The organism is Oceanobacillus polygoni (genome assembly GCF_008304605.1).
Classification (GTDB): Bacteria; Bacillota; Bacilli; order Bacillales; family Amphibacillaceae; genus Oceanobacillus; species Oceanobacillus polygoni.
Map to the genome: position 1 here is coordinate 57672 of NZ_PIJY01000004.1, position 57671 is coordinate 115342.

50 protein-coding genes and 1 riboswitch (2 of these 51 cut by a window edge) are annotated in these 57671 nt (G+C 37.4%); of the genes, 10 read left to right on the top strand and 40 right to left on the bottom strand.

Features of this window, described 5'->3' with window-relative positions:
• Positions 1-908, top strand: the 3' portion of a protein-coding gene (locus tag F1560_RS01690) for a Na+/H+ antiporter NhaC family protein (RefSeq protein ID WP_149473078.1). Its footprint begins 598 nt before the window's first position; the window shows 908 of its 1506 coding nt (coding positions 599-1506); its start codon lies off the left edge, out of view; it ends in the stop codon at positions 906-908.
• A 209-nt stretch (positions 909-1117) separates the two neighbouring features.
• Here the strand turns inward: F1560_RS01690 and F1560_RS01695 are convergent, their stop codons facing one another.
• Entirely contained in the window at positions 1118-2038 is a 921-nt protein-coding gene (locus tag F1560_RS01695) for a LysR family transcriptional regulator (RefSeq protein ID WP_149472934.1), read from the bottom strand.
• 140 nt (positions 2039-2178) lie between these two features.
• Here F1560_RS01695 and hutG point away from each other — a divergent pair, with 140 nt between their 5' ends.
• A complete protein-coding gene (hutG, locus tag F1560_RS01700; protein ID WP_149473079.1) occupies positions 2179-3129 on the top strand; it encodes a formimidoylglutamase in 951 nt (316 codons plus the stop codon).
• A gap of 10 nt (positions 3130-3139) precedes the next feature.
• A complete protein-coding gene (gltS, locus tag F1560_RS01705) occupies positions 3140-4339 on the top strand; it encodes a sodium/glutamate symporter (RefSeq protein WP_149472935.1) in 1200 nt (399 codons plus the stop codon).
• A gap of 125 nt (positions 4340-4464) precedes the next feature.
• Here the strand turns inward: gltS and F1560_RS01710 are convergent, their stop codons facing one another.
• From F1560_RS01710 to F1560_RS01760, 12 genes are all read right to left on the bottom strand, one after another.
• Entirely contained in the window at positions 4465-5202 is a 738-nt protein-coding gene (locus tag F1560_RS01710) for an energy-coupling factor transporter transmembrane component T family protein (RefSeq protein WP_149472936.1), read from the bottom strand.
• Entirely contained in the window at positions 5183-6853 is a 1671-nt protein-coding gene (locus F1560_RS01715; RefSeq protein WP_149472937.1) for an ABC transporter ATP-binding protein, read from the bottom strand. Before F1560_RS01715 ends, F1560_RS01710 begins: the two co-directional genes overlap by 20 nt.
• A complete protein-coding gene (locus F1560_RS01720) occupies positions 6850-7428 on the bottom strand; it encodes an ECF transporter S component (protein WP_149472938.1) in 579 nt (192 codons plus the stop codon). Before F1560_RS01720 ends, F1560_RS01715 begins: the two co-directional genes overlap by 4 nt.
• On the bottom strand, positions 7421-8029 hold the full coding sequence (locus F1560_RS01725) for a YkoF family thiamine/hydroxymethylpyrimidine-binding protein (RefSeq protein WP_149472939.1): 609 nt from the start codon (positions 8027-8029) through the stop codon (positions 7421-7423). The genes F1560_RS01720 and F1560_RS01725 overlap by 8 nt, the downstream gene beginning before the upstream one ends.
• 100 nt (positions 8030-8129) lie before the next feature.
• Positions 8130-8236, bottom strand: a riboswitch (TPP riboswitch).
• A gap of 125 nt (positions 8237-8361) precedes the next feature.
• Positions 8362-8904 (bottom strand): sigma-70 family RNA polymerase sigma factor, encoded by a 543-nt coding sequence (locus F1560_RS01730; protein ID WP_149472940.1) that lies wholly within the window; start codon positions 8902-8904, stop codon positions 8362-8364.
• A 726-nt stretch (positions 8905-9630) separates the two neighbouring features.
• Positions 9631-10530, bottom strand: coding sequence for a formyltetrahydrofolate deformylase (gene purU, locus F1560_RS01735; RefSeq protein WP_149472941.1), 900 nt, complete (start codon positions 10528-10530; stop codon positions 9631-9633).
• A gap of 107 nt (positions 10531-10637) precedes the next feature.
• Positions 10638-11621 (bottom strand): Gfo/Idh/MocA family protein, encoded by a 984-nt coding sequence (locus F1560_RS01740; protein ID WP_149472942.1) that lies wholly within the window; start codon positions 11619-11621, stop codon positions 10638-10640.
• 162 nt (positions 11622-11783) lie between these two features.
• The gene (locus F1560_RS22555) at positions 11784-11909 is read right to left on the bottom strand and encodes a hypothetical protein (protein WP_275955856.1); all 126 of its coding nucleotides are present in this window, start codon (positions 11907-11909) and stop codon (positions 11784-11786) included.
• A 29-nt stretch (positions 11910-11938) separates the two neighbouring features.
• Positions 11939-12256, bottom strand: coding sequence for a hypothetical protein (locus F1560_RS01745; RefSeq protein WP_149472943.1), 318 nt, complete (start codon positions 12254-12256; stop codon positions 11939-11941).
• A gap of 136 nt (positions 12257-12392) precedes the next feature.
• Complete coding sequence (locus tag F1560_RS01750; RefSeq protein ID WP_149472944.1) at positions 12393-12881, bottom strand: hypothetical protein; 489 nt, start codon at positions 12879-12881, stop codon at positions 12393-12395.
• Positions 12881-13672, bottom strand: coding sequence for a DUF3100 domain-containing protein (locus tag F1560_RS01755; protein ID WP_149472945.1), 792 nt, complete (start codon positions 13670-13672; stop codon positions 12881-12883). Before F1560_RS01755 ends, F1560_RS01750 begins: the two co-directional genes overlap by 1 nt.
• 24 nt (positions 13673-13696) lie before the next feature.
• Positions 13697-14956, bottom strand: coding sequence for a M20/M25/M40 family metallo-hydrolase (locus tag F1560_RS01760; RefSeq protein WP_149472946.1), 1260 nt, complete (start codon positions 14954-14956; stop codon positions 13697-13699).
• 271 nt (positions 14957-15227) lie between these two features.
• Here F1560_RS01760 and F1560_RS01765 point away from each other — a divergent pair, with 271 nt between their 5' ends.
• Positions 15228-15923: a processed acidic surface protein gene (locus tag F1560_RS01765; protein ID WP_149472947.1), complete on the top strand. Its 696-nt coding sequence runs from the start codon at positions 15228-15230 to the stop codon at positions 15921-15923.
• Between the two features lie 132 nt (positions 15924-16055).
• Here F1560_RS01765 and F1560_RS01770 read toward each other — a convergent pair whose 3' ends face one another.
• Both F1560_RS01770 and F1560_RS01775 read right to left on the bottom strand, forming a co-directional pair.
• Entirely contained in the window at positions 16056-16838 is a 783-nt protein-coding gene (locus tag F1560_RS01770) for an ABC transporter ATP-binding protein (RefSeq protein ID WP_149472948.1), read from the bottom strand.
• A 169-nt stretch (positions 16839-17007) separates the two neighbouring features.
• Positions 17008-17637 (bottom strand): hypothetical protein, encoded by a 630-nt coding sequence (locus tag F1560_RS01775; protein ID WP_149472949.1) that lies wholly within the window; start codon positions 17635-17637, stop codon positions 17008-17010.
• A 224-nt stretch (positions 17638-17861) separates the two neighbouring features.
• On the opposite strand from F1560_RS01775, the gene F1560_RS01780 reads away from it, so the two are divergent.
• Positions 17862-19211, top strand: coding sequence for a D-serine ammonia-lyase (locus F1560_RS01780; RefSeq protein WP_246811898.1), 1350 nt, complete (start codon positions 17862-17864; stop codon positions 19209-19211).
• 88 nt (positions 19212-19299) lie between these two features.
• Here F1560_RS01780 and F1560_RS01785 read toward each other — a convergent pair whose 3' ends face one another.
• The 4 genes from F1560_RS01785 to F1560_RS01800 form a co-directional block, all read right to left on the bottom strand.
• Positions 19300-20700 (bottom strand): NCS1 family transporter, encoded by a 1401-nt coding sequence (locus tag F1560_RS01785; RefSeq protein ID WP_149472951.1) that lies wholly within the window; start codon positions 20698-20700, stop codon positions 19300-19302.
• Positions 20701-20875: 175 nt separating this feature from the next.
• A complete protein-coding gene (locus F1560_RS01790; RefSeq protein WP_149472952.1) occupies positions 20876-21100 on the bottom strand; it encodes a hypothetical protein in 225 nt (74 codons plus the stop codon).
• A 267-nt stretch (positions 21101-21367) separates the two neighbouring features.
• Positions 21368-22669 carry a uracil/xanthine transporter gene (locus F1560_RS01795; RefSeq protein WP_149472953.1) on the bottom strand — a complete coding sequence of 434 codons (1302 nt, stop codon included), beginning with the start codon at positions 22667-22669 and terminating at the stop codon, positions 21368-21370.
• 93 nt (positions 22670-22762) lie between these two features.
• A complete protein-coding gene (locus tag F1560_RS01800) occupies positions 22763-23710 on the bottom strand; it encodes an oxamate carbamoyltransferase subunit AllH family protein (RefSeq protein WP_149472954.1) in 948 nt (315 codons plus the stop codon).
• 212 nt (positions 23711-23922) lie between these two features.
• On the opposite strand from F1560_RS01800, the gene F1560_RS01805 reads away from it, so the two are divergent.
• Positions 23923-25569 carry a PucR family transcriptional regulator gene (locus tag F1560_RS01805; protein WP_149472955.1) on the top strand — a complete coding sequence of 549 codons (1647 nt, stop codon included), beginning with the start codon at positions 23923-23925 and terminating at the stop codon, positions 25567-25569.
• A 54-nt stretch (positions 25570-25623) separates the two neighbouring features.
• On the opposite strand, the gene allC is transcribed toward F1560_RS01805, so the two are convergent.
• From allC to fdrA, 11 genes are all read right to left on the bottom strand, one after another.
• Positions 25624-26856 carry an allantoate deiminase gene (gene allC / locus F1560_RS01810; protein WP_149472956.1) on the bottom strand — a complete coding sequence of 411 codons (1233 nt, stop codon included), beginning with the start codon at positions 26854-26856 and terminating at the stop codon, positions 25624-25626.
• A gap of 223 nt (positions 26857-27079) precedes the next feature.
• Positions 27080-28489 carry a YfcC family protein gene (locus F1560_RS01815; RefSeq protein ID WP_149472957.1) on the bottom strand — a complete coding sequence of 470 codons (1410 nt, stop codon included), beginning with the start codon at positions 28487-28489 and terminating at the stop codon, positions 27080-27082.
• A 541-nt stretch (positions 28490-29030) separates the two neighbouring features.
• Entirely contained in the window at positions 29031-30389 is a 1359-nt protein-coding gene (gene allB / locus F1560_RS01820) for an allantoinase AllB (protein WP_149472958.1), read from the bottom strand.
• A 49-nt stretch (positions 30390-30438) separates the two neighbouring features.
• Positions 30439-31767, bottom strand: a complete 1329-nt coding sequence (locus F1560_RS01825) for an allantoinase (RefSeq protein WP_149472959.1) — start codon at positions 31765-31767, stop codon at positions 30439-30441.
• A 147-nt stretch (positions 31768-31914) separates the two neighbouring features.
• Positions 31915-33381, bottom strand: coding sequence for an allantoin permease (allW, locus tag F1560_RS01830; protein ID WP_149472960.1), 1467 nt, complete (start codon positions 33379-33381; stop codon positions 31915-31917).
• 493 nt (positions 33382-33874) lie between these two features.
• Positions 33875-34921, bottom strand: coding sequence for an ureidoglycolate dehydrogenase (allD, locus tag F1560_RS01835; protein WP_149472961.1), 1047 nt, complete (start codon positions 34919-34921; stop codon positions 33875-33877).
• Between the two features lie 73 nt (positions 34922-34994).
• Complete coding sequence (gene allD, locus F1560_RS01840; RefSeq protein ID WP_149472962.1) at positions 34995-36044, bottom strand: ureidoglycolate dehydrogenase; 1050 nt, start codon at positions 36042-36044, stop codon at positions 34995-34997.
• A gap of 133 nt (positions 36045-36177) precedes the next feature.
• The gene (gene allE / locus F1560_RS01845) at positions 36178-36942 is read right to left on the bottom strand and encodes a (S)-ureidoglycine aminohydrolase (protein ID WP_149472963.1); all 765 of its coding nucleotides are present in this window, start codon (positions 36940-36942) and stop codon (positions 36178-36180) included.
• A gap of 95 nt (positions 36943-37037) precedes the next feature.
• Positions 37038-37976, bottom strand: coding sequence for a carbamate kinase (gene arcC / locus F1560_RS01850; RefSeq protein WP_149472964.1), 939 nt, complete (start codon positions 37974-37976; stop codon positions 37038-37040).
• A gap of 129 nt (positions 37977-38105) precedes the next feature.
• Positions 38106-39368, bottom strand: coding sequence for a YlbE family protein (locus F1560_RS01855; protein WP_149472965.1), 1263 nt, complete (start codon positions 39366-39368; stop codon positions 38106-38108).
• Between the two features lie 16 nt (positions 39369-39384).
• The gene (gene fdrA / locus F1560_RS01860) at positions 39385-41115 is read right to left on the bottom strand and encodes an acyl-CoA synthetase FdrA (protein ID WP_149472966.1); all 1731 of its coding nucleotides are present in this window, start codon (positions 41113-41115) and stop codon (positions 39385-39387) included.
• 697 nt (positions 41116-41812) lie between these two features.
• Between fdrA and F1560_RS01865 the strand changes: the two genes are divergently transcribed.
• Positions 41813-42682, top strand: coding sequence for an alpha/beta hydrolase (locus F1560_RS01865; protein ID WP_149472967.1), 870 nt, complete (start codon positions 41813-41815; stop codon positions 42680-42682).
• Positions 42683-42824: 142 nt separating this feature from the next.
• Here F1560_RS01865 and F1560_RS01870 read toward each other — a convergent pair whose 3' ends face one another.
• The 7 genes from F1560_RS01870 to F1560_RS01895 all read right to left on the bottom strand — a co-directional run bounded on the left by F1560_RS01870 (position 42825) and on the right by F1560_RS01895 (position 49007).
• Positions 42825-43208, bottom strand: a complete 384-nt coding sequence (locus tag F1560_RS01870; RefSeq protein WP_149472968.1) for a RidA family protein — start codon at positions 43206-43208, stop codon at positions 42825-42827.
• A gap of 98 nt (positions 43209-43306) precedes the next feature.
• Positions 43307-44662, bottom strand: coding sequence for a tripartite tricarboxylate transporter permease (locus tag F1560_RS01875; RefSeq protein ID WP_149472969.1), 1356 nt, complete (start codon positions 44660-44662; stop codon positions 43307-43309).
• Complete coding sequence (locus F1560_RS01880; RefSeq protein ID WP_149472970.1) at positions 44659-45090, bottom strand: hypothetical protein; 432 nt, start codon at positions 45088-45090, stop codon at positions 44659-44661. The genes F1560_RS01875 and F1560_RS01880 overlap by 4 nt, the downstream gene beginning before the upstream one ends.
• 170 nt (positions 45091-45260) lie before the next feature.
• A complete protein-coding gene (locus F1560_RS01885; RefSeq protein WP_149472971.1) occupies positions 45261-46034 on the bottom strand; it encodes a TatD family hydrolase in 774 nt (257 codons plus the stop codon).
• Between the two features lie 307 nt (positions 46035-46341).
• The gene (locus tag F1560_RS01890; RefSeq protein WP_149472972.1) at positions 46342-47118 is read right to left on the bottom strand and encodes an acetoin reductase; all 777 of its coding nucleotides are present in this window, start codon (positions 47116-47118) and stop codon (positions 46342-46344) included.
• A gap of 181 nt (positions 47119-47299) precedes the next feature.
• Positions 47300-47434, bottom strand: coding sequence for a hypothetical protein (locus tag F1560_RS22560; RefSeq protein WP_275955854.1), 135 nt, complete (start codon positions 47432-47434; stop codon positions 47300-47302).
• A gap of 100 nt (positions 47435-47534) precedes the next feature.
• The gene (locus F1560_RS01895) at positions 47535-49007 is read right to left on the bottom strand and encodes a protein adenylyltransferase SelO (RefSeq protein ID WP_149472973.1); all 1473 of its coding nucleotides are present in this window, start codon (positions 49005-49007) and stop codon (positions 47535-47537) included.
• 360 nt (positions 49008-49367) lie between these two features.
• On the opposite strand from F1560_RS01895, the gene F1560_RS01900 reads away from it, so the two are divergent.
• Both F1560_RS01900 and F1560_RS01905 read left to right on the top strand, forming a co-directional pair.
• On the top strand, positions 49368-49937 hold the full coding sequence (locus tag F1560_RS01900; protein ID WP_149472974.1) for a helix-turn-helix domain-containing protein: 570 nt from the start codon (positions 49368-49370) through the stop codon (positions 49935-49937).
• A gap of 408 nt (positions 49938-50345) precedes the next feature.
• Positions 50346-51572 carry a pyridoxal-phosphate-dependent aminotransferase family protein gene (locus F1560_RS01905; protein WP_149472975.1) on the top strand — a complete coding sequence of 409 codons (1227 nt, stop codon included), beginning with the start codon at positions 50346-50348 and terminating at the stop codon, positions 51570-51572.
• 178 nt (positions 51573-51750) lie between these two features.
• Here F1560_RS01905 and fdhD read toward each other — a convergent pair whose 3' ends face one another.
• Genes fdhD through F1560_RS01920 form a run of 3 tightly spaced genes read right to left on the bottom strand, consistent with a single transcriptional unit; the run spans position 51751 to position 56233 of the window.
• Entirely contained in the window at positions 51751-52557 is an 807-nt protein-coding gene (gene fdhD / locus F1560_RS01910) for a formate dehydrogenase accessory sulfurtransferase FdhD (RefSeq protein WP_149472976.1), read from the bottom strand.
• Between the two features lie 10 nt (positions 52558-52567).
• Positions 52568-54919 (bottom strand): FdhF/YdeP family oxidoreductase, encoded by a 2352-nt coding sequence (locus F1560_RS01915; protein ID WP_149472977.1) that lies wholly within the window; start codon positions 54917-54919, stop codon positions 52568-52570.
• Positions 54920-54955: 36 nt separating this feature from the next.
• A complete protein-coding gene (locus tag F1560_RS01920; RefSeq protein WP_149472978.1) occupies positions 54956-56233 on the bottom strand; it encodes an L-lactate MFS transporter in 1278 nt (425 codons plus the stop codon).
• A gap of 530 nt (positions 56234-56763) precedes the next feature.
• Here F1560_RS01920 and fdhA point away from each other — a divergent pair.
• Positions 56764-57671, top strand: partial view of a formaldehyde dehydrogenase, glutathione-independent gene (gene fdhA / locus F1560_RS01925; RefSeq protein ID WP_149472979.1) — the 5' portion only. 343 nt of this gene lie beyond the right edge of the window; the window shows 908 of its 1251 coding nt (coding positions 1-908); the start codon lies at positions 56764-56766; its stop codon lies beyond the right edge, outside the window.

Here is a 57671-nt window from a genome sequence, read left to right on the forward strand (position 1 = left end):
TAGTAGTTATCATGGTACCTCTCGTTACACTAACTAAATTGGAATTCGGACCAATGGCTAAAGCCGAAAAGAGGATTCAAGAAACTGGCGCATTATACTGGCCAGAATCCAAACCACTACGAAAAGCAGATGAACATGCTACTTACACTGAAGGATCAAAAGCTATTCTAATTTGGCTGCCGCTCTTAGTATTGTTCACCACCTTATTCGGACTGATGATCTCATTTGGATTCCCATTTGAACAAATTGCTGGTCAGGATTTTAGAATCTCTCTAACTACCGCATACCTTTTTGCAGCCGTAACCATCATTATTTTGATGTTATTTTTCAAAATTAAAAAATTCAATGCCATTTTTGATATCTACACAACTGGCATGCAGCGAATGACTTATGTAGCTGTAACGCTGGTATTAGCATGGGCACTTGGTACAATTATAAGTGATATGGGAGCTGCAATATATATTGTCGAAATGATAGAAGGGAATATCCCAGCATTTATTATTCCTGCTCTACTGTTTATTGTAGGTGTCATTATCTCACTAGCATCTGGAACATCTTGGGGAACATTTGCAATCATGTTACCAATTGCAATCCCAATGGCGATCGCACTTGATGCGCATTTACTCGTTTGTATAGGGGCAGTGCTTTCAGGAGGAATTTTTGGTGATCACACTTCACCAATCTCGGACACGACATTACTTTCATCAACTGGAGCTGGTACGGATCACATTGATCACGTAAAAACACAGTTTCCATATGCCTTGCTAAATGCAGTGATTACACTTATCGGATTTATCGTAGCTGGTATTACAGGGAGCGCATGGACGCTTCTGTTAGCAGTAGCATTACTAATAGTTACTGTAATTGTTCTATCATTATTTCAAAATAAAAAACAGCGAGCGGCCTAACTATTACCCCAACGGAAACCAGTTGGGGTTTCTTCATACTTAGCTTCAAATACCATAATCGAAAAAGACTTGTTATTACGATAATCATTATTAATCAGGACTTCCTAGAGCGTTTAATTGGAATAAAATGATACTCTACAAGCAGTTTTAACAGCCATCCTATTCTGACAGTGGTTGGAATTTCTCAAACCTATCCATAAATGATCAATCTAAAATAGGTTTTCTTTATTTTCCAGTTTTCTTTCTCGATCATCAAAAAAAGCTTTGATCATTTTCATAAATCTTAATACTAGAGGAGGCAAATACCGATTTTTAATATATGCTAAATAGACAGTTCTTGAAATATTTACATCATTTATTTCTCTAATATGATACGAAGGATTTTTAGAATATGCCACATAATTTTCAGGCACAATTGTAATACCTAAATTTTCTTCTACCATACTACAAGCAGTTTCAAACCTTTCAATTTCAAATTTAATATTAGGTTTTATTCCAGATTTCCTGCAAGCATTCTGAATATCTATACGCGTTTGATAACCTTCCCTACAAACAATTAAATCTTCACCTTCGAGATCTGCTAATCCTAAATGGCTCTTACTTATTAATGCATGTAAAGGAGGTAAAAGTGCAACAAGATTCTCTTCATAAATAGGAACTACTTCTATTTCATCTTGATTAATATATTGATTTGTTATCGCAAGGTGAATATCAAAATTGCTTAATGCATGAACTACATCTTTCACACTCAAAACCTCTAATACCTTTATATGGATATCCTGATATTCATCTTTAAATTGTTTAATGAGCTTAGGGGTCCAAAAATTAGAGGATTCTATCGAGCCTATTGATAATTCCAACGGTCCCCGTTGCTTTAATCGAACCATTTCACCCTTTACATGTTCGAAATGGTTTAATAAATTTTTTGCCTCCTGATATAAAACCTCTCCTTCCTTTGTTAATTTGGATTTCCTCGTACTTCGATCAATTAAAGTTAATCCAATTTCCTTCTCCAACTTTTTTATAGACATACTTAAAGAAGGCTGAGAAATATGTAATAAAGACGCAGCTTTAGTATAGGTTGCTTGTTCAACTAGTGTTACAAAATACAATAACTGATTCATTTCCATTTTATTCACCACTTCATTTATAGATTCAAACTATATAAATATAAAAAATATATATTAGTAATTATATATTAATATCATTTATAATTACATAGCAACATTTTGTCTGAATTTATAAACTATAAAACATTGAGGTGATCGCTATTTATACTTTACCCGATAGTAAACTATGGGATGGTCGAATTGACAATGAAAGTGATGAAAAACATTTTCGCTTTCATCAGGCTGTTCAATTGAAAAATGTAAATGATTTAGAAGATGAGCACGCATTTAGTCTTATTGGATTTGAATGCGATGAAGGTGTTCGAAGGAATAAAGGTAGAATTGGAGCTGCATACGCACCGAACGAAATTAAAAAAATTATAGCAAAGTTACCATATAATGTTGGAGAAGTTAACACAATCGATGTTGGTAATATAGTATGTGAAAACGATCAATTGGAAGAAGCCCAGGCAGAACTTGGTCACTATACCTCTAAACTACTTCAACTCTCTAAAACACCCATCATCTTAGGTGGTGGACATGAAACACTTTATGGTCATTATTTAGGGGTGAGATCCTTTATTGGAGAGAATTCAACATTAGGTATTATAAATATTGATGCACACTTCGATATGAGAGATGAAGATCTTCCGTCATCTGGGACCATGTTCAAACAAATACTAGACATGGATAAAAATGCTGGTTACTTATGTTTAGGAATTCAGGAGTTTGGTAATACACAAGCTTTATTTAAAACAGCGGATAGCTATGGTTGTAACTATTTATTCGAGGAAGAAATAACGATTAATAATTACGAAAATACCTTCCAAGCAATTGATACGTTCGCGGAGCAACATGATTATATTATGTTAACTCTTTGTACAGATTCTATTATTTCTTCTGAAGCCCCTGGAGTCAGTGCGCCATCGCCATTTGGATTAGAACCAAAAGTTGTGAGAAACCTCCTACGATATATTGTTTCCAAACAGAACATTACTAGTTTCGATATATCAGAAGTAAACCCACGATTAGATGAACATAATAAAACAGTTAGACTTGCGGCAAATTTAGTTGCTGAAGTTTTGAAGCACTTTCAAAAAGTAAAACGTTAGGGGGAAAAATATGAACTTAGAATTCAATGAGGTCACTACAATATTTTTAGCAGTAGCAGTACTCACAATAGGTACTCTTTTAAATAGAAAAATTAAGATTTTAGATCGCTTCTGTATCCCGGCTCCTGTTGTAGGTGGTCTAATATTTGCAATAATTGCTACAGCCCTAAAAGGGTTTAATATTATCGATATACGTTTAGATACGTCTTTACAAGGACTATTTATGTTAACTTTCTTTACTACAGTCGGTTTAGGCGCAAGCTTTCGACTCGTAAAATTAGGCGGAAAACTCTTAGTTATATACTGGCTTGCTTGCGGTTTTCTCGCACTTGCTCAGTCAACAATTGGAATATCATTTGCCAAGTTCCTAAATATGGATCCATTGCTAGGGGTAATGGTCGGTGCAGTATCTATGGAAGGTGGTCATGGTGCTGCTACAGCTTTTGGAACTACCCTTGAAGAAATGGGAGTCGAATCCGCTCTATCCGTTGGTTTAGCTGCTGCAACTGTCGGACTTGTAGCTGGAGGCTTAGTTGGTGGACCAATTGTAAAATATTTAATAAATAAATATAAACTAAAACCTTCGCAAGCAGAATTAGAAGTAAGTGGCTCAATAGAAGATATTCAAAAAAATACGTCTAAGCTTTCTTCAAAAACATTTATGAACCAAATTTTTATCATCACATTGTGTATGGCAGTTGGTTCGTATTTAGGTGATTTATTTACAAACTTAACAGGTTTTGCATTACCTGGTTATGTTAGTGCCATGTTTGTCGCTGTTATTGTTCGTAATCTGATTGATCATTATGATAATACAGTAATCGAAATGAAGAGCATTGGAGTAATTGGAGATATTACGCTTGGAATTTTCTTATCAATGGCTCTTATGAATATTCAATTATGGGAAGTTGCTAATTTAGCATTACCACTATTAATTATTATTTTTGTTCAAGTATTATTTGTTGCTTTATTTGCTATTTTTGTTTTGTTTAAAGCACTTGGAAAAGACTATGATGCAGCTGTAATGGTAGGTGGTTTTGCAGGTCATGGCCTTGGAGCAACACCAAATGCAATGGCAAATATGGATGCAATTGTGAGCAAATACGGTCCATCTCAAAGGGCGTTTTTAATCGTTCCAATTGTTGGCGCATTTTTAATTGATGTCTTTGCAATGCCAATTATAATTGCTTCGATTAATATGTTTAGTTAAATAACCTACTTCAAACGTTACTAGATAACTGTTTACACAAAAAAGTCAGCTACATAAGGGTAAATTGAATCCTCTATGTGGCTGACTTTACATATAAACTTCTATAGGAATTCCTCTATACCATTCTACAAAAACCAAGCTCCCCAAAATCCTAAGAGAAGAATTCCAGGAAGAACGAAGTCTCGTTTTGTTACAAAAAACTGACGATAAAAGGTTCGATTTCTATCACCTGTAAATCCTTTGGATTCCATAGCAACTGCAGTTCTTTCTGCTTTACGGATTGCACTTGCCAACAGTGGAATTGCAAAGCGTTTGTACTGTGAAAATTTGTCTTTTAAAGACTTACCTTGATTAACCCCACGTACTTGATGGGCAGCATGGATTATCTTGATTTCATCTTTCATCAGTGGTAAAAATCGATATCCCGCCAAAACTCCATAGGCAATTTTAGGTGGGAGTTTTAATTGTTGAATCAAACTTAGAATAAAATCAACCGTATTTGTTGTGAAAATAAACATTAAGGATAATGCCGCAACATTTAATATCCGTAATGAAAGTGCCAAAGCAACGAGAAATGAATCAAGTGGCACTGTTAGCCCTAGCAAATTTATGACTTCATTTGTATGTTCCGATGTATCTGCAAATGCAATTGTTGTCCATAGCATACCAAAGGCAAAGATGAAAAAAGGAAGAAAATAGAGGACATACTTTTTCCAATTCACGTTACCAAAGATAAAGGTTGCAACAATTGTCCAAATCAAGAACAGAAATACGGGCATTGGCTCAAAAACAAATGCCAAATGTACAATGAAAATACAGACTGTCAGTGCTTTTATACTCGGATTAAGATGATTGAGTAGCATAATTAACTTCCTTTTTTAAACAGTTTTGAACCTGAACTTGAATTGGTAATTCAAGCTGCCATTTATGCAATTTTTCTAATGGAAGCTCCCATAGTTCTGTTGGTGCTAGATCTGCAACAAGTCTTCCTTTGTAGAGAACAATCACTCTTGTCGCATAATCATGGATTAATTCCATATCATGTGTAATCATCGCAATCGTCGCTCCAGATTCATACCGTCTTTGTAATAGCCCCATCAACTCAGCGTTAGATGATGCATCTTGTCCGAATGTCGGCTCATCCAACAATAGAAATGGCTGATTATCAACAATCATCGTCGCAACACTTAAACGCCTCTTTTGCCCTTGACTCAATGTATATGGATGCTCATGTTGTAATTGCAATAGCCCACATGTTTCTAAAACAGTCAGAACTTTTTTTTTGATTATTCCTTCTGTTTCCATTTTTAAACGTAAGCTAAATGCAATTTCATCATAAACAGAGTTTGCAATAAATTGATGCTCTGGGTTTTGAAAAACATAACCGATTTCTTCCCGCAAAAGCGACTCCTTCCAACTCCCAACTTTTCTCCCATTGATAGAAACGCTTCCTTTCGTAGGCTTTTGAATCCCTGCTAGTATTCTAGAAAAGGACGTTTTCCCACTGCCATTCGCTCCAATAATTGCAATAAATTCCCCACGGTAAAAGGTAAGCGAAATATCTTGAATAATCGGTTGCTGCTTTACATCCCAGTAAATATGAGATGCTTCTACGTATGGTGAACCTGTATCAAGTGGGATGTTGGTATCATTTACTTCCTCATAACCGTGCAAAGGAAAAGGATTTTTCATAAATTCCTCGACCGTAAGTGGCAATTCTCGCTGTATTTGTGTCATCCGGTTTAAAAAATACTGTGTTACTTTTGGTAGCCAAATCCCTTGTTCTTGTAACAGTGCTAGCTTATTCTTAATTGCACTTCTTAAATCACCATCGTAAAAAACTTCTCCATTTCGATTCAGTAAAAGGCACCGACTTGCTAGTTCTGTCCAACCGTCCAGTTGGTGCTCGATAATGATAAGTGAACAATTGGTTCTTTCTTTAATGGACCGAATGGTCTGAATCACATCTTTCGTTGCAATTGGATCTAAATTTGCAGTCGGCTCATCTAAAATCAATAAGGACGGTTCCAAAGCAAGAATGCATGCAAGTGCAAGCTTTTGTTTCTGACCACCAGAAAGGGAACTGATTGCAGATTTTTTAAGTGTTTGCATTTGTACCATTTCTAAAACATTATCAATTTTTCCCTCCATCATTTCATGAGGGACACCGATATTTTCTAATCCAAAGGCTACTTCATCTTCAACCGTAAGCATACAAAATTGTGTTTCTGGATCCTGAAAAACGACACCGACATGTTGACTAATTTCACCAGGTCGATAATCCGATGTCCGTTTTCCGTTAATAAAAATCTCTCCATGTATCTCTCCATCTAGTTCACGTGGATAAAGTCCGTTTAAACAATATGTTAGCGTGCTTTTTCCACAGCCACTTGGACCAAGAAGCAACAAGCTTTCACCATGATCCAAACGAAAATTCAAGTCGGATAAGGTATATCCGTTTGGATTCGCTTCAAATTGTAAATACAATTGGTTTACTTCTACCACCCTACTCATGAAGCATTTTTCCTCCGATATTCTTTTCCTAAAGCAAAGCTTGTTAGAACTCCAGTTTTAGCTAAGCTATCACTTAATGCCTTCCCTAATAATCCAGCAATTAAGGCTCCACTTATCAATCGAATGAAGAACATTGCTACAACATATTCTGTAGCTAGGGCTGCATAACCACTCATGAAATAACCATAGATAAAACTTGTAACTGCCGACCCCATTCCAGCAGCCATTAGTACCCATAAAGCATAATTCTTCCACCGTGTTGCAGCAAATACAGCTTCTGCTCCAATACCTTGAATCATTCCGACAACAATAAGCATTGGACCAATAGCATTTCCGATTAAAACCTCGACCATAGCTGCGATTGTTTCTGATAGAAAAGCAGCTCCAGGTTTTCGAATAATGTAGGCTGCTATAATGGAGACAATAAACCAAATACCAAAAATAAAGTCATAGCCAATTGGTCCAAAGAAACCAACTAATACCCCACCAAGAGGTAAAAATGCGAGATAAACAACCCCGAAAACAACTGACAAAGCAGACAAAACAACAATCTCTTTAAAACGCCAATTATTCATCACGATCAGTTCCTGTATGTGATGGACTGTTTGCTGAGATCGAAACGGTCATTACGGTATGACTTGAACCACCTTCAACCGTTGCTTTGAAAACCTGCTCCAGCCCACCAAATATCGCAATCGCTTCACCATCTAATCGTGTAGCATAATGAGCATGACTAACAGTTACGTGTTGCTTCATTGCCTCGATTTGACTGTAGATCACATCCATATAATTGCCACCACCTAATGGATACAATGAAAATTTTGCTGCTACAGGCTGCTTTATATCTTTAACAAGCTCTGCATTCAGTGGAATCTCATCCTCTGCCATGTAAGCTTCACCCTTTGAATCTCCAGGACATCCTAATGAATACGTAGCTTCAAATGCTACATGCTTTCCAGTCTTTGCTGCATGGACAAATATCGCCTTCGTCACATCAAATACATGTATTAATTTACCTCTCACCGTTGTTGTTACATCATCTGTATCCATATGAACCTTCGTCGTATCTGCCTCTTCAAGAGCACCTTTAATGATTTCGACAAATTGATCGCTCATCGGATGAATTGAAAAACTTGCCCCCGCAATATCACTTTTTGTACAAGCATGCTTAACCATTCTACATTCCTCCTCTTTTTTATATAATGACAAACAAAAAAACTACATCCCTGGGGGAATGCAGTCTACGTGTATGTATTAATTATCTTAAAAAAAGATATACAGATTGACTACACTTCCCCACGCTAGTATTATCTAGTTCGGGTGCAAAGGGTCAGAACAATCCAGTTCTTCTCAGCCGCTTTCACAGCTCCCCTAGCGTAAAAATAATGATGAAGTTTTCTGTCTTCAAGATACCATAGGCTTCATTTATTGTAAAGCACTTATTATTTGTGAAATTTTGTTATTCTATTCCTAAAACATACTAATCACTTTATCTGGAGTTCTTTGTCTTATTTCTCTCTATCCGCTCCATATCTTAGCTTTCTCCTAACCATTTTGCCCCAGCTCTTCACCGCCTCCATAGAAACACCTTCTTGTTCAGCAATTTCTTTAACCGTCATGTTCTCGATAATAAAATAGGCTACCCATTTCCATTGATTTGCAGTAAGTTGTGATTTCACATGTTCCCAAAAAATCTCATCCGTTATTGTTTTTTCAGCTACCATCATTGGGTAGGAATTGACACCATTACGATAATAGTTTCCGGTATGAAGCAGCCTTTCCTGTTCAAGTTTTAAGCGTAATTGCTTTTCCTTATCTCGATTCGTTTTACGAATCAAATCTATCATTCGGTTGCGGATAATATAGTTGAAGTACGTCGCTAAAGGACCTTTATCTGGTTGGTATCTTTCGTATGCACTCCACATTGCAACTAAACCCTCATGAAAAAACTCTTTTTGTAGATCACTAATATTTAATCGGTGGATATGATAGTGAATTCTTCGCTCATTCTGTTCAACAATCTCCTCAAATGTTACTTTCTTATTGGTCATTCAATCCCTCCTCGTCTAAACGCTCATTTGCTTTTAGACTTTTTCGTTTGAATTACAACCCTATTAACTTTGATGGTATAAAGATAAAACGATTAACGATTGCTAATTCGTTAATTTATTTCTTAGCACTTTCATTATAGAACAAATGTTCCTATCAATAAAGTGTTTTCCTTTAAGTAATTAATAGAAATGGAGAGAGTTATAATTGAAAGAGTCCGATATAACCCGCAATTCTAGTTGGAGAGCTCATTGACTAATTTTTTTAGTTCAAAATGCTAAGCCATCACTTCCTTCGCCTAAAATTTCCTATCCCAATTGTTTTTGTTTCTAATAATCCACGCTAGTTTTATCACGGGCGATTCTTCTCGTTGCTTCATCCGGATCTACCGTCATTGTCTTCCTCTCGGTGCTTTCTTCTCGTTGCTTCATTCAGATCGACGGTCTCAGTCCTTTTCTCGGATGATTCTTCTCGTCATTTCATCCAGATCGACCGTCACAGTCCATCACATGTGCACAGAACCTGCAGAGTGGTATTCTCGAGGAGGCTGAGGCCTTGACACGGAAAGCATCCTCCTGAAGCGACCCCGGTCAGCGATTATTGCGCATACTTGAAGAAAACAACCAAAGAAGTTATTTCGAAGTTTAAATTTATTATGACAAAAGTAACTACAATCCGAATTCTCCTACGAAAAAAGAGCCAGCTCTTTTATCAGAGCTAGCCCTTCATTAAAACACGATGGTTTTATTTTTATATACAATGATTCGGTCTTCGAGATGCCATTTTACTGCTCGTGCTAGTACACTTCGCTCAATCGATTGACCAATTTTTTTCATATCTTCTCCATTATCACGATGATCGACTCTACCGATATTTTGTTCGATGATTGGTCCCTCATCCAGGTCATTTGTCACATAGTGAGAGGTTGCACCAATCATTTTCACGCCACGTTGATAGGCGCGCTCATATGGTTTCGCCCCAATAAATGCTGGTAGAAATGAATGATGGATATTGATAATACGATTCTCAAAATGCCCCACAAATTCTGGAGTCAAAATCTGCATATAACGTGCAAGCACAATTAAATCGACTTCATATTGTTCAAGCAGTTGCTTCTGTTTTACTTCCACCTGATGACGTATATCCTTATTCGCTGGTATATAATAAAATGGAATTCCAAGCGATTCTACCATCTCTCGTGCAGTCTCATGATTACTAATCACAAGCGCAATGTTAGCCATTAAATCGCCACTTTGCCATTCCCAAAGCAACTCTAATAAGCAATGCGGTTCATTCGAGACAAATATCGCCATGTTTTTAATATCACGTACATACATGATTTTCCATTCCATATTGAATTTCTCTGCAATTGGAACAAACCTTGTTTCCAGTTTACTCACTTGCTCTTTTAAATCAGGACATTCGAACTCAATCCGAATAAAAAATTCCCCACCTTCAGGATTCATCGTAAACTGATCGGATGCTACGATATTGGCATTGTGTTCATAAAGGAACTTTGATACTGCCGCTACAATCCCAGGTTGGTCTGGACATTTAATTAAAAACCGAGCACGGTTCTCATTTTTTTTCTGAAACGCTTGAATCTTACCTTCCGAATAACTGTTCATTCTTATTCCCCTCATTTTTCGAATATCATTTTACTTTAGGCAATTGATTAGAAACAGTCAAGTATTATCTATATTAATCAATTCTGCTAGAAAGCCATCTTTTGCTTTTAACGTAAATCTGCATCAAAGACAATTTCTGCGTCTTTTCTAGCTGCCTCTAAAACTTCAACAACTGACTTTGTATAATCAAGTAACGCATAGCATTTTTCAAAATCTTTGGCAGCAAATATCTTCTGCATCTCAGCCACTTCATAATAAAGACGATTGTTATTTGTTTGTGTATTGAGCTTTATTTCTTGATCTTCCTTCTTTATCATAACTTCTTGACAACCATTCGCACCATTTACTACGTTTAAATAGCCCTTTTCTCCCTGAATCATAGCAAAGTTCATACTCTGCGTATCTTTTGCACCAACACATTCTGCTATAAAATTGGGATAGGTAAGCACCGCTACACCAGATGTATCAATCCCATTTGCGTGTTTATTCGCTGTGTAGCTAACTGTTTCTGGTTTTCCAAAAAGATACATTACAAAATGTAAATTGTATATATTAATATCTGTCAGAGCGCCACCAGAAAATTTCGGATTAAAAACATTCGGTGTTTCTCCGTTTAATAATAGTTCATATCTACTCGAAAATTGGCTGTAATTACATTGGATTAACTTAATTGGACCAAGACTAGCGAGATGCTCTTTCACTAATTTATAGTTTGGCATATAAATCGTTGAAATTGCTTCAAATAGCATCAACTGTTTTTGTTTTGCCAACTCCATTAATTGTTCGGTTTCACGTACAGTCGATGTAAAAGGTTTTTCACAAATAACATGCTTACCATGCTGAAGTGCAAGATATGCCTGTTCAAAGTGCAAGCTATTTGGAGATGCGATATAGACAAAATCAATAGTAGAATCTCTCAGCATTTCATGTAAGTCAGTATAAATTGCAGGAGCGTCAAATTTACTCGCTAGAGCTTTTGCTGATTCCTCTTTCCGTGAATAGACAGCAACGCACCTAGCCCCATCAACCTCGCTCACTGCCGATAAAAATAATTCCACAATACTTCCCGTTCCAATTGTAGCAATATTCATATGTAACACTCCTCGAAATTTCTATAGTCACAACCTATTTTAGCACGAAACTTATGATACTTGCAGTTTCTCGCTGGGCCACACAGCTTTATCATCAAAGTTAACTTAAGACCACATACTAAAAAGACTGCTCCTAATAAAATCAGGAACAGTCTTCCATTTTTACAAATACTTATTTAAGCTAAAGTACTCTTTTAACGCTTGAGCCGTTTCTATACCTTGGTAGAAAAACACAGACAGAGCAGTTAAAGAAAAGAATCCTAGTATGATAAATCGTATCCACATCATGGACATTGCCTCCTTTTAATTAAATTTATTCATTTAATTAAAAGAGGTTTGATCACATAATTGGATTGGTAAAATACTGGTGTTAGCACCATGATTCTCCTTATGAGTCTAATAAAAAAGTGAGACAAGTATGGTGAACTTAAAAATAGAAATTGTAAAAACTCTAATTTTATAATTGAAATCTTTTGCTTCCCATCATCTGTAGGATGAAAACCAGTTGAAGCATTGTTACTTATGTTCTCGCCCTGCTCCATAACAAAATGATGATGCAGCTGTCCATCTATGACAAAATAGGAATAACCAAATATCGTCGTGAGATAAATGAAAAGGACGACGTATTTTTTCATAAATACACACCCTTTTGAATTGTTTATACAATTATACAATATTAATGTCTATGTTAAAAGTAAAAAATTGTGATTTGTTATTTTAACATACTATCGGATAACAGTAAAACTACACGACACAATTGGAGCAGCAGATTTAGTTTCCTGCTAAATAAAGTCCCAGGCTAGCAATCAATGTACTTCCTAAATACGTTCCTGTAAAAACAAACATTGCTACAATAGCGATTTTCCAAGACGTTTTTCTCAAATCGACAAGTCGATTTGCTACGGAAATTCCTGCAAAAGTTAATATCGGCGTTGTTATTGATAGAAAATCAACTGCTTGAATTGCCGTGATAAAAAAGTCAGATAAAAGACAAAGCACTAAGGAAGTAATCGAAACCCAGCCTAGTACAGGAAATTCTCTTACAAATTTTACTGGTGACTTTTGTAATACATCTGAAATTCCAATTCCAATCATAGAAAAGAGCCATAATGAGCTTAAACCAATAAAGGTCATTGGTGTAACTGGCATCGAATCCGGATTTTTTAAATGTTTGATTTCTTGTGTAAAGACAATTAGGCTAACACTAAGAAGCAAAATCAAGCCATATTTTATATATTTATTTGTTAACATATTAGCCATTATGCGTCACCTCTAACCATAAATTTGTACATGAATTTCTGTAACGGTGCCGCTAGGAATACCATTGTAAATGTTCCAAGAAAGCTCGTTAATAATTGACTTGCTGAAGCATAGGCTAATATTGTACTTTCCATGTCAGGAACCTGTGCAACTAAACTAGCAGATGCCGCACTCATCATACTGCCAGAGCCTACTCCTGAGGCCATCGCTAGTGCCTCAACAGGAAAGCCAACACCAAGCAATACCGGTGCTAAAATACTGAAGAAAATCGTTCCGAATAATGTACCGATTATATACAAGGAAAGAACCCCTCTTCCCTCACTAGAGTTAAGCGTATATTTTTCTGATATATATGCAAGTTCACCTTCACGACCAATTCCTAACGTTGCTCCAATTGCTTCACGTCTTAATCCAAGCAGGATTGCAATCGGCAGACCAAATAGAACTGTTCCTAAGTTCCCAATTTCCTGAAATAGAAATACCCAACCAACCTGCAATATTTCTCTTATTTGTGGCGCTACATCTGCACCATACCGAGCCATTAATGGCAACATAATAAAAATTAAATATTTCCCGGCAAAATCAATGTTTGCTTTACTATAAACATTCTTCCAGAAACCTTTTCGAAATAATTGCAACCCTAAAATCATCGTAATCACAATAGCAAATACTAAAGGTAATAATCCAATGGAGATACTTCCAACTGGTATGCTTTGAAAACCTATCATTTCAGCTATTGTAATGATAACTAGTACAAAGATAATAAGAAATATAAAATTTTTGTTCTTCATTTGATGTCCTCTTTCTCAAGATGATTAGTTAACGATACCCTCAATTAATTGCTTATACGATTCATAACTTCTTCGATATAACTTCGATTTATCAATTCGTCCATTCATTTTATTCAAAACGTCGGCTAAAAACCTAGGAAAAATTTCATAAATATATTCAGGATCGATATCGATAAAATCATCGCCATGAATCGTACCCGTAAAGCCACTGTAACCAATTTGTATACATGGCATCATATAGGATAAATCGCCGATGTCACCAGCAGCACTAATAAAGTTATTGTTCTTTATTGCTTCAATTTCCTGATTTTCCTCAAATGCTTCCAGCACAAATTCCGATAGATAACGATCTTGAACGAAAGGAAGGTACCCCATTTGTGTAGTCCCTTCAACTTCTCCTTGCAAGGCATAAGCACTACCTTTAGCAGCATCATCTAATTTCATCGCGACTTCCTTCATATAACCCACTGTTTTTGCACGTAAATCTGTTCCCACAGTAATATGGTTTGGAATGACATTTGTAGACATATCCGACTCCATCACGATTGGATTTAATCTAACTTGTTCTGAATCTTTTAGTTGCTGGCGACTTAAGCCAACAGCAACATTAAATAAAGTAGACATATTGTATGCATTTTTTGAAGTAAATGGGTCAAATCCAGCATGGGTCGCTTTTCCTTTAAACGTATATTTTTTATATAGGAACCCTGCTAAATCACTATTTATTTCCGTAGAGCGCTTCTCAAATTCCCCTCCCATTGCATGAACACAAATAGCCAGGTCGATATCATCAAACACACCTAATTTCATCGCTTCAGGCTTTCCACCATAATGCGAAATCGTTTTTTCTTTGATTAGCTCTTCACGATAAGCTAAATCAAGATATTCTTCTGCAGGTACAAAAACGAATGTAATTTGATAATCAAAATTTTGATAAGCCTTTGTCTTCTGCAAATACTGATAGACACTAAGTGCAATTGCAACTTGCGTGTAATGTCCGCAATTATGAGCTGCTCCAGTCTGTTTATCTGCACACATATGTGTAGGAGCATATACTGCATCCAATTCAGCTATAAAAGCCAGATGCAAGTCTTTTTTTTCACTTCCAAGTGTAACTCGAAAGCCTGTTGTACTAAATTCATCTATTTGAATAGTTGGATTGACCTTTTTTAAGAATTCAATGATTGTTTGCTTTGTTTGATGTTCTTTATATCCTAATTCTGGATGGTAATAAATTTGTTCAGCAATCTTTCTGATCTCTTCATATTGTTCTTTGAAAAACATGGCTAGATCTCCCTTTGTTTAAAATATGATTATTAATTAAAAACAGTACTGAATAATCCTACCACGATTAGTTTTTACCGTCAATACCATACTTTGTTTTACATTTCAAAGAAATTGTTCGGTTTTTATAAATAAACATTAAACTAATCATGAAACCGCATCCCAGAAAACGCCTCCATTATTGATAACACAATTTTCTATAGCCTTTTTTCCATTTTGAAATTATACTATTCTAGAACAAACTAGATAAATATCATTTAGGGGGTAAGAAATGAGACAGTTATTGGTATCATTCGTATTAGCAATTATTATTAGTATTGGCGTTTCACCTCAGACAGCTTTGGCAATTGAAGCCGATGAGCCAGAGTTTGAAGCATTTTTAGAGGCCATCGGTTGGGAAGCAGAGGATTATATTGACTACCTGGAAAGCAAGGAATGGAACTTAGAATACTTTTGGTCTGCCGATGAATTAGGAACGCCATTGTCAGAGGAATCCATTCAACCGGTTCTTGAAGACTTTAATTTAAGCCGTGAAGAATTGAATGAATTGCTTATTGAATATGGCGATATCACGGAGGGACAGGACGTACTTGAAGCAGAATGGATTCTTTTCTCCGAAGAGCTTTATGATTACGTTGATACTTATATAAACGGATGGGAAGGCACACCGATCGATGATGATAATCTTCAAGAGGTGCTGGATTACTATGAGTTTGAATCAGCAGAAGCATTAGAGGCTTTTCTTAACGAGCAAGGCGAATCCATAGATGACTATGAATTTATCGAAGATCTTGACTTCATCATTGATATCTATTCCACGGAGGATTTTGAGTATTATGATGATGATATGGATTTTTACGAGGACGATTTCTCAGAATTATATAGTTTTTCTACTGGGTCAACATTCGCAGATTCTTTAATTGTTTTAGCTCCACTTATTTTTGAAATTTTATTTTTCAATAATTAATCGAGTATTTATACGCTTATTTCTAAAGAAATCCTCCTAAAAATGTTTGTAGGAGGATTTTCTTATTTTTACATTTTTTCCAGATCACAGCATAGTAAACAGGAAATATTTCCTGGGAAATATTTAGCGAAATTAATGAGCTGCTGTCATCCATGCTCGATTTTTCTGCCATTCAACATTAACAGCGATATCATAAAAACGTGATAAGTTACTATCTGTTAATACATCTACACTTTTCCCTTTATCAAATATTGTTCCTTGACGAAGCAATAGCGAGTTCGAGAAAATCGGCAATATTTCTTCAATATGATGTGTTACAAAAATAATTGTTGGCGCTTCTTCTTGCAGAGCTAATTGATTGATAGCAGCTAATAACCCTTCCCTTGAAATAAAATCTAGTCCATTTGTTGGCTCATCTAAAATAAGTAATTCTGGTGATGCCATTAAACCCCTAGCAATTAATAGTTTTTGCTTCTCTCCTTGTGAACAGGTTTGATAAGTACGACCAATTAAATAATCACACCCTAACTGCTTCATAATTTGATTAGCCTTATGATAATTTTCCTCTGTAGGGGTATCGTACAGTCCTATCGAAGCAAAGCCCCCACTTACAACAATGTCTTCTGTATAGTCAGTTCCTTTAATTTTCTCTTGCAGTGATGAGCTAACCCAACCGATTGATTTCCGTAATTCTCTTATATCCGTTTTACCGAAAAGTTGATTTAATACACTGACTTTCCCAGTAGTTGGCCAAGTATAACCATTAATCATATTTAATAATGTAGTTTTACCTGAACCATTTAACCCTAAAACTGCCCAATGTTCTCCTTGCGAAACCTGCCAATTGATATTTGAGAGAATGTGCTCTCCCTCTCTTCTCCAAGTTACATCCTGCATATGAATTACGTTTCCCATGCTACTCACCTCGTTCTATCCTATCACAAGTAATTTTCCGTTTAATGTCGAATAATTAAATTAATTCGATTATTACTATATTCTAACAGTTTATAATCAATTTAGGAATGATTAATATTTTTCGACAAAAAATCATAAAAACGAGGCTATCGTAATGAAATAGAGCTTCTTAAGTTGTCCACCGATCCACAATGATGCCAACTAAATACCAATCACCGTTCACTTCCTCAAAAGCAAGGATGAGATTTGCCCAATCCAATTCCACATCTGTTCCTGGTACATAATAACTTACAAAACTTGCTTCTGGATAAACTTCTTCTACATTCATCAACATATTGCCACGTGCTTCAATATCATTTACAAGAACCTCGTTTGATTCAATAAAATCACGAATATAGATATAATCATTATAGTACGCATTTGGAGTTAGCTGTATAGTATCTCCTGTACCATCTTCTGTTCCCCAATCGTATACTTCATCATCGTTAGAAAATGCACGTACTTGTTCAGCTTCAAAAACAAGCTGCTCCTCTTCCTCAATAAATACATACGGCGAAAAACGGATTCCTTTTTCCGGATGAACAAAAGTGGCTAATTGATCAAAATCTGCTTTATCTAGTGCGTCAACAATCAAATCACCGTGTACACGTAATTGTTCTTCGCTTGTAGCAATTTCATGAGCTTCTTCATTCGTCTCTTGAACGTCACTTTCATCAGTGGCTTGATTAGACTCTGCGTTACTACATGAGATTAGGAACATAGAACTAGCAATACCTAAAATTAAAACGAACTTCTTCATTTTATAACCACCTTGTTAAAGTTTTACAAATCACATTCCCGTTATCAAGCTAAATAAAACTTCTAATAACAAAGAACAATACCGTGTATATGAAAACAAATTATACCTTACGATATTATTCGATTTACCAAACCACTAAATGTTAGAATATATAGTAGTATTAAATTTCCAAAATCATGCGAAAACAAACAAAAAATTTACGATAGGAAAGGATGGCATACATAGTGAGAGAACAAATTGCTGAAAAATCGATTAATCAATGGGTGGAACAATATCCGATATTAGAAGAAATAATCAACACAAATGAAGTTTTCTGGACAAACCCCACCTATCAAATGGCGAATTCCAAAAATACACTAAAAGAAGCAGATATAGATGATGCAGCAAAACGCCTAAAGCGTTTTGCGCCTTATATAGCTAAAGCATTCCCCGAAACCTTGGAGTCGGAAGGTATCATTGAATCGCCTGTTAAACCAATACGCAACATGCAAAAAGCAATCGAGCAAAACTATGGAGTTACTATTCAAGGGGATCTTCTATTAAAATGCGATAGTCATTTACCAATTTCTGGATCAATCAAGGCAAGAGGTGGAATCTATGAAGTATTGAAGCATGCTGAAGAGCTTGCATTAAAGCATCATTACATTTCAGATGATCACGATTATACCCAATTTGACAGTGAAGCCTTTAAAGCGCTGTTTTCAAGTTATGAAATCTCAGTTGGTTCTACAGGAAACCTCGGCTTGAGCATTGGGATTATTAGTGCTCAGCTTGGATTTAAAGTAACTGTTCATATGTCTGCAGATGCAAAACAATGGAAAAAAGACCTGCTACGTAGCAAAGGTGTTCATGTCATGGAATATCAATCCGATTATAGTAAAGCTGTAATCGAAGGTAGAATACAGGCGGAGAAGAATCCCAGATGCCATTTTATTGATGATGAAAACTCGCAAAGCCTCTTTTTAGGCTATGCAGTAGCAGCCTCACGATTAAAAGAACAATTAAAAACGATGGATATTAAAGTCGATGCAGACCATCCATTATTTGTTTATCTTCCATGCGGTGTTGGTGGCGGACCAGGTGGCGTTACTTTTGGTCTTAAAGCTGAGTTTGGAGAGTATGTACATTGTTTTTTCGCAGAACCTACAAATTCTCCTTGTTTTTTACTTGGTCAGTTGACAGGGCTTCAGGACAAGGTTTCTGTTCAGGATTTTGGATTGAGTAATCAGACAGATGCAGACGGACTTGCTGTAGGAAGAACTTCTAGTTTTGTTGGTGAGGAGATTGGACATATGCTAAGTGGCTGCTTTACAATTCAAGACGCAAGACTATATGCTCTTCTTCGTGATTTAGCCGATACAGAAGAAATCTTATTAGAGCCATCTGCGCTTGCAGGTTTTTATGGGCCAGTTCAGCTTTTGACGCAGCAAAGTGGGCTAAACTATATCGAGAACAATAACTTACAACAAAAAATGAAGCAGGCACATCATCTCATATGGGCAACTGGCGGGAATATGGTACCGCAGGAAGTGATGACAGGGTATTATGAAAAAGGTAAAGATGTAGACCTTTGACTCTAACTCTAGGTTTGGTGAATGGCGATTCTTCCCTAAAAATAAAACGCCTGTGGATAACCTCTTGTTCCCACAGGCGTTAATTTGATTATTTATTATCTTCAAAAATGGTATCCTTTTTAAATCTTGAACCTTTAAATGCATATTTCGAAAGAAGAATGTAAGAAATACCTGCAACAACAAAGCCGATTATCCATGCTAGATCAACAAATGAGAAGGCTGCAGCTGCACCGATTAGCATTGCAGTAAATGCTGCTGGGTTCGAACCTGCAAATTGTCCACCTTTTTCATACAGCTTTTCTACATCCACTTTTTGTTTTCTTAATAGATAGTATTCAACTAACAGAATAGCAACTAGAGGTCCTAAAAATGCTGAATAAATAAGTACGAACATATCGAGACCTTTTGCAGAAGAGTCTTGTACTAACAACCAAGGGAATGAAACCATTCCTAAAAGCCCAGTTATAATTACAGCAATTTTATAATCTAATTTTGTAAACAATTGAATGACATAGGTTGGCGATACAATATTCGCAACCATATTAACAGCAACCGATCCAAATACGATAAATGCAGATATAAAGATCGTAATAAACGTGTTATCAATTAATGCTGGTAATGCTCTTGCAGGGTTTGTGAATCCAGTTGCAGTCGCAAGCATTGCACCAACTACAATTACCGAACCGTATGAAATAGCAATTGGTAAGAAATAAAATAGCCCACGTTTTTTATCACTAATCCCTGATTTAAGTTCTCTTGAATAATCAGCAGCGCTTAAGAATATCGCAGCATAATTCCCCATAAATACCATGATAAATCCAAAGAATGGAAGTCCCCATGATCCTTCTGCACTTACCCAGCTATCTGCGATAACAGTACTATGGTCTTTCAGAAGTACCACAGCTACAAATGCTATAATTAGCATAAGAACCACAGATGCAACCGTTTCTACCCATTTAATTGCATGGAACCCAAACATAGAAAGCACAATTTGAAAAGATTGTAATATGATAAAACAAATTGCAACGTTATCGATTGAACCACCCGAGGCAATCTTAACGATTTCATTTAAAGCGGTTGCCCCAATCCAACTTTGAATACCATACCAGATAACTGCTGGCACTCCACGTAGTAGGGATGAAACAATTGTTCCTTTTTCACCGAAAGACATTCTAAGCTGAACAACGTAAGGTATTCCTGTTCGATACCCAAGCCTGTCATTTAATGCAAATATTATAGAAATAATACCAATTGCTATCAAAGCTGCAGCAAAAGTTTGAACAGCATTTAATGTTGCCACACCAAGTACGATAATACTAGCACCTAGTGTCATATTTCCCATGTTAACCCCATCGCCAACCCACATCGACATGTAACCAAAAGGACCTAACGTTCTATCTTTTTCCGTATTCGGTTTTAATGAATCGTTTTCGTGACTTTGTTGATTGTTCTTACCATCTATAGTCAACGTATCTGTTTTTGTAGACATACTGGCTTTCAACCCCTTCTCATCCATCTATCTTTTATAATTGTTAAGTCATCAATTAGTTTATGACAACTCTTAAGCCCTTTTGATTATAAGCGCTTGCAGGTTCAATGTCATTGTCCATAACGTACAAACCAAATCGTTTTTTATTATATAAAACCAACATAAAATATTCTAATTATGCTATTTTTGATAATTTACCTCTTTTTATTATCACATTTGCACAAAGGTTCGACTTAATACGCAAGAATGGATTGACCGAATACCCCCTGGAAATAAACACCGCTAGCATAATAACTTGAATAAAGTGAACGCCCGAGAAATAGGTTAACAAATGTCGTTGCCCCGCTCCGTTCGGCCCCTCATCTGCCTTATGAGTTCCGCTCGATTTGATGTTAGACACGTGTGTAATGCCTCCTCAGTGTAATTTTCTTGATAAGGCTAAGGCGCTTACGTCCGCGAGAATGCATCTGCGCGCGGCAGTCGCTGACGGTGGATGTTACATCGTATATTATGTATTTTGCGTAAGAAACTAAAATATATGATAGGATGCTTAAAAGTTAGTTCGTATTTTCTTCGTAACCGTGTAGTTTTTAATGACTGAGAGAAATAAAAAACGGAATCAGAAGAATAACCTCTGATTCCGTACTATAGTGTTAATCATGGACAACTAGTCAATTTTATCCCATGATAATAGATTTTCTAAAATTAATGCAAGCGTAATCCCAACGATTAAGCCATTACTTAATAATGGACGAATGATTTCTGGTAATGAATTAAAATAATACGCTGGCATTGTCATGATAATAATACCTACAAATAATGGAATTGCCGAACGATACACATTTCTTGTATTCCACTTAACAATTCTAAAGAAGTTCCTAGATGAAATGACAATCTGTAAGTAAGATACAAATAATACAGCACTACCAATACTTAATGGAAGCGTCGAGAAGAATGCTCCAATCGCAGGAATAATCCCCATCATGAAGAACATAAACCCGCCAAGTATAAATGGCATCCTTTTAATAATACCAGTTTGGTTTAGAAAACCAATCGATGACACGTATGGCGAATAGGGAACAAGCCCAAACATACCAGCAAACCCTGTCACAAATCCTGTGATTGTAAACGAATTACGGTACTGTTTGTTCGTTGCTTCTTTTCCATACATACTGTCAGTTCCTTTAAGTGCACCAAATGTATTAGCCGTATTTAATAAACCGGTTAGAACAACCGTTAAAATAATACCAATATCCCAAGCTGGTCCTCCAAACGGAAATAACTCGAATTGGAATGCTTTTGCTTGACCACCTGCTACAGATTCTGTCTTGAAAATAAGTGCGTATGCAATCCAACCGACAATTATTCCAATCAGTAATCCATACTTTCGAACTTCTGTCGAACCCTTAATACTAATAATAATGACGAGTAGTGCAATTACAATGGATAGTACGGAAATAGCCGGATCAATATAAACTTCTCCCTCGACATTTCCAAAAGGAATACCTAACATTCCTTTCAAAAATATTCCAACCAATTGACATGCAAATAGAAACATAAATACACCCATCACACCTGGGTTAAAAAGCTTGGCAAGTATTGGACCAACTCCAGTTATACCAATCAAAATTGTTAGAATACCGGAAATAATAATACCTACCGTTAAACTACCACCAAGTACATCTAATGGCATTCCTTGCGCTACAGCTGTATTAACAAGTGTAAGGATAACTCCCCACCATAAACCTGATTGTCCCTCCATAATTGCACGATGGTGACCAAGCAATGCTTGAATAATACAGGCAAGCCCTGTCACAATAAATGATAATTGGAGCATCGAAACAATTGTTTCTTGTGACAGTTCAAATGCTGCTCCGACTGTAATTGGAATCACAACGATATTTGTAAAAATAAAAAAGAGCCATTGTAAGCCCGATATCCAGTTACTAGATTTTAGTAACTCTTTCATATTAACACCAACCTATAATAATATTTACATATGGCCATTCCATATGTTCTTTCAAGCATGTTACCCCTCATCAAAAACCTAATGGCATGTTAGTCAACGAATTCCTATTTTCATGCCCAGTAAAACGCCAATTATTGTGTCTGTTCCAGATGTATGTCCAATTGCCCTCATTTCCTCTAATACAGTTGATAAATCCGACTCTTGTTCTGTAAGAAGAGCTGAACAAAACTGGATTAAATGGGAATGGTATTCATGCTGTGCTGCATAATAGAGGTATTCATAACCTACTTGTGTTGTACGTTGCAACCCATATTGCATCACGTAATCTTTAAGCTGTATATGGAAGTGATTCGATGTTCCATGCAATATCGAAAGACTTGCACACATCCCAGTAAGAAGATCATCACCACTTGGGGTAAGACCTAATCCCCTACCGATCCAATAATCAAAGACTTCTTGCACATCCACACCTTGACGATTTGTCACAACACGCTCCAACTCATCGAACTTATGAAACAGCGATTGATTTGCGTCTGTAAATTTCTTTGATAAAAGATAGTCAATAATAAATTCCTTTTCTTCAGCTGTCTGAGCTAACCCAGTTTGCCAAGTTTCATGACGTAATTTGGAGGTTACCCATTCTAGATTACGCTGAATGTTTGTAGCATTAAACGATTGTTCAGAAAGCATATGATTTGTTCGTATCGCCTGATTTAATGAGAGTAAATATTTATTTCCAATAATTAACTGCTGGTTATATGCATCCCATTGAACGGATTGATTTCCATTGATTTGCTTTGTCAGCAGCTGAGCGTTCATGTGCTCCATTCCGATCCCAAATGGGGCTACACCATTTTCTACGGAACCAATATGAATCATTCTTTCTCCAAAAATCAAATTAAAGCTGTTATTAAAAATACTGTGAACGGTGCCATTTGAATGTACCTTAAATATATCGAAAACGATCTTACTTCCAGCGTTCGCTTCCCACCTAATTAACGAATTCCCATTACGACTGGCTTTCTTATTGAAATCGTTCATGAATGAATACCTCAAATCCCTCACTAAATTATCCGTAATTTACTCCTACCTATCTATTTTACACAAAGTAATTAAAAATATCATTGTTTAAAATGACTAAAAGCCTTCTGCTTTTTTATTTACTTTAACCCTAAATCAGTATATAATTACATTGTATTTCCCTTCATGGATACAGCACGAAATAGAACAAAAACACAAGGGATGGTCATAGAGTGAAAACATTAAATAACTTATTTATATTAGATGCAATGAAAGATTGTACAGTTATAGCTGGGCATCGAGGCTTGACAAGAAATGTACAATTTGTAAATATCTCTGATACTCCTGACGTTATTCAGTATTTAGATAATAACCATTTGTTACTTACTACAGGTTACGCCTTTAAAGACGACGCGCAAGAGCTCTGCAATTTGATTAGACAAATGCATAACTTAAATTGTACAGGTATCGTTATCAAAATCAATCGTTTCTTAAAAGAGCTACCGGAAGAGGTTAAACTCCTTGCTAATGAATTAGCATTTCCTATCATCGACCTTCCAACAAACCTTACTTTAGGTGAATTATCCCGTCACATATTGAATTACTTAAATGATGATAAAGCGGAACAACTTTATTATGCATTGCATGTCCAGAAAGAGTTTTCCGATATGATGATCAAGGAATATAGTTTAAATTCCCTTGTTGAACAATTAGGTCATTTCCTAAATCGTCCTGCCATGTTATTAAATCACAGAGGTGAAAAAATTGCTCAAAGCCATGATTTCCGAAAGGACTCTATGCAGATCTTGGAGCTGGAAATGATCCATGCGATCAAAAACGATTTGCCACTTGGACGACAGGGTGGTACATTTACAATCCCATCAAGTGAAGGTCTATCAATTGCTACCTTTCCTGTGCAAACAAAGAGGCAGCACAATAGTATGCTTGTCATGGTGGATGCATCTACTTTGCCATATCCTTCATCACAAATGGCAATTGAGCAAGCTGGGAATGTCATTTCGTTTACGATTATAAAAGAACAAGCAATTGAGGAAAATACACGATTGTTGAAAAATAACTTTTTTGCAGATTTAATCGAAAGGCGGATACATTCTAACGAAGAAATTTTGAGCCGCACACACTACTACGGCCTCGATGATAAACTGGATACGATTTGTATCATCTGTACAATAGATCCAGAAGGCGATAACTATGATGCGCTGCAATTATATGAAAAAAGAATCGCTGAGCTTCATAATAGCATCTATGATCAATTAGAAGATGAAATTGTAAATAATGATATGGATGCCATTTTATTTACGAAGGAAAAATACTTCGTCATGCTATTACAATTCTCTAATTATAATGAGACTGAAATCGAACGAGTAACCGAATTTGTTGAAAGTGCGCAAAGGAATTTACAGGATGGAGATATCACAATTTCATTCGGCATCAGCAATTTAGTTCAATCGCCTATTGATATTCCAAATGCCTACTATGAAGCAGTTGATGCGATCATGAATGGCTACGATTTAAATAAGTTTGGCTTTATTAATTTTTATCGAACAAGAGAAATTGATGAATTGTTAACAACTTTGCCTCGAAAAGACTTAAAGGCTTTATATGAAAACACATTAAAAACACTTGCATATCCAAATACGAAAGAGGAAATTGATTTAGTAAAAACAATGGAAACCTATTTGGACTGCCAATGTGAGATATCTGAAACATCAAGAAGATTATATGTTCATCGAAATACAGTAAAGTACCGAATTGAAAAAATGGAACAATTGCTTAACTGCTCATTCCGCGACCCTACTGATTCACTTCGAATTCGTGTCGCATTATTAATTGGAACGATTTTAGAAAGTGAAGGATAAGAAAAAGCAAGTGGGAATGAAGTTGTCTTCCCGCTTGCTTTTTTTCATCTAAACTTACTCTTTATAAGCTAATTCGTAAAGTGCACCCATCAGTGCTTTTACACCTTCAGCTAAGTCTGCTGGCTCCGTATATTCAGCTGGGTTGTGACTGATTCCATCACGACTCGGAACAAAAATCATTGCAGTTGGAATCTTCGGTGCAAATATTTGTGAATCATGACCTGCACCACTATGCATTAATTTATAGTTTAAACCATTCTCATCACATTGCTTAATCATAAGATCAACAATATTCTTATCCATTGGTACTGGATCTTCATCCATCCACATATCAATCGTTAATCCTACTTGATGCTCTTTTGCTAAACGGTTTAGGATTTCATTCACTTCTTCTGTAAATTGAACTAAAGCATCTTTCTCCGTATGACGAATATCTAATGTAAATAAAGTATTCCCTGGAACTACATTGACAACGTTAGGTGTTACGTCAATTTTACCAACAGTTGCCACTAATGGATCCCCATGCTTTCTTGCAGCAGTAATAATTTCGGATACCATTTGGCTCGTCGCGAAAACTGTATCTTTACGGTAGCCCATTGGTGTTGTACCTGCATGGTTTGCTTGGCCGCTGATTTCTATATTGAATCGGCGCTGACCAACAATACTATGAACGACGCCAACTGACTTTTCTTCAGCTTCCAAGACATTACCCTGCTCATTATGAATCTCAACAAACGCTTTTAAATCTTCACGCATTCCTTTTGTATCGTCTCTGAAATCAAATCCAGCATTGCGCATTGCCTCGACAAATGGAACACCATCAAAATCAGTAATATCTTTTACATCGTCGTTTTTAGCAATTCCGACAATATTTTTTGATCCCCAGAAAGAGTATGGGAAACGGCTACCTTCTTCTTCTGCCATTGATACAACTTCAATGTTTCGTAAAGGCTGTCCATATTTTGCTTTTAAATGTTTGATTGCAATGAAAGCTGCTACGATACCAAACTGTCCATCGTAATATCCGCCGTTCCCAACAGTGTCTACGTGAGAGCCTGATAGGATTGTTTCGTTTGGATATTTAGACCCTTTTAATGTACCGAATAAATTTCCAATCTCATCAAAATGCACATCTAAGCCTTCATCCAGCATTTCTTTCTCTAAATATCTCTGTGCATCAATCCATTCCTTTGTGTAAAGAAAGCGTGATACTCCTCCCGCTGGATCTTTACCATGTGATCCGAGCGCTTCTAGCATATCTGTTAACTCTTTAGCTAAATTAGTCATATTACATTTCCTTTCTATCAAACAAAATCTTTATAGGGGTTGTTAAAATAGTTTCTAATATATCTATCCTTATTATACCCGTCTACACCTACTGTTTCTATGCCATTTATGATAAAAAAATAATTGATTTTTATCCATAATAAACAATACTTATTGGTAAAGACTTGAAAAGAAAATCCTAAAACTCATTTTTTATTTTAGGATTTCCTTTTTATATAGTTATTCATCCTGTCCACTGAATCGATTGGGCAATGATTAGTGCAATAATTCCAATTCCTGAAAAAATAAAAAATAGCGGTAAGAAGAATTTTATCCATTTTTGCCAAGAAACGCCTGCAATTGCTAAAGCTGCCATAAAGTATCCGGATGTCGGATAGAGAATATGAGCAAATCCATCACCAAGCTGGAAGGCGAGAACTGCCGTTTGTCTCGTAACACCGATAATATCAGCTAACGGTCCCATAATCGGCATTGTCACTAGTGCTTGTCCACTTCCAGACGGAATGATAAAGTTTATCACTAATTGTACAAGATACATTCCAACAGCACCGAAAACGGCAGGGAAATCACCAACTACCGACCCTAGACTATAGACGATTGTATCCATAATATGACCATCTTCTAACGCGACCGAAACCCCACGAGCTAATCCCATGATAATTGCTCCCATTAACACGTCTCGGAAACCTTCCGTGAATCCTTCTGAAATTTCCGTTGAGTTCAGTCCAGCGATTAAGCCTACAACAATCCCCATGAAGATAAATAGTCCAGCCATCTCGACCATAAACCACCCATGATTAAGTACACCATAGACTAAGATTCCCATAAATAAAAGTGCCGCAAGAGAAGCATACTTTTGTTTCGCTGTCATTGTCCTTACTTCTAATTTATCTTGGTGTTGATATAGCTTTCTTTTCTCTGCATCCTCTTCATAGACATAACTATTTAATGGATTGTCTTTAATTTTTTTAGCGTAGCGCATAATGAAAAGCGATGCAACTACTACCGTTAATACAAAAATAGTTACGCGAAAGCCTATTCCTGAAAACAATGGAACACCGACAATTTGTTGTGATAACCCTACGTTTACTGGATTGAGTACACCTGCAGTAAAACCGACTACTGACCCAATTAAAGCAACAGCTGCCGCAACAATGGAGTCATATCCTAACGCAATCATCAGTGGTAAGATGACAGGAATATATACAAGTGTTAATTCTGGTGTACCAATTAATGTAGCAACGAATGCAAAAACAGTTGTAAGCACCGGAATGATTAAAATACTTTTATTAGCAAAACGATTTGCTAAGCGATCGACTACTATTTCAATGATGCCTGTTTTTTTCAGCACCATGAACATTCCACCAATCATAAATGTGAAAAATATAATTTCACCAGCTTCAATTAGTCCTCTTGGAATAATTGTCAAGAAGTCAACAAACCCTACAGGCGAAGATGCAATTTGTGTAAAAGATTCGGGATCCACCGTTTCCCTTCCATCTGGCCCCGGTACCCGATCGAATTCACCTGCCGGTACAATATAGGTAGCGACTGCAGCGAGTGCACTAAAAATGAATAAGATTACATAAATATGAGGCAATTGAAATTTTTTCTTTTTCTCTGTTTTCTCCATTCTTGTCCCATCCTTTATTATTAACTTGTACAGAAACAAGTGAAACAACTGACATGCATTTATGTAAAATACCCCTTATTGCTCACACTGCCATGTGAACAATTTAGAAATCCTCTAACTATATGCTATGTTGTATCCGCTCCCAACTCTGTACTGCATTTCATTGTAAAATTAATTGAATTCCATGTAAATGTCGATTACAACTAAATTTATTAAGTATATTGTTCATAGTGACCAACTTATATTCCTCTTTTATATACTCTAAATAGCTAATTGTTCAATTTGTACTGCGAATGAGGAGGTTTTGATAGTGTAATTTACGATTTATCCAATAAGTCAAGGGATCAAGCTCTTATTAAACTCAGCTATTTTCTATGCAAATAGAACAATAGCCTTTTTTTACCTCTATATATTACTGTGATTTATTCCTCTTTATTTTAAACATAATATGCTGCCAGGGTGAAATAGCTTTTGAAATATGCAATTTATACAAAAAAGGTGTCCCTCATAGGAGGAAACACCCTTTTCAATTCGAATCAGATTAGTTATTCACAGTCATCAGCTTACCAATTGGTTCGCCTACAATGCCTTGTTCTAAATCATAAACAACATTTCCGCGTACAATTGTTTTCGTTACACGGCAATCAATTTTTCTACCTTCATAAGCACTATGCTTATTTTTATAATAAAGGTCTTCCCTGTTTAATGTATAAGAGCTATTCGGATCAACTAGAATAATATCTGCATCCTTTGAAACAGCAATTTCACCTTTATTTGGTAAGTTAAAGCGCTCTGCTGGAGTTGTTGCGATTAAATCTACAAACTTTTGCACGGCTAATCCGCGTTGTTTTACAGCAAGATCAAACATAATATCTACATTATTTTGTGCGCCACTAATTCCGCCCCACGCATCAAAGATATTTCCTTGTTTTAGGTCTTCTGTACATGGAGAATGATCGGAAGTTAACCAATCAATATTACCTGCCATCAGTTCATCCCATAATCTTGCTTGGTCTTTCGCTTTTCTCAATGGTGGTTGACATTTAGCTCTTGGTCCAATTTCTTCTACATCTTCTGCAGTAAGTGCGAAATAATGTGTACATGATTCAACTGTTACATCTACACCGTCTCTGCGTGCTTCAAGAATCTTCTGGATTGCTTCTGACGTACTAATGTGCACGAAATGCAGCTTACATCCCGTTTCTTTCGCAAACAATAATGCACGTTGTACTGCTTCAACCTCCGTAAAAATTGGACGTGAATCAACATAATCCATTGTTGATGTTCTACCTTCACGCACCATTTCTTCTGCTAGCTTTGCAGTAATGGTTGGGTTTTCAGCATGAATACATAGAATTTGATCCAATTCCGCTAATTTTTGCATGCCTTTGTATAGTGCATAATCATCAACACTAACAAAGTCTCCAGGTACTTCTGCAGTTATAGCAGACATAAAGCATTTGAATGCTGGAACACCCTCATCGACTAATTCTTCTAGCTGATCGATGTTCTCTGGAACAAGTCCTCCATAGAATGCGTAGTCTACGTAGTTCTGGCCTTTAGCAGCTTCTAGCTTCAAATCCAATGTTTCTTTATTGATGGTTGCTGGAATAGCATTAAGTGGCATTTCAACATAACTTGTCGTTCCACCAGCAGCAAGTGCTTTAGAACCCGTTTCAAAGCCTTCCCACTCTGTTCGGCCAGGTTCACTAATATGCACGTGCGTATCAATCATTCCAGGCATCACATATTGGCCTTTTGCATCAATTACTTCATTTGCTTGCTCCGTAATTTCCTCTGCAATGCTTGCAATTTTACCGTCTTTTATTCCGATATCTACGTTATAGACACCATCGCGAAGTACAACATTTCCGTTTTTAATTACTGCATCAAATCCCATTTGAATACCCCTCTTCTAACTGAATGTTTATAAAGAATCTAGAGATTTATTACTCTACAATTTCTCCGTTATTAAATACAACTTCCCCATTTACAACGGTTGTTTTTACATTCCCTTTAAATGTCTTACCAACATATGGTGAATGCTGATGACGATATTGTAAATCTTCAGCTTTCAGTTCAAATTCTTCGTTAAGATCAACAAGTGTTATATCCGCATCGAAACCAGCAGCAATTGTACCTTTTGTTTCTAATCCGAAAAGTTTTGCTGGGTTTGTTGCAGTCAATGCCACAATTTTTTCTAATGGAAGGTTACGTTTAAAATAGCCCTCTGTCAGCATAATATTCAACGTAGATTGAGCGCCTGAAATCCCGCCCCATCCTTCAAAATAGTTGTCTGTGATTGTTTTCATGGATGCTGGTGCTGGTGAATGATCTGATGCAATGACATTGATTTCTCCTGCAGCAACTGCAGCCCAAAGGTCTTCTACTTCATCTTCGTCACGAAGTGGTGGAGCACATTTTGCTATGGCACCTTTTTCTTCTAAATCTTTTACAGTTAAGGATAAATAATGTGGACATGTTTCAACTGTAATATCAACACCTCTTTGTTTAGCATCATTGATAACTGCAACAACTTTACGGCTACTTGCATGTACAATGTGAAGCTTACATCCAGTTGCTTCTGCATAAGAGATAATTCTTCTTACTGCTTCAATTTCTGAAATAATCGGTCTTGATTCAACAAAATCTCTAGCAGTTGTTTTACCTTGCTTTTGCTTCTCATCAGCTAGTTGATCACAAATAACCGTGCTTTCTGCGTGAACAGCTAGTAAAGAACCTAAAGAGGCAATTTCTTTCATCCCTTTAAAAATGGATTCATCATCAACATTATTGAAATCAGCAATTCCACTCGGTGACATGAATGCTTTGAAACCAATTACACCGTTTTCATGAAGATCCTTTAAGTCATCAATATTTTCAGGAACTAGCCCACCCCAATAATATGGATTTACAATCGATTTCTCTTGAGCTCGTTCTTTTTTCAAATCTAAATTTGCTTTATTAATTGTAGGAGGGGTACTGTTCAACGGCATATCAAAGAATGATGTCGCGCCTCCAGCAGCTAAGCTTCGGCTTCCTGTTTCTAGTCCTTCCCATTCTGTTCTTCCTGGCTCATTAAAATGTACATGTGTGTCAATTAACCCAGGTAAGATATGTAATCCTTCTGCATTAATTTCTTTCGCAGCAGTTCCCTCGATCGCTTTATCAGCGGAAACCTCTACTATCTTTCCAGCTTTCACTGCAATATCTCCTGAAACAATTGAATCTGCCGTTACTATATTTCCATTTCTAATAATGAGATCAAATGTTGTCATCTGATAATTCCCCTCTCATGCTTTTACTTTTTGCTATTTCATGTAAAACAAACTAGTTTGTGAAGCAGTAAAGAAAATATAAACGATCCTCTTTACTGCATTTTATCTGTAACTCTTTATAAAAATGAAGTCATTAACAACTTCAGATTATGCGCCTTTTCGATTAAATTTATTCAACGCTTGTGAATTGCTCTTTTTTTTCCTAGAGAGCTCCAGTAATGTATAAATTACAATACCAGAAGCAATTCCTACAAACCATGAAATATCATACAGTGGTTTTAAGAATGGTACAAACTGACCAATCAAACTAAGTACAGCACCAATGACCGTAGCTACAATTGCATTCACATTATACCCATTTTTATAATTATACTTACCATTTTTAGAGTATAATTCGTTTATATCAATCTTCTTCTTCGAAACAATGAAGTAGTGCGCAAGCATTACCCCAGTTATTGGTGCTAACAGTCCAGCAACAATGTTTAAAAAGGTAAAGATACTAGTAGAATTTTCCATTAGCTTCCATGGCATAATAAGAATTCCTATGATAGCAGCCACAGTTGCTGCTGATTTAAAGGAAAAAACCTTTGGAAATAGTGATGCAATCTGATAGCCTGCAGGAACAATATTTCCGGTTACGTTAACAGATAACGTTGTTAAACATAATGTTAATACAGAAATAGCAATAGCAAAAGTTCCATCAAATCGAGCTACCACATCAAGTACATTCCAAATTGGTGTTCCAAAAGCAATTTCTGAACCAACAATGATCGAAATACTTGCAACTGCAAAAAGCAGGTATGTTACAACTAATCCTAAAGTCTGACCAACTGCCTGTTCTTTATGTGTACGAGATAATCTTGTAAAGTCAGATACATTAACCATCGGTGCTGCCCATGCAGCAATTATTGCTGTAACAGCAGCTAAAAAGACAAGAATACTATTGCCTTCAAAACCTGAACCAGTGTAGGAAAGAATTGGACCAATGCCACCAGCCAAGTTAATCGCCCATATAGCCATCCCGCCAAATACAATATAAATTAACGGGGAAAGGATATTCGTAAACTTCCCTAAGATATTCATTCCTCCATAAATTAAAGCTACATTAAATAACCAAAAAATCAGGAACGAAATAAGTCCTGGCAATGACAGCCCAAAGAAATTCCAATCGCCGCCTAGTGTTAAATAATCTGGCCAGAGCTTGCCAATCAGTATCGATAGTGCCTGGCTTCCTGCAAATGTTTGAAAACCAAACCACATAATAGCTGCAATAACCCCTCTTATTACACCAGGAAATAAGGCTCCTTTATTTCCGTATGATGAACGAATTAGCATTGCAAATGGTAAGCCATATTTTGAACCAGCATGGCCATTTAAAACCATCACTGCTGCTAAGATAAGAGCTGCCGTTATAATTGCCGCAAATACTTGTCCAATAGATAGTCCAATAGCAAAGAGACCGCCAATTGCTATATAGTTCGGTACGTTATGTACACTACCCATCCAAACAGTAAAAAAGTTTCCTATGTTCCATGTTCTATCCTTGTCCTTCGTTGGTAGAACATCATCACTGAAACCAGCATCCTTAAGCTGGTCTCGTTTCAAGCTTTCCAAAAAAATTCCCCTCTCACGATCAACAATATAAGAGTTTACACTACTTGTCCGATCAGATATTTCTTTAATGTAGTCATTTTATAGAAAATGATTACGTCCCTGTATTTACAGGGCCAAATAGCGTATAATAGTTTGTTTCACAAATAAAGCTAAAGGTATTTATGTTGTGACGCCTTTATTTCTCATATCTGCTTATTCGTACTACTAGGGTGGATACGTCTCCACTTCATGCGCTATGATTAGTATAGTACACATCATTATTTAGGTCTTTATATTTAGTAAACAAAATAATGGAATGGTGTTGTCTAACATGGTCGCTTGTTTGTTCAAAGTTAACAATCAGTTGTTCTAAATTAACATAAATACTTTTTTAATTGACATCAAAACGTAGTATTAAACATTCTTTTCTTATGTATGTTTACAAAAAAGACAAATGAAAAAGTCACGCATTCCTATCATTACGATAGATGCAGTGACTTTTTTAATCTATCTCTTACTTCGCAAATGGATCCTTGTTGCCATATGCATTATTGTGAACCACATCTGAAACAAGATATTCATAAACATCATCAACAATTTCAATACCTTTTTCCATATATGCTGCTTCTCTTTGTGCACTTCGTTGACCCGGATAAGAAACCTGATCAAACCCTGGAGCTGGTTTAATATTGTTTAAATCTGACATTGTTGTCGTAATATTTTGCTTGAATGTTTCTAGATTTGTAAAGTATTCTGGGTTAATAACAATATGCAATTGACCGAGATTTCTTCCTTCACTTAAATCATGGTACATGGATGATACTCTGTTTCCAAAAGGAAGACCTAATAAAATCCCAGAGAGTACATCAACCATCATCATCAATCCATAACCTTTTGGACCTGCGATTGGTAACAATGCATTAACATTAAATGGGTCTGTTGTTGGTTCTCCGTTTTTATCAACTGCCCATGTATCTGGAATGCTTTCGTTTTTTGACCTTGCATGTAGAATTTTCCCCCATGCTTGAACCGTAGTAGCCATATCAAACGTAATGATATCATCTTCACCAGGGGCAGCGAATGCAATTGGGTTTGTACCATAGTAAGGCTCTGCTCCACCAAACGGCACTACCATTGGGTCAGATTGGCAAAGGGAAAGCCCGATCAGGTCCTGTTCAGCTGCTTGCTGTACGAAGTATGATAAAGCACCACTGTGCCCAATTCTTCTAACACCAACAACAGCTATACCATTTTCTTTCGCCATTTGAATCGCTTCATCCATTGCCAATTTTGCAGCTACATGACCTACACCATTGTCGCCATCAAAAATCGCTGTCGTCGGACCTGTTTTCTCAAATTTGAAATTTGGAGCTGTGTTAAGACCGCCTTTTGCAATTCGCTCCGCGTAATATTCAACACGCATTGCACCATGGGAATGAACGCCCCTTGCATCCGCATGAACTAAAACGTCTGCAACTCCATCAGCATGTTCTTCTGTTAAGCCAGCTTTGTTAAGCTTCTTTTTCATCAGATCTTTTAATTCTTCCTTCGTTAATCTCAAAATAACACCCCTTTTTATTAACGTTTATCATATACGGCTATGAGCTAGTATGAATTAAAACAGCCGCTATTATTTATTCTGCAAACGGATCTTGATGGTCGTATGAATTGTTATGAACAACATCTGAAACTAAATATTCATAAATATCATCTACAATTTCAATACCTTTTTCCTCGTATTCCTTTTGAATGAATTCAAGGTTTTGCCCTGGATAGAACACTTGATCAAACCCTGGAGCAGGTTTAATTGCATTTAAATCCTTCATTGTTTGTGCAATGTTTTCTTTAAATGAATCTAAGCCAGTAAATACCGCTGGATTAATTACGATATGTAATTGTCCTAGATTTCTTCCTTCACTTAAATCATGGTACATGGAAGATACTTTATTACCAAATGGCAGACCTAATAACACGCCTGAAAGCACGTCTACCATCATCATGAGACCATATCCTTTTGGTCCTGCAACTGGTAGTAACGCTTTAACTTTGTGCGGATCTGTTGTTGGTTCACCATTTTCATCTACTGCCCATGTAGCTGGGATTGTTTCATTTTTCGATCTTGCATGCAGAATCTTACCCCATGCTTGGACAGTTGTTGCCATATCAAAGCTGATTAATTTCCCATCTTTTCCAGGAACTGCGAATGCGATTGGGTTTGTACCATAATAAGCTTCGGCACCACCAAATGGAACAACCATTGGGTCAGACTGGCAAACAGAAAGTGCTATTAAGTCTTGCTTTGCAGCATACTCTGTAAAGTAAGATAATGCACCACTATGTCCCATTTTCTTAACGCCTACAACAGCTACACCGCTCTCTTTTGCAATCTTAATTGCTTCATCCATTGCACGCTTTGCTGCAACATGTCCAGCTCCATTATCTCCATGAAAGATTGCAGAGCTGGGGCCTGTTTTTTCGACTTCAAAGTTTGGATCAGCAGTAATTCCGCCTTTAGCAATGCGTTCTGCATAATATTCAACACGCATTGCTCCATGGGAATGAATACCTTTTGCATCCGCAAATACAAGTACATCGGCTACTTGTTCTGCGTGCTCTTCTGACAATCCTGCTTTGTGAATTTTATTTTTGATTAAATTTGTTAATTCCTGTTTTGTTACTCTCACTTAATACACCTCTTGGCTCTTCTATGGAATTTCTTCAAAAAACATTCATTTACATACAGACAAAGGTAAAAGGCAAAATGCCCTTTACCTTTTCCGTCATTATTTGATTAAGACCTTCGGACACTTAGACCTCTTATAGGTCCTCGTCACGATTACAATCTTTTGAATATAAGTAAGACAATGGTTCTCTACCTACTGCATATGTTGCTTGCAAGCAGTATGGAGCCATGTAAATGTAGTCTTCTTTTTTAACTGTTTGCCATTTATTATCCAAGTTGTATACACCTTCACCAGATAATAAATATGCACCATGTTGTTGTACATGTGTTTCAATAAATGGATGGCTTCCAGCCGGGTCAAATGTTAAAATATGGAAGTTCATATCGAATGCAATATCCGTTGGAAGTAAGTCTTTTAGACGCATATTGTGCATTCCTTCGTATTCAACTTCTTCTAAATCATTTGTGTTGCCAGAAACAACCCAAGGTTTTTTACCTTCTAGAGGCTTATGTTTTTGTTTGTAAAGGAATAATCTAGAATCTCCGTCTTCCAAGTTCTCCAAATACATTGTTACAGATGGAGGGCAGTATAAATATCCGCCTGACTCAAGAATAAATTCTTCATCATCTGCTTTTGCCTTTACTTTTCCTTCTAGTACACATACAAATGTTTCAATATTATCTTGTCCGCCGAAACCATCTGTATTTTTTCCACCTTCGTGGAAAGTTAGGATATAATCAACGAAAGTTGCACCTAATTTAGGTGATCCTAAAATAGTCATCGTGCAATTTTCGAAACCAGGGACAACATTGTTTACTCTTCCTTCTGGAGGAATAACCGCATATTTTCCTGGCTCAATAACTGCTCTGCTTGATAAAAGATCTGTTGGATATCCCATTTAAAATCGCTCCTTTAATGAATTGATTCGTTAAGGTTTTTCAATATACATTTCAATAATAGCATCGGAAATCATGTTAAATGTCTATTCCCTTATTATTTAGAAATAATCGTTCCACTTTCACCACGGATTGCTTTATCAACTTGTTCTAATGAACAGATGATAGCTGTACCAGTAGTTTTAGCAAATTGTAATGCAGACTCAACTTTAGGTCCCATGCTTCCTGCACTGAATTGACCTTCAGCAACATAGCCATCCATCTCGTCTACTTTGATTTGACCTAATGCTTTTTGTTCTGGCGTTCCATAATTAACGTAAACATTTTCAACATCAGTTAAAATCATGAAAACATCAGCTTCCATTTCTTGAGCAAGTTTAAAGCCACTGCGATCTTTATCGATTACTGCTTCAACACCCTCAACAGTTCCGTTTTCTGCTGTTACAACCGGAATTCCACCGCCGCCACAAGCAACAACTACATTACCAGCTTCTGTAAGTGTTTTAATTGTTTGTGCTTCATGGATTTTAAGTGGTTCTGGAGAAGGTACAACACGGCGATAGCCACGGCCTGAATCTTCTACCATTTTCCAGCCTTTTTCAGCTGCTAGCTGTTTTGATTCTTCTTCTGAATAGAAGGCGCCAATTGGTTTAGAAGGATTTTGGAAATCCGCATCATCACGTGAAACTTCTACACGTGTTAACAAGTTAGTTACTGGTGCATCAATACCTAGTGCTTGAAATTCGTTTACTAAACATTGAACCATCATATAACCAATAAAACCTTGGGATTGACCACTTAATGCGTCTAATGGAAGTTGAGGAACAACATCTGCAGCTTCTTCATTTTGACGAAGGATATTTCCAACTTGTGGGCCATTACCATGTGTAATAACTAGCTTATAGCCATCTTTAATTAATCTCGCTAAAAATTTAGCGCTTGTACGAACATTATTCATCTGGTTTTCAAAAGTACCTTCTTGACCAGCTTGTAAAATTGCATTACCACCTATAGCAGCAACTATTGTTTTACTCATCTATAAACCCTCCAACTAAAAAATCATAACGGCACCGTTCATTAATGGCAGGATAGGATGGCATGCTTGGGTTTGCATACCATCCATCCAATCATCTATTATGCTGCCACTTTTTAAAATTTATATAAATTAAACTTCTACGCCGTATTTCTCAGCAAGTGCTTCTAGAGCTTTTTCGAAGCATCCTAGTGGTACACGTACTGTACCAGCACCAATTTGTCCGTTACCTGCTACTTTGTGAGCAATACCAGTGTTGATTACTGGAGTAATACCAGTTTCAACTACTTTACGGATATCGATACCTAAACATGCACCTTGGAAGTCCCAAGTAGGAATTTGCAAGTTATTGTTGTTTGCAATACAGATTTCGCGCATTTCATCACTTGTGTTAACAGCATCGTTGAATCCGCCAGTACCAACAAAGCGAACAACACCTGGTGCAGCAACCATTGCCATACCACCAACACCGTAAGCTTCAGTGATTGCACTGTCTCCCATGTCTGGAGTAGCATCTTCGGAGCTGTAGCCACTGAAATACAAACCATCTGGAGTATTAACTGGCGCAGTAAACCACTGGTCACCTAAACCACTAACTTTGATTCCGAACTGATCACCATTACGTGCAAGAACAGTTACGATACTTCCTTCTGTTACAGTAGCCGCTGTATCCATTACAGATTTAGCAGTAGCCATCATGATGTTCAAGAAGAATTGATCATTATCAGCTAGGAATTTTGTTACTTCTTGTAATTCTTTTTCTGGTGTACCAGAAGTGATTAAGTATGGAACGATTTCTCTTAAGAATAATGAAGAAGCTGCAATGTTTCGTTGGTGGAATTCGTCACCCATTGTGATTGCTTTTGCAACGATAACGTTAACGTTCATTCCGCCTTCGATTTGTGCTAATGCTTTAGAAAGTGCAGGTCCTAATACATCTTTCATCCAGTTTAAGCGATTGATTACTTCGTCATTGTAAGCTCCGAAACGTAATACCGCACCAATTCCTTCGTTTAGGTTACAATAAGCATGCTTTCCACTTGCTTTGTTTTCTACAACGACAACTGGCATGTTTCCAGAAGTAATCCCACCCATTGGTCCTACAGCATTTACAGAGTGAGCAGATAGGAATGTAACTTCACCGTTTTCAAGCATTTTTTGAGCTTCTTCTTCTGTTTCAGCCCATCCTTCAAATAATGTTGCACCGATACAAGAACCTTGCATTGGGTGAGGCATTTTTTCCCAAACTGTTGGTGGTCCTGAATGGAGAAGAGCCTTTCCGTTTAACTCAGAGATAACACTTTTCGCTGGAACGACATCAAGGAAAAATGGTTCTGATTCTGTAATATGTTGAATAACCGCCTGATTTGCTTCATCAATTGTTTTAAATTGCATGATAATCCTCCTAATCTTATAACTTACTTAGTTTTTCTAAAATTGCAGCTAATCGTTTGTCTCCACCTGCAATAGGTGCCCATTGGTATTGAACTACCTGACCGCCATTTTCTTGAACGGTATCAGCAAATCCACTTAGACCAACGTTAACTACTCTTGGTTTATCTGAAATAAGCTCAGAAGCTTTTGTAAGGTCTGCAACTACTGTTTTTTCTACCTCTGCTTCTACTGTCTCTTCTTCTAGAGAAGCAATAATAGCAGCAGCAAGTTTTGTTGCTTGTGCATTACTTTCTGTAACGATAACACCAGCAGCTTCTAATTTATCTACTTGATCCTGGTATACTTGAGGATCTTGTGCAGTACCTGTTACAGATGCAATTGCGATAATTGCTCTGCCTTGTTCAGCAGCTTCTTTCTTACCTTTTTCGACAACTGGTGCGAATACGCCAGCCATATCATCATGAGCTCCATATCCAATAACGTTATCTAATAAAAGTACTGCTGTTTTAGGGTTCGCAATAGCTTCTTTCACTTTTTCCACACGGAATGTAGGGTCAATCATTGGGTGTGCGCGGCCTTGTGTATAAGCGTCATCACCTAAGTCAATTACTTCGTGTTCACCGTGTTGTAGCATCATTCCTTCAGGATGAGCTGCATCTGGATCAAGATCGAAAGCATCTTCAAGGATCATTGCAGCTTCAAGTGCTAATGTACCACCGCAATAGTAACCTTTAATGAATCGTTGATCTTTGTTCGCTTTAATCTTCTTCAAATCTTCGTTATCTGCAAGAATACCGTCTACAGAAACGTTGCTTGTTTGAGCTAATTCTAAAGCTTTTAGCGCTGTATCTTCTAAAGTCCATGCATAATGTACATTATCGTGTTGTTCTTTTGGTTTATCACCCATAAAGATAGAAACAACAGGCTTGCTTAAAGTTTTGAATACTTCAACAACCTTTTTACGTACTTCTGGTGCAGGTGGCTTCGAAATATAAACAATTACATCTGTTTCAGGATCTGCATCCAACACACGTAATCCTTGGATTGTTGTTAGTGCACCGATTTCTAACGCTAAGTCACGTCCACCAGTACCGATAGCATGTGACACACCGCCACCGTTTCTTCCAATGATTGTTGTTACTTCTTGAATACCTGTACCTGAAGCACCAACAACTCCGATATTTCCTTTTTCAATTACGTTTGCAAATGCAATTGGCACTCCACTTAGAATACCTGTACCACAGTCAGGACCCATTACCATTAATCCTTTTTCTGCCGCTCTTTGTTTTAATTGCAATTCGTCTTCAATACTCACATTATCACTGAACAGGAAAACGTTCAGATCACGATCAAGTGCTTTATTTGCTTCAGCTGCAGCGTGTTCACCTGCAATTGAAATAAGAGCTAAATCAGCATTTGGCAATTTATTTCCTGCCATTTCCCATGTGCGAACTGTAGAATATGCAGTTGCTTCAGATGCAGCTGATTGGTTATTCAAGAAATCTTCTAATTCCTCAATAACAAGATCAACATCTTCTGTTTCAGCAACAACACAAAGATCGTTCGGGCTTGCAGCTTCTAGCTCGTCAGTGAATAAACCTGACCCCTTCATAATATCTTTGTTAGACGGTGTTCCCATCATAACTGAAATTCGCTCAACACCATCCATAGCGGACAAGTGATTCGTTAATAACATCAGGCTAACTGAGTCCTGATATAAGTTCTTCTTAATCACAGTATGAAGCATGTTTCTCACTCCCAGACCAATATTTATTGTTACATCTTCGAAGCCCGTTTCACTCCTCATATCCATAAGTAAATGAAAAGTCTTCTTTATATTAATTCCATACAGAGCATGTAAAGGCTTGTGCACGCTTTCACGTTCCAGCGCATTTTAACACCTTCAAGTTATATCAGGTACCTTCCCAACTTTATATTGGTTCTAATTAAAAAATCAAACGGCTTACATACACCTTTGTCTTTTATATCATTTCTATAAAACCATTTCAGTTGAAATGATTCTCTGTATGCCTTACATCAATGCGCAAGTGGATTGTTTATTATTGGCAAACCAATTAAATCTCACGTTTCTTTGTTAAAAAACTGAAAACTCATTCCTGTTCACGCCAAATTACCAATTACGCAATGTTACAAGCGCAATTAGTAAATACCTCATAGTACCTATCAGATATACCACTTACCACCAATCATTATATCCGAGTAGCCTATAAATGTAATTAGTTACTTTTGATAAAATATACTTTTTTTTTTGTATATAGTTAACAAGAATTAAAATGCATGATAATGTGCTACTATTGTGCACCAAAACAGTAATAGAATACATTTCTTCTCACTAGACGAACAGTAAAATTATCGTTAAACTTATGAAGGCTTTTGCTAAATCGCAGAAGCTGCAACTTATAAAAAAGTGAGTGATTCATAAGATGGGTTCAACATTTGTATACAAAAATATCGGAAACTGTGAAATCAAAGGTGACTTTTACCCTGCAGAAACAGCAAACGCACCGCTGCTTGTTTATATCCATGGTGGTGGGCTAATTTGGGGGAGTCGGAATGAACTTTCGGAAGAACAAATTAGACTTTACAACAATGCTGGGTTCAATATTTGTTCCATTGATTACCGCCTTGCTCCAGAATCAAAGTTACCAGATATCATTCGTGATATCCAAGATGCACTTAAGTGGTTAAAAGGCGAAGGTGCAAATATGTACAATTTTGATTCGAAAAAAATCGCCGTCATTGGTAGCTCTGGCGGAGGTTATCTCGCATTACTAACTGGTATGTTTGAAGTAAAACCAAAAGCAATTGTATCCTTCTATGGTTACGGAAATATAGTAGGTGACTGGTACACAAAACCAAGTCCTTTTTTTACAAAAATGGCAAAAGTTCCAGAGGCTCTACCGAAAATGCTTATTCAGCCGAACATTCTTTCAGAGGCTCCAATTGAAAAACGTTATGGCATCTATTTGTATTGCAGACAGCAAGGTGTGTGGAATGATTATGTAATCGGCAAAAATCGAAGCAAAGCTGAACTGACAAAGTATTGCCCAATCGAGAATATCCAAGCCGATTATCCTGCAACATTATTATTACATGGTGACAAAGACGACGATGTACCACACGAAGAATCCGTTAATATGAGCAGAGCGCTAGTAGAAGCTGGCGTCAGCAACAAGCTCATTACGATCCCTAATGGGAAGCACCAGTTTGATAAAGAAGTGAATGATCCACATGTGAAGGATGCATTTGATCAAGTGATTCAATTTTTGAAAGCGAATTTGGATGTTAATTAGCATGACCATATTTTAGAAGTCTCCGATTATGACCAGCATCAGCCGATTCAATTGTGAACTTCAGCTTTTAGCATCTAGCAGGAATTCTAACAGGTGCTTATAAATGAGAAAAATCCAAGAAATTCCTTCTTGGATTTTTTCATTACTTAGATCGCTTTGCTACCATTTCGATTTCTACTTCCGCCCCAAGTGGAAGTGCCAGGACCGCAACACAAGTTCTCGCTGGATAAGGTGCTACAAATTGTTTTTCATATACACCATTCATCTCCGCAAAGTTATTCATATCTGTCAAATAGACATTTACTTTCACGACATCATCTGAAGTAAGATTTGCTTCTTTCATTACCTCAAATAAATTATCGAAGCATTGCTGTGTCTGTGCAGCAATATCCCCCGTCATATCCTTAGCTGTCGGTGAATTTTTTGCAGTCTGACCGGAAAAATAAATAAATTCTCCCGCATCTACCGCATGTGAATATGGTCCTGAAGGCTCTGTTCCTTTTGCGTCGTATACTTTTCTTGTCATATGATATGGATTCTCCTTTTTCAAAATCTACTATCCAATATAGCATCTTTTTGAAATAAATCTATGATTGTGATGGAGAAGCCTTTGTGGCATCCTTTCTACAATCCAAGCACCGTTGAAATAATCCAGGCTGATCCGTAGAATACCATGAACTGGACACCAACCCCAACTCCAAGAAAACGATTCAGCATTCCACCAACCATCGCCATGGCAAACGTAACTACAATTCCTACCAATCCGCCTTCATAGAATGCCAGTAAACATACGATTCCAATAAACATCCCGATAATTGCTTCTTGATTAATTCGCTTTAAAACAAAAACAGTAGCTTTGCGGGCAAAATTCATCGAGAATGGATAAGCAATAACGGACGCAATCACTAATCCGATAAAACCGTAAATTAGAAAATCCATTGGATCCATCATCGTATGTAAATTATGTACTGGATCGCTAGTAAAAACCGGTGGTGCATTAAATAGTGCCTGTGCAGGACCGATTGCTACGGGACTTAGTGGGATTCCAAATGCTACTAAAGGTATAATTGTCTCTGCAATATACGTAGATTCTGTTACCCCATTCATCGTAGACAAGCTTGTCGTTGATTTCTTATATTGCCCTTTGATACGAGAACCAACTATTTCCCCCATTAATGCCGTCATCCCTACAGGACTAAGTGCGAATGTTAAGGAAGACAGAAAAGAAGTACCTCCAACTGCCGTGGTTTGCTTTTTCGTTAACACCTTAAATGGATTCGGAAAATACCCAGACCATGATTTCTGCTCCGGAGCAAGTTTATATTCATTTGGTTTCGTCCGTTGAATCATCGGGCGAGCACTATTGGATGTTGCCAGAAGCAGATCCGTTAACATCGGTCCAATTGCTATACCAAGAAAGAAGCTAATAGAAAGGCCGCTTCCCAAAATCGTTGTGCTAACTAAATTTAATCCTTGAATGACCAAAGCTAAAGGCAAGATAAGTAAAATACTCACCCATCGCCCTTTTGAAAAGTAACCTATTAATACAGCAGCACCTGTAAAAATAATCCCTGCATTTTCCTGAAAAAATGTACCGAATTGGCTTAGAAACACCGCAAATATAAGCGCAACAGGAAGTGCAATGAAAGCACCAATAATTCCACCGGAAATCATTTTTCTGAGTGCGATGTGCGGCAAGCCAATCCTACGCATAAAGTTAGCATGCTCGAGCATCGGAGCTGCAGTTGTATCACCAGGAACTCCCATTAAAGCTGTTGGAATAGCGTGTGTTAAATGCTTGGCCAAAACAGCCGACATAAAGAACGCAAAAACTGCTTCAGGTGGTGCTCCTAACAAGACAACAATTAATGTAGTTGGGACTAAAATTGCCGTCTCATCTGAACCAGAAATCAAACCAATTAATGTAAATATTACTCCAGCCAAGATTGCCAAGAGAATGGCGATTACCAATACACTCATTTTCGCCTATCCTCCTCATCCTGAATAAACATGTCATAAATTCCCTGTTCCTTCATTTCTTTTATTGTAACCGGATCATTCAATATAGATTTACGTTCCTCTTCCATATCAAATTGAAGTTTTTTATAAACTTCCCCCAACTCATCACTTGTACTAGGCATTTCATTCAATGTACGTTTTGGTTTAAAAAGTAGCGTATTCGTTATTAAAGCTAACAAACTGCCTGCAATACCAAGCAATAACGAATAAGATTGCACCATTTCTTCTGGAGCAATCTTTGGAAAGATACTTTTTCCAATAAAGAACCCTACTAAGCTTAGTGTAATACTAATTCCAATGGTGCTTATTAAATGTTTGCCATAAACAGTATCCCCAATGACTTCGACATATGTATCTATTTCTTCAGTCTTTTCTCTATCTGCGGACATGTAACGCTTACCTCCTCTGATTTCACTAAAACTAAAACCTTCTTTACTAACGAATCCAAGGCTTAAAAATTTCAGTAATCATTATACTACAACAAACGCAAGGAGGCTCCTTTTTTCCTTTATTCAACAAAGTTTCTCTGATGTAAACTTTGTTGAATCTCTTTGTTGGGTTACAAACCGTAGAATCTACACGTATTTTCGTAAATCGTCTGATAGACTTGATCCAATGATACTTGCTTTAATGCTGCAATGGTTGCAATCGACCGATGCATCATTTTCGGATGTGTTCGCTGCCCTTCGAATCTTCCTTCAAATGGCCACGGTCCATCTGTTTCTACCATTAATTGTGTAATCGGGTATGATTGTACGAGTTGTTGAATCTTCTTTTTATATACTACATCGGGCGTGACAGAAATGTAGTAATTATTTTGCTTCATCCGTTCAATCGCCTGCTGATCCCCTTTAAACCAATGAAAGTGCGCGTGCTTTACATTGTGTTTTTCCAGCAAGCTGCATACTATTGGAGCATCTTCATAAACCGCATGGAGTACGATTGGCTTGTTTAATTTTACCGCTTGTTGAATAAATTGCTCTAGTAATTCTATATAGCCTTCAAGAACAATCTTTGGATGTTTCTGGCGTAAATAATATGGCAAGCCTACTTCGCCAACAGCAATCATATGCTGCTGATTTATTTCATTAAATTCTAGTAGCTCCTTAATATCATTATCTGTTGGGAGTTTTTGTTCTGGATGATAACCGAAAGCAGGTAGAATTCTTGAGTCTTCTTTTGCTAACGTTAAATTTCGTTTTGCTGACTGAAGGTGATTGGATACCGAAATAATAGCTTCTATGTTATGTACATGGAGATCTCGCAACATCTCTTTTTGCTCCACTTCCTCGTAATTATCAAAGTGGATATGAGAGTCAATGAGTTTGCGCATTGGTACTCGCTCCAATCCTTATTCGTTTTTCCATTTCAACAATTACTCTGTTACGAACAAATTCTTGTAATGTTATATAATTACTCGCTTTCACTTTTGTGAAGCCCTTAAATCAAATTATATGTTAAATATGCCATATGCTGAACCGCCCTTCAAGATAGCAGAGTATAGCGGCAATAATTGCTTCAAATATAAACGTACGGATACCAAACTTACACGCTGTAATATATGATTTTCAACGTCTTTTATCGTTTTCAAGCAATTAAAATTGGTGCCTAAAAGCAAGGCACCAACGTTTATACCATTATTAATTAAATACCATTCCACCGTCTGTAAGGATGCTCTGTCCAGTAATATAATTAGAGTCAGATGATGCCAAGAATGATACTAAATTCGCTACATCTTCTGGCGTTTGAGTACGACCGAGCGCAATTCCTTCTGAGAATTTTTCAAATGCTTCTCCTTTTTTCGTACCCATATATTGCATCATTTCCTCATCAATTCTTTCCCACATCGTTGTCCCAACGATTCCTGGACAATAAGCGTTTACTGTAATTTTATCTGGAGCCAACTCTTTTGCTGCTGCCTGAGTCAACCCCTTAACAGCAAACTTTGATGCCGAATATACACCTAACATTTCAAATCCTTGATGACCTGCAATGCTACATGCGTTAATAATCTTTCCACCCGTACCCTGCTTTTTCATTTGATTTGCTGCAGCTTGAATTCCGTAAATAACCCCTTTTACATTAATATCAAGAATTGCGTCTACAGCCTTCGGTTCTACAACTGTAAGAGGTGCGACTTGTTCTACACCTGCATTATTGATAAAAACATCAACACTCCCAAATGTATCTACTGCTTTTTGCACGAGTTCAATCTGGTCTTCGAGACGAGTTACATTCCCTACATAAGATGTTACTTTAACATCTTTTCCCTCAAACTCCTTCACTGTTTCATTCAAGACCTCTTCGTTAATATCGCTTAAAACAATAGCAAATCCATCCTTTGCCAAACGCTCCGCTAATCCTTTACCAATCCCTTGACCAGATCCTGTTATTATCGCTACTTTTTGCTTACTCACGTAAATTTCCTCCTCCTTATAAAATTGTATCAACGTCAGTTCATGCTTTTGTCACCGTAATTAACACATCGTATTTATTCTGTGGAATACAGCAACTATTATTCTTCTATGTAAAAATATTAAAAAACCATCTCATGTATGTAACGTACAAATGAGATGGTTTTACCAATCCAAGCCTATTCTATTGTTTTTTAATCGGCGCACAAACAGCGTATAGGCCTTCTGTTGAGTCAGATAAATTTACTTCAATGACTTTATATCCGCTATCAACTGATACTTCATTTTTCAACTGCATGATTAAGCTTTTATCCATCATTCCTCTTCCTTCCTAACAAATTTCTCACACCGAAATTATTATATGCAGGGTGTTCAAAAGCGTGCATGTTTCACTATAATATTTGTCCATTTTCTTAAAATTAGGTGCCACAGTAGGTTCTGTAAGGTGTTTCAGTTTTCGCAGGTGGTCTTGTAAACTCAGATTGCTCGTCTGTATGTGCATAAGGCTCGGCAAGCACATGTAGTAACCTCTGCATCACATGATAATTTCCATCTTCAACTGCGGCAGAAAGCGCAGCTTCTACTTGATGATTCCGCGGGATTACTGCAGGGTTACTATCCCGCATTAATTGATGGGATGAAGCTTTTGACTCTTCTTGCCTATCTAATCTTTCCTGCCACAACTGATTCCATTCCGTAAATTCCGGGGCATCAGCTAGCTCAAAATCCTTCTGCCCATTAAAGGTTAGTGCCAAAAATGTATTCGTATAATCTGCTCGGTGCTTCTCCATCATACGGAGAAGGTTTTCAACAAGAGATACATCCTCTTGCTCTTCATTAAATATACCTAATTTCGCTCGCATCCCCTTCATCCAGTGAGAACGAAACAATTCAGAAAAACCAGATACAGCTTCCTGTGCAAGTTCCAATGCCTGCTCGTCATTTTCATGGAGCAATGGTAGCAAGCTTTCCGCAAACCGCGCGAGATTCCAGCCAGCTATTTGTGGCTGATTTCCATAAGCATAGCGTCCGTCAATATCAATAGAGCTGAATACCGTTTTCTGATTGTACGTGTCCATAAATGCACAAGGTCCGTAATCAATCGTCTCCCCACTAATCGTCATATTATCTGTGTTCATCACACCATGTATAAAGCCCACCAGTTGCCATTTTGCGACGAGTGCAGCCTGACGCTTGATTACTTCTTGAAGCAGGAAGAGGTAACGATTCTCTCCAAAATCACCACCTGAAAAATGTCGGTCCAATGCATATTCAGCCAGTGCACGAAGGTCCTCCGTCGATCCCCAATTTGCAGCATACTGAAAAGTTCCAACACGAAGGTGACTGTCAGCTACACGGGTTAGAATCGCACCGGGAAGCTCGGTTTCACGAGTAATCAACTCTCCAGTAGTTACAACTGCTAAACTACGCGAGGTGGGAATCCCAAGCGCGTGCATCGCCTCACTAATAATGTATTCTCTTAGCATCGGTCCAAGCGCCGCTCGCCCGTCACCACCACGAGAATACGGTGTCCTCCCCGCTCCTTTCAGCTGAATGTCGAAACGTTCCTCTTGAGGTGTTATCTGCTCCCCCAATAATATCGCTCTCCCATCTCCCAGCATGTTAAAATGGCCAAACTGGTGTCCTGCATAGCCTTGTGCAAGCGGATTAGCTCCATTAGGAATTCGATTGCCAGACAATAGTTCCACACCAGTTTCACTGATTAAATCCTCGATACTTAGTCCAAGTGCAGTACCTAACTTCTTATTAAAAATTACTAATTCTGGTGACTGGACAGGAGTTGGATTTAAATTCTTATAAAATAAATTCGGTAGGTGAGAATAGCTATTATCTAAATTCCAACCAGCATCATTTCCGTTCTCTTTTCGCATGATAGCTCCCTTCCCTTCATACAGTTATTAAATCTGTTTATAGCGTTTGCGTTATACCATTTAATTATCCATTCACTGCGATACGAAATCTATCAAAATTAGTGTTCATTCGCTAAAACTTTTATAGGTTTGCACTGCTAATCCGACAGCTATCTAAACAGCAATACGATAGAATAGGATGTACAAATCTATTATTTTTACAATATTAATAGTTGAATTACATTTATTCTAAAGGATACCATTCGTTCGTAGCAAATAAATGGTAAATCATCCATTTTATCCGAGTATAAACAAATTTGATACAGCTGTGATATAGCGTTTTTTTATTTATCGACAAATATACAAAAGGGAGAGAGTAACATGACAACTGATAACTTCCAGCACAGCTACAGTTTAACGGAGATAGCAAAACAGCTCGGCAGGCCGCGTACCACCGTACAAGAATGGCGAAATCAGTTTAAAGAGTATCTTCCAACGGTTCAAGGCACAAAAGGACGAACTACAAGATATGAAGCTAGCGCCCTCAAACTTTTCCAATTAATCGCCCGTATGAAAGAAGCGAACGAGCCAGTTAGCTTCATCGAACAAGCATTAATAGAAAATAATGCGCCCATTACAGAAAGTGAAGATAAGGGGGAAACTACACCATCCGTTCAGCCACAGGTTTACGAAGGATTAAAACAATTAGCGGTTGCACTGGATGAGCAACGGCAGCTTAACAAAACAATTATGAAAGAATTACAGGATTTACGACAACAGCAAACCACATACCACCACGAGCTAATGGAGCTATTAGATCGCCAAAACAATGTAGAGGAAAATATTCGAACTCGAGACTTTCGTTTATTGGAAACAATGCGTGATATGCAAGATAAGAAACAAAAGGAGAAACAGCGAGGTGGATTACTTTCCCTTGTATTTAATAAGTAAATTTAAATTGATATGCATTGAATGGATTAGCTTTTATTAAACTGCTAGTCAGCCCCGCTTTCTGGTAAAATCATTTGATTCTATACCCTTTTTACATAAACCATCCATGGAGTTTGCTTCCATGGATGGTTTATTCGTTTTTCCGTAGCGACATAAAATTTTACAGTGCTCCATCATAACATTTAGTCAATTTGCACAAAATAACAAACAACAAATAGTTCAATATAGCTAATGATATAGCATCAAATTTTTAGTACAATATTAGAATCGTTAATCAATTTAAACAATATCTTAACATTTCTTATTTTTAAATCCTCCATTCCACACTAGCTAGCCTAGTTAATATATCCAAATTTATAAAAACTGAATTTTTTATAAATGAACCAATGAAAAAGGAGAATTTCGACTATGTACAGAGAATTAAACACACCAGCTAGAACGATTATGACTCCAGGACCAGTAGAAGCTGAGCCACGTGTACTTCGAGCAATGGCAACTCCAATTCTAGGTCAGTTTGACCCTGCTTTCACCGAAATTATGGATCGCGTAATGAAAATGTTACGAGATCTTTTTCAGACTAATAATAAATGGGCGTTTCCTATAGATGGAACATCAAGATCTGGAGCAGAAGCACTTCTTTGCAGCATCATTGAACCGGGAGACAAAGTCTTCATTCCGATTTACGGAAGGTTTGGTTATTTATTAAATGAGATTTGCGAACGCTATGGTGCAGAGGTTCACACAATAGAATGTGAATGGGGAGAAGTCTTTGACCCAGAAGAAGTTATCAAAGAGATGAAACGAGTGAACCCGAAAATTACTGCGATCGTCCATGGTGAAACATCAACTGGTCAAATGCAGCCCTTAGAAGAAATCGGAAAAGCTTGTAGAGAACAGGATATATTGTTTGTTGTTGATGCTGTAGCATCCATTGGAGGAACTCCTGTAAAAGTGGATGAATGGTACATTGACGGAATCGTTGGTGGGACTCAAAAATGCTTATCTGTCCCATCTGGAATGGCACCAATTACGTATAACGAAAGAATTGAAAAAGTAGTTCAAGCTAGAAAGAAAGTAGAAAAAGGAATTGAAACGGAGGATGATCGACAAAACCTCGGTAACAATCCATTTATAAAAAGTAATTATTTTGATGTCAGTATGCTGCAGGATTATTGGGGTCCAAGACGCTTAAATCACCATACTGAAGCAACTTCCATGATATATGCGCTTCATGAAGGGCTTCGTATTGTACTTGAAGAAGGATTGGAAGAGCGTTTTGCTCGTCACAAGCATCACGAACAGGCTCTAATGGCTGGTATTGAAGCAATGGGATTAGAGATATATGGGAATCTTGAATCCAAACTACCCGTAGTTACCTGTGTAACGATACCAGAAGGAATTGATGGTGAATCCGTTCGAAAAATGCTACTTGATGAATTTACAATCGAGATTGCGAGCTCATTTGGTCCTCTACAAGGAAAAATCTGGCGAATTGGTACAATGGGTTATAGCTGCCGAAAAGAAAATGTTCTGTTTGCCTTAGCAGGATTAGAAGCAGTATTGATTCGTCATGATGCTCCTATTCAAGTTGGTAGAGCGTTACAAGCAGCGTTAGATGTTTATAATAATAACTAAAAATAAAAAGGTAAAAGACGAAATCTTAGGTTTCGTCTTTTTCTTGTCGTCTTTCTATTAACACAGTGCTATATCATTAGATTTACAACGTAACCTATTTTTCTGGATACTGCTGCTTAACTACAAGGCCACCGATTAAACTGTATGTCATCCAGCGAGCACACACCTAATGTCGTTATCAGGGAAAATTGGAATCTACATCAATTACCCGATCGGGATGTGTGTAGATATTCATTTTATTTCCTCTTGCAAAGCCAATTGTCGTGATCCCTAGATCATCTGCTAGCTGCAATCCCAAATCTGTCGGTGCAGATTTCGAAAGGAGGATGCCAACACCAATTTTAGAAATCTTCAGCAATACTTCCGATGAAATCCGGCCACTAAAGACAATCAGTTTGTCTGCCACTCCTATTTTTTCTTGAATGATATGCCCATATATTTTATCCAATGCATTATGACGTCCGATATCTGTTCTTATTGTAAGTATGTCATCGCATGTAGCGAGTGCTGCATTATGAACCCCGCCTGTACGAATAAATTGCTCTGAATTTACTTGCAGTTCTTTCATTAAATGAAAGCATTGATCCACCGTTATCGAGAGCTTGCTTGTTATGGTTTTGGCCGTTTTTACATCACTTTTAAAATAAAACTGTCGACTCTTCCCACAGCAAGAACCGATAAATCGTTTCGAATGATCGATTTGAGAAGTGTCTATCGACTTATTTAAATCCACATAAGCAAATCCGAGCTTTTCATCAATTGAAATTCGCTTTATTTCATCCTTTAAACGAATCACACCTTCTGATGCAAGAAAGCCAACTATTAGATCTCTAAGATTGGATGGTGAACAGACAATCGTTGCAAATTCACTCCCATTAATCATAATCGTGAGCGGTGCTTCAATTGCAACCTCCTCATATAAAATGGATTGGGAATGTCCATTAAATCGAATTATTTCCCAGCCATCTTCCTTCACATCATTCATCTTAGCCCCCCTAGCTAATATCTACTTCTAGCTCCTCCACTCGCCTTTCCACATATTTCGTATCTTTTTGAGCAAAATAGGTCTCCGCTTTTTCAACGATTGCGGCAGCATTATATTCTGGGATTCCCGCAAATTCTTCATACACACCCTTTGGTATAAGCATATTCCCTTCAGGCCAATGTGCTTCAATATTTCCTCGTTTTACCGCTACAAATTTGGCACGACCATGGAATGTTCCGTGCTGATTGTATACGACAATTGCATCGCCTTCTTTTATGCCGATTTCAGTCCCATCTGCTTCATTCATTAATACATCATATCGATCGGCATCATTAAACGGATCCTTTTCACCATAGATCATCGAATTAAACTGTTTCCCACGGCGGGTCGTGACATAAAAATGGCCTTCAGGCTTGCGCAGCTCTGGCAATTCCACTGTTATCAGATTCCCTTTGCCATCTGGCGTCGGACATACCCCGTCTTCACAAAGCCACGCCCCACCCCATTGAAATACATCTCCACGATTTTCTAAATGCTGTATCCCGTCATAGTTTGGTGCTGCCTTGGCAATTTCTGCACGTATTTCATCCGCAGCATTAAAATCAATTAAATGCTGTTGTTCTGGTTTTACCCGTTTTGCAAGGTCAACATATATTTCCCACTCCATCCGCGCTTCTTCAATACGTGGCCCTTTAATTTCTGGTGAAAAATATACCATTCTTTCTGTAGAGGTAGAAGTACCACCACCAGGCTGCTCATACCTTGTCATCGCAGGCAAAACAATCACTGCTTCTCTCGCATCAGCAAATGTTGACGTATTAAAAATAATATCCTGGTGCACACGAATATCTATATTTTCCAAGCATTGCTTGACAAAATCAGGATCTGGCATTGTTTCTAAAAAATTACCACCAGATAAATAGTAAAGATCTAATTTGCGTTCATGTTCCTCAGGTAAGAGCGCATTTTCTAACGATACCCCTACTATATCCCCTTGCCACTCTGGAATATCAAAGCCCCAAACCTTTTCTACTCGTTCTCTATTTCCTTCATCCATTCCGCCACCTGGCAATACGAACGGGTCTGCACCCATTTCCCCAGATCCTTGTACACCAGAATGACCACGGATTGGCATTAACCCGCAATGTTCTCTTCCTAAAAAGCCTCGTAGTAATGCAAGATTGGCAACTTGGGAAATGTTATCTGTGCCAAATCGATGCTGTGTTAAACCCATTGACCATACAAAGACAGCAGATTTCGATTTCGCTAGTAGTTCAGCTAATTCAATCATCTGATGCTTCTGGATACCTGATGATGTAACAAGCTGATCCCAATCATAAGCCGTGACCTTTTCTCGTAATTCCTCAAGCCCATTTACATGCTGTGAAACGAAAACATGATCGATTGCTGATCCATGCTCCATCTCTTCCATTTCAAACCAGTGCTTCATGATGCCATGCATAAAGGCAATGTCACCACCAATATTCACTTGATACACATCATCCGCTATTTTTGTCCCGAATAATGCGGACTCGGCAATTGAAGGGACCCAATAATTGTCCATCGCTGGCTCATGATATGGATTAATAATAATGATTTTCGTCCCTTTCCGTTTTGCAGCATACATATATTTCGTCGATACAGGTTGATTGTTAGCAGCAACAGAACCCCAGAAAATCAGGACATCCGTCCCAATCCAATCCTTATAATTACAAGTAGATGCGCCAACTCCAATTGAACGATTCAGAGCTGTTTTCGATGGAGAATGACAAATTCTCGATGCATTGTCTATATTATTTGTACCTAAGAAACGTGCAACCTTGCCAACGGTGTAATAAACTTCATTCGTAATCCCTCGTGATGTTGTATAAAATGCATAACGCTTCGGATCGAGCGCTCTCATCTTAGCGGCAATTTTATCTAGCGCATCATCCCAAGAAATTCGACTAAACTTATTCTCTCCTGCCTTACGAATAAGCGGATATGGAATACGTCCAAGCTTTCGTAACTCCGTACTGCTCATTTTTCGTAAATCTTCTATATCCATATTTAATACACGCTCTTCAATCGCAGACATCGTATTTAAACGAAGGACATTTAATCGTGTTGTACATACATGCGGCCCTGTTAATGTTTGATCATAAAGTCCAGAGACCCCCAGTGCACAACCGTCACATACGCCTTGTGTAAGAATTCTCGTCGCGTATGGTAGATTATCCTTATTCTCCCAAACAACCTTCATCGTATCTCGAATATGATGCGGTTTTATTTTTCCTAAACCGAATGGAACCTTACTTGCCCATAGTGCTGGATCAGGTTTTTTTGGTAGCTTGATAGGCCCTGTGTGCTTTGTTTCTCCCAACATGTATCCCTCCAGTTTCTCTCTTTTTTATTTTGGTTATTTCGTAATAACTACACCAAGCTTTTGATTTGTTGCTTGCTGCGCATTCCGTAAACGATTAATATCTGCTCGTATCCAGATAGAAATGGCGAATGCGATGATAAATAAGATACCAAAAATCATCATCGTTAAATTATAACTATTCGTAGAGTCGTAGATTAAGGATAGCAGAATTGGACCAACTACCCCAGCAACCGCCCATGCAGTTAAAATATATCCATGAATCGCTCCAAGCTGTTTGGTGCCAAAGAGGTCTCCAATATAAGCTGGGATTGATGCAAAGCCTCCTCCATAACAAGTTAATATCGTAAAAATAAGGATTTGAAAAACGATTCCATTCGAAGCGAAGGGCAGCATGAAAAACGCGATAATTTGGAGGACAAAAAATGTCGTATATACATTTGGCCGTCCAATATAATCGGATAGTGATGCCCAGCCCAGTCTTCCACCACCATTAAATAACCCCATTATTCCAACCATTGCAGCTGCAGCAATTGGCGTCATTCCAGCGATATCTTGTGCCATTGGTGAAGCTACAGCAATGACCGCAATTCCACAAGTAACATTTAAGAACAGCATGCACCAAAGCATCCAGAAACGACGTGTTTTAATTGCCTCATTTGCTGTCAGCTGTGATAAATCCGCTTTAATTTTACGCGTACCATTTTGCCCGCTTTCTTTAAATCCTTTTGGTGCCCACCCCTCTGGTGGTGGAGATAAATATTGTGCCGCAAGTATCATCACGATAAAATAAACTGCTCCAAGCACATAGAATGTATTGGAAATACCAACGGAATCAATCAAAGCAGCTGCCGCGGGACCACTTAATAATGCTGCAAAACCAAATCCCATAATTGCTAATCCAGTAGCGAGCCCTCGGCGATCAGGAAACCATTTTACTAAGGTTGATACAGGAGCAATATAACCAATCCCTAAACCGATTCCACCAATTACACCATAAAATACATACAATAAAAATAAGGACTCAAAAGCTGTTGCTAATCCAGATCCAGCTACACCAACACTAAAAAATATCGCAGCAAGCATGGCAGACTTCTTTGGTCCTTGCTTTTCCACAAACCTCCCCATAAAGGCAGCAGAAAAACCAAGCATAAAAATAGCAATACTAAAAGCAAGCGATATTTCCGTTGTTTCCCATCCATATTGAGCCACCATCGGATTGGTAAAAACACTCCAAGCATAGGCAGAGCCAATTGAAATGTGAACCCCTACCGCAGAAGCGGCAATTAACCAACGATTTTTAACTTTTCCCATACGCACCCTCCTATTTTTCATTATTATTTAAGTATGACAATCCTAAAACCACCCATCCCTTTTAAAAATAGCACCACTTTAGCACCGAATGGCTCCATACCTTCCATTGATAATAGAATAGAACCACCAATGGAAGGGTTTACATTATATAACTTATTAAGCTTGTTTGAGAATTAGTAAGCAATTACTAATTCTAATATATTTAAATTTTAGAAAATTCCAACCCAAATTTATCATGTAAGTATATTTTAGTCAATTACTAGCTTTTAAAAGTTTATAAAGAATAAATTACCCTCTATTTCACTTAACATAGCTAGAAAAAAACACTCGCCCTAACAATTTTTATAAATCTTTAGTTCTAGAAACATTAGTCTAGATAAGCAAACCAAATAATAGTTTAAGACTATGTAAAATACTTTAAATATTTTAATTATTATTGTAACCAACATATTTTGATGTTATATTGAACAATAGAGTCAAACGCTTTCATAAATAGACATCTCAAATATCATTTTATAAGGAGTGGTAGTATGAGTAACAAAGCGGTTGTATATGTTAAAGCTGGAGAAGTAGAGGTACGAGATATTGGATATCCTGATCTAATACTTCGAGATGGCCCGGGGGTCAATCCTTTAAACGTAGGAAGAAAATGTAATCATGGGGTCATTTTAAAGGTTATTTCGACGAATATCTGTGGTAGTGACCAACATATGGTTAGAGGTCGTACTACGGCTCCAAGTGGCTTAGTTCTTGGACATGAAATTACAGGTGAAGTTATTGAGGTCGGTAGCGATGTTGAATTTATTCAAAAAGGGGACATTGTATCTGTGCCGTTCAATATTGCATGTGGACGTTGTCAAAATTGTAAACAGCAAGATACACATATCTGTACAAATGTTAACCCTGATCGCCCTGGCTCCGCATACGGCTATGTTGATATGGGCGGCTGGGTCGGAGGGCAATCGGAATATGTCATGGTTCCTTATGCAGATTTCCAACTATTAAAATTCCCTGACCGCGATCAGGCATTGGACAAAATCCTTGACTTAACGATGCTATCCGATATTTTCCCAACTGGATACCATGGTGCTGTAAGCGCAGGTGTCAAAACTGGATCAACGGTATATGTTGCAGGTGCAGGACCAGTGGGATTAGCTGCTGCACATTCTGCACAATTATTAGGTGCTTCTGTCGTTATCGTTGGGGACTTAAATGAAGAGCGTCTTGAGCAAGCAAGAAGCTTTGGCTGTGAAACAGTGAATTTACGTGATCATGATGATCTTGGCGAGCAAATCGAACAAATTCTTGGGACACCTGAAGTGGACTGTGCAGTTGATGCAGTAGGCTTTGAAGCAAGCGGACACGGAAAAGACGCGGGTGAAGCTCCTGCTACTGTATTAAATTCAATCATGGGTGTAACTAGGGCTGGTGGGCGCTT

Coding starts and splice junctions, on each gene's coding strand:
- F1560_RS01895 (WP_149472973.1), bottom strand. CDS start 49,007: ATGCGAAAAGAGAACGGAAATGATGCTGGTTGGAATTTAGATAATAGC.
- arcC (WP_149472964.1), bottom strand. CDS start 37,976: ATGAGTAAAACAATAGTTGCTGCTATAGGTGGTAATGCAATTTTACAA.
- F1560_RS01730 (WP_149472940.1), bottom strand. CDS start 8,904: ATGACCAATAAGAAAGTAACATTTGAGGAGATTGTTGAACAGAATGAG.
- F1560_RS01760 (WP_149472946.1), bottom strand. CDS start 14,956: ATGTTTTTCAAAGAACAATATGAAGAGATCAGAAAGATTGCTGAACAA.
- F1560_RS01905 (WP_149472975.1), top strand. CDS start 50,346: ATGTACAGAGAATTAAACACACCAGCTAGAACGATTATGACTCCAGGA.
- F1560_RS01765 (WP_149472947.1), top strand. CDS start 15,228: ATGAGACAGTTATTGGTATCATTCGTATTAGCAATTATTATTAGTATT.
- F1560_RS01815 (WP_149472957.1), bottom strand. CDS start 28,489: ATGGAGAAAACAGAGAAAAAGAAAAAATTTCAATTGCCTCATATTTAT.
- F1560_RS01770 (WP_149472948.1), bottom strand. CDS start 16,838: ATGGGAAACGTAATTCATATGCAGGATGTAACTTGGAGAAGAGAGGGA.
- F1560_RS01800 (WP_149472954.1), bottom strand. CDS start 23,710: ATGAACGATTTCAATAAGAAAGCCAGTCGTAATGGGAATTCGTTAATT.
- fdhD (WP_149472976.1), bottom strand. CDS start 52,557: ATGAATGATGTGAAGGAAGATGGCTGGGAAATAATTCGATTTAATGGA.
- F1560_RS01870 (WP_149472968.1), bottom strand. CDS start 43,208: ATGACAAGAAAAGTATACGACGCAAAAGGAACAGAGCCTTCAGGACCA.
- F1560_RS22560 (WP_275955854.1), bottom strand. CDS start 47,434: ATGATGGATAAAAGCTTAATCATGCAGTTGAAAAATGAAGTATCAGTT.
- F1560_RS01875 (WP_149472969.1), bottom strand. CDS start 44,662: ATGAGTGTATTGGTAATCGCCATTCTCTTGGCAATCTTGGCTGGAGTA.
- F1560_RS01880 (WP_149472970.1), bottom strand. CDS start 45,090: ATGTCCGCAGATAGAGAAAAGACTGAAGAAATAGATACATATGTCGAA.
- allE (WP_149472963.1), bottom strand. CDS start 36,942: ATGGGATATCCAACAGATCTTTTATCAAGCAGAGCAGTTATTGAGCCA.
- F1560_RS01740 (WP_149472942.1), bottom strand. CDS start 11,621: ATGAATATTGCTACAATTGGAACGGGAAGTATTGTGGAATTATTTTTA.
- gltS (WP_149472935.1), top strand. CDS start 3,140: ATGAACTTAGAATTCAATGAGGTCACTACAATATTTTTAGCAGTAGCA.
- F1560_RS01720 (WP_149472938.1), bottom strand. CDS start 7,428: ATGAATAATTGGCGTTTTAAAGAGATTGTTGTTTTGTCTGCTTTGTCA.
- F1560_RS01750 (WP_149472944.1), bottom strand. CDS start 12,881: ATGGCTAATATGTTAACAAATAAATATATAAAATATGGCTTGATTTTG.
- F1560_RS01825 (WP_149472959.1), bottom strand. CDS start 31,767: ATGACAACATTTGATCTCATTATTAGAAATGGAAATATAGTAACGGCA.
- F1560_RS22555 (WP_275955856.1), bottom strand. CDS start 11,909: ATGATGTGGATACGATTTATCATACTAGGATTCTTTTCTTTAACTGCT.
- F1560_RS01920 (WP_149472978.1), bottom strand. CDS start 56,233: ATGGGAAAAGTTAAAAATCGTTGGTTAATTGCCGCTTCTGCGGTAGGG.
- F1560_RS01865 (WP_149472967.1), top strand. CDS start 41,813: ATGGGTTCAACATTTGTATACAAAAATATCGGAAACTGTGAAATCAAA.
- F1560_RS01855 (WP_149472965.1), bottom strand. CDS start 39,368: ATGCAATTTAAAACAATTGATGAAGCAAATCAGGCGGTTATTCAACAT.
- F1560_RS01695 (WP_149472934.1), bottom strand. CDS start 2,038: ATGGAAATGAATCAGTTATTGTATTTTGTAACACTAGTTGAACAAGCA.
- allB (WP_149472958.1), bottom strand. CDS start 30,389: ATGGGATTTGATGCAGTAATTAAAAACGGAAATGTTGTACTTCGCGAT.
- fdrA (WP_149472966.1), bottom strand. CDS start 41,115: ATGCTTCATACTGTGATTAAGAAGAACTTATATCAGGACTCAGTTAGC.
- F1560_RS01710 (WP_149472936.1), bottom strand. CDS start 5,202: ATGCTACTCAATCATCTTAATCCGAGTATAAAAGCACTGACAGTCTGT.
- allC (WP_149472956.1), bottom strand. CDS start 26,856: ATGACTAATTTAGCTAAAGAGTTAACAGATATGCTAGAAGCGCTCGGA.
- F1560_RS01795 (WP_149472953.1), bottom strand. CDS start 22,669: ATGAAAGAGTTACTAAAATCTAGTAACTGGATATCGGGCTTACAATGG.
- F1560_RS01755 (WP_149472945.1), bottom strand. CDS start 13,672: ATGAAGAACAAAAATTTTATATTTCTTATTATCTTTGTACTAGTTATC.
- F1560_RS01745 (WP_149472943.1), bottom strand. CDS start 12,256: ATGAAAAAATACGTCGTCCTTTTCATTTATCTCACGACGATATTTGGT.
- F1560_RS01725 (WP_149472939.1), bottom strand. CDS start 8,029: ATGGTTAAGCATGCTTGTACAAAAAGTGATATTGCGGGGGCAAGTTTT.
- purU (WP_149472941.1), bottom strand. CDS start 10,530: ATGAACAGTTATTCGGAAGGTAAGATTCAAGCGTTTCAGAAAAAAAAT.
- F1560_RS01885 (WP_149472971.1), bottom strand. CDS start 46,034: ATGCGCAAACTCATTGACTCTCATATCCACTTTGATAATTACGAGGAA.
- F1560_RS01715 (WP_149472937.1), bottom strand. CDS start 6,853: ATGAGTAGGGTGGTAGAAGTAAACCAATTGTATTTACAATTTGAAGCG.
- F1560_RS01775 (WP_149472949.1), bottom strand. CDS start 17,637: ATGAAGAAGTTCGTTTTAATTTTAGGTATTGCTAGTTCTATGTTCCTA.
- F1560_RS01785 (WP_149472951.1), bottom strand. CDS start 20,700: ATGTCTACAAAAACAGATACGTTGACTATAGATGGTAAGAACAATCAA.
- F1560_RS01900 (WP_149472974.1), top strand. CDS start 49,368: ATGACAACTGATAACTTCCAGCACAGCTACAGTTTAACGGAGATAGCA.